The following is a 57,671-nucleotide window of genomic DNA, read 5'->3' as shown; positions in this document are numbered from 1 at the left end:
TTAAAATCCTTAATTCGGGCAACTTACACCCTTTTAGGTTTGCGGACTTATTTCACCTGTGGACCGAAAGAAACCCGTGCTTGGACAATCAATGCCGGGATGTCTGCACCTCAAGCCGCAGGAGTCATTCACTCTGATTTTGAACGGGGATTTATTCGGGCAGAAACTGTAGCTTATCATGATTTAGTAACTCATGGTTCAATGAGTGCAGCCAAAGAAAAAGGCTTAGTCAGAAGTGAAGGAAAAGAGTATATTGTCCAAGAAGGTGATGTACTATTATTCCGATTTAATGTGTAAATCGCAATAAAGCCGTAGGGGCGCAGGGCTTGCGCCCTCATTTATATTTCAAACCAAGCACTTTTTCAAGTTCTGGATCATTCCTCCTGATTCCTGACTCCAACAAAATCAGGACGCGCTTGCTGATTGAATTTAAACTTTTCCTCTAACAATTCCCATTTTTCCTGCTCAATTATATGAATAAATTCGTCTAAATTTTCGCGGTATTGATGAAGAGAATGTAATAATGCTTGGCGATTATATTGCGCCATCATGACTCCTAATTCGGGATTTCCTCCCCCAACCCTACTTGTATCTCGAAACCCTGAACTAGCAAAATTTTGGGCTAATGTAGCAATTTCTGGATCTTTCTCACTTAAACAAGCTGCTATCAAAGAGGCACTCACCATTACAGGTAAATGAGAAATCCAACTCACAGCCCGGTCATGTTGTTCTGGTTGACAATGGTAGATAATAGAACCGAGCGATCGCACAATTTCTTCTACAATTATCACAGCATCACCAGGTGTTGTCTCCATCGGCGTTAATACATAAGGACGATTGACAAACAAATTTCGCTGTGCTGCTTCTATACCAACATCAGTTTTTCCCGCCATGGGATGACCACCAACAAAATTTTCCCATAAAGGAGAAATCGTTTCCACTATGGGTGTTTTAACTGAACCAACATCAGTGATAATAGTGGTCTTTGGTAAATGAGTTATTAATTCTTTCACTTGGGGGACTATCAGTCCTATAGGGGTACAAATAAATACAACGTCTGCTGATGCCAACAAGCTCAAGTCCACCGACGCTTGATCAACACTACCAAGTTTAATTGCTTTCTCACAGGTTGATTCACGACGGCTGACACCTAAAATATAATGTCCTTGCGATCGTAAATCGAAACCTAAACAACCACCAATGAGCCCCAGTCCTACAATACCAATTTTCATCGTCATTTTGAAAATTTAATTTTTACTTATTCTCTCGATACTTTACCAACTCCAACTCTCAAAGTTGGCAATACCAGGGTAGACATCATACCTGATTTTTCCGTGATTGCAGATTTTATCAAAGAATTTTACTGCATTGGTTAATATGCAGTTGTCAACATTTACTGAAATTACAGGAGACAAAAATGCGTGATACATTTAATCGGATGATAGGCAGAACTCGCTATATTGTCTGTCGGTTGTTTTTGCATTTAAAGGGAGATGAAGTAGCACCAATCTTAGGCACTCTCAATCGTGCCGCCAGCGCAGCGATTAATGCTGACGGTGAGCTAGAAGTTTTAGGAGAACAACTGGTGGAACTATGCCAAACTTTCCTCCAATATGATGACTATTGGTTCTCTGCGGCCAATGAAGGTGATGTCTTTTGGAATGAAGGGGAAGCAGGAGATTATATCAATGAATTATTCACAGACTCAGCCCAAAGATATGGAGCTAATCTGGATTTGAATTCAACTTCCTCAAATCAGCCTTTATCACTTCCCGTCACCCGTAACATCGTTGTCATGATTACAGTCGCTTATACAGGGGAAGTTCCAGAGTTAGAAACCGATTTGGGTAACATTCCAGCTTTGAAAGAAGCCCTAAAAGCTCTAATTAATCTACACTACAAACATAACCTCCACGCTATCCAAGTGCATTTTTCCCCAGCCCAATTAGGTGATAAACTTTCCAGCGACCAATTATTGGAATATTATCCAGAATTGATTCCTCTGTAAATGATTCGTTAGTCTGTAATGAGTACCCGAAAACAAACATAAACACGATGATGATCAGCATACTACGTAAATTTACGATTGTTTGTTTAGCCTTGACCTTGTGCTTAACAACTGTCGCTTGTGGAGGAGGAAACGGCACTAATTCCTCAAGTAAGAACGTTAGCCAAACCGCTACTCCCACCAAGTTAAATGATGGTCAGTATGAAGTACAACAGGGTACATACAACGATGCCAATGGTGAGTATACCTTGTTTTTACTCAATAACAATCCCCCCAGCTTTGCCACAGAAAAGCTGCAAATGGCACGATTAAATGATGATGAAATCAAAGCAGGTAAGAAAACTTACTTAAAAGTAGAGAATAGTCAGCCAATCTTATACATGACTGAAGACTTCAAACTTGAGTATATCCACAATGTCACCGAAACCAGAAATAATCCCCAAACCGGACAACCGGAAACTGTAATTGTCCGTCAGCAAAGTAGTTTTTGGGCCCCTTTTGCAGGAGCTTTAGTTGGTAATGTTGCAGGTCAAGCTATTAGTAGTATGTTATTTAGACCTCAGTATTATGTTCCCCCCGTGTATCAGCCCGGTGGAATCATGAATGGTTACGGTGGCTATGGTTCTAACTATGACTCGGCTGTTTCTAGTTACCGTTCTCGCTACAATGAACCACCCGCAGCAGTGAGAAATCGCACGGCTTTCCGCACCACAGGAAACAGCAGAAATTCGTCTTCAGGAACCGCAAACCGCACCACCACCAATGGACGAGCTTCTGGTTCTGGGTTTGGTTCTAGTAACCTTCGTCCTTCTGGTAACTCTAGCTCTACCCGACGCAGTTCTGGTAGTAGTTTTGGTAGTGGTGGACGTTCTTCCAGTCGTCGTTCTTCCGGTTTCGGTAGCAGAAGAAGATAGGGAATTGATTCACTACAGCTAAGTAGTGAGACAGAATTAATTACACAATGTCATTGCGTTAGCGCAGCGTGGCGTTAGCTATATGGAACGAAGTGAAATGAAGCAATTCCAATGGTTGTGATTGCTTCCCTTCCCTCGCAATGACTGTAAATATTTTTGTCCAATTACTTATTTTCAGGTCAATAGACCACAAAACGACCTCTCTCCTGCAAGGAGAGAGGTTTTGATTGACCCTCCTTCCTTTGTAGGGAAGGGGCTGGGGGTTAGGTCTGATAATTGTGGTTCAAATAGATGAAAACTTCTAAGTAGGTGAACACAATAAAACCAAACTGTGTAAAGAAACGTAAAATCGCCCAAACCCTCTTCACTCTTGCCTCTTGCCTCTTGCCTCTTGCCTTGCCATAACGACAATTTTCAACGCCAACCTACTTACTGTTTAAGCTAAAACTTCAAGTCTTTAGCACTGACACTAATAGACTGAGGATTTTGATTTGTCACTGATTGTGCTAATTTGCCATTAGAAAGAACAGCAATAGCACGGCTATATTGGGGATCGCTATTTGTACCAATTAAATTCGGATTAGAAGCTAATTGGCGTTCTTGAGTTTGAGTCAAGTCCAGCTTGATATCCGGGGCAATCCCTTTATGATTGATATCTGTACCATTTGGTGTATAGTAATGGGCAATAGTCACAGCTAAACCTGAACCATCTCCTAGTTCGTGGACTGACTGTACCAAAGCCTTACCGAAGGTTTGACTACCAACAACTACAGCCCGTTTATTATCTTTGAGTGCGCCAGTGAGGATTTCACTAGCACTAGCGGAATTACCGTCAACTAAAATTGCCAAAGGTAGCTTGGTAATTGCTGTCTGATTGGCTTTTGTTTGAGAGCTTGATCCTTTGCGGTCTACGGTTTTGACGATATGACCATCATCTAGCCACATCCGGGCGATTTCTATACTCGCATTTAATAAACCACCAGGATTACCTCGCAAATCTAAAACGTAGGAATCAACTTTTTGGTTGTTTAAAGTGCGAATGGCTACCCGCATTTGATCCGCCGCATGGGAGCTAAATTCTTGTAACCGAATATATCCTACTCGGCGACCAGATTCTTGTTTGAGGGTATACCGGACTGTGGGAACTTCTATAGTTGCCCTTGTTAATTTAACGTTAAATTTGTTATTTGGTCTTTCTAAATCTAAGCTGACAGAAGTACCTATTTGACCACGAATCAATTTTGAGGCATCTTCTACTGTCATTTTTAGGGTAGATTTGCCATCTATTGCCAAAATCTCATCGCCTGATTTCAGTCCAGCTTTGAGGGCTGGAGAGTTTTCTATGGCTTCTATAACCGTGAGGCGTTTGGTTTTTTCGTTAACTTGCATCCGAATCCCAATCCCGGAAACTTCCCCAGATGTTTGGTTTGTCAGGGATTCATATTGTTTGGGGTTCATAAACCGGGTATAGGGATCACCTAGCTTTTGTAAAGCTTCGCGGATTGCCACATAAGCCTCGTCTTTGGAAGTATAGTCTTTACTTAATAGACTTTGCCGGACCGCTTGCCAATCTTGTTGGTTAAATTTTCCATCAACATATTCACGATTCACCAACTGCCAAACTTGGTCAACTAATGCTTTCGGACTATCTTGTAAAGCAGCATGAACGCAGCGTGTCCAAGCTTGACCGAATACAGATATAGTAGCAGTTGTGGCGATCGCTCCACCAATCAGGGCAGCTTGGAGCGGTGAGTAACGTTTCGCAGATTGGTTCATGTATATTAGCTGAAATAGTTGTGTTTTTGACAGTTTATCAATCAGAATTTTCTGATGTTTGCTAGTTTTTTTATCCTAATAACCTTGATAATTCATCTACCTTTTGGTTTTTTGTTAATGATGAGTTAGATATTTTATTTGTCGGTTAACAAATACGGTTCGAGTTGATCAGTTTTTTACAAAATAACCTAAGTATGTAACACTTAGGTGAGCGTAATTTGTAAATGCCCAATTATTTCCCTTCACCATAGCACTTTCTTCGCTGAGTAGCTGTGATTTGCCTCAATAGATAGTTAAAGTTTTATTAACTATTTATGCTTGATAAATGTACTATCAACTTGATTAATTCATTTTCAGGGCAGATTTAAGGAATTGTGGCAATTGTTACAAAAATTTTGAATTTTCAGACTAATCATTCATAAATAATGGTGTTATTTTAATCCTCAGTGCCATACTCAAGGGGTTTTGAGACTCATGAGGTTTATAGTCCGTTAAAACGGACTTGAGTTATTAGCCCTGAACTATGGCTTACGCCACGCTACGCTGTCAGTTCTGGGCAACCCTGGGCAAACAGTAGCTTATAGAGTCTTTAGCATAGCATATTTTAGGTAAAGTTTGTTTAGTTTAACCTTTGGTGATACATTTGAAATCAATGAAGTTAGAACCAATAAAGTCAAAGTTCTCAAAGTCTTAACTAAGAATATTCGGTTCTACCAATCCCCTTGTAAAAGAGAATATTGGTTCTTCGGTTATTTTTATGGAAACCCTGGTTCAAAATCATTGAAAGCCTTATTGTGTAGGCATTTCATTGAAAATATGGAAATAATTGTTTATAACCCTTGTCCCGTAAGGGTTTTGTTATCATCAATCCTCAATCACCATAAAAGAGACGCAAGAGCCAAAACTTTTCAACCGTCCTCTTAGGGAACACCAAAAAATAAATTACCCAATTTTGTGGGATGGGCATCCTGCCCGTCCTTGATGATTAGCGGGCAATTCGTCCCGCACCACAAGAAATTTTTGGGTATTTTTTTAATTGGAAGTCCCTTAAGTAGGTTGGCGTTGAAAATTGTCGTTATAGCAAGGCAAGAGGTAAAAGTAAAGAAGTTTTCAGCGATTTTACGTTTCTTTACACAGTTTGGTTTTATTGTGTTCACCTACTTAACTAACTCCGGTAACACCAAAAGTAACATTAGCGACAGAGAACAGGTAATATCTGCACTACAACTAATTTGAGAAGATTTAGTCCGCGCTTTGATAAGTGAACGGATTTTGCGCGATAATAAAAGACTGCTTGCTAATAACCAAGATTTAGTGGTAAATAATTTAGCTAATCTGCAACCCTTACAAGTTAGTAGTTAAGCTAGTGAATATGCTCAACTTCCTAATCAATCATTGCAGATTGCCTTAGAGGATGTTTTAAAAGTGGTATCCCGTAATTTTCATCACATTGTTACCCCCCTTTACCCTTAGGGGGGTAACAATAAAAATCCAGTTCCCTCCCCTTATAAAGGGGAGGGCTAGGGAGAGGTAAAACATTTGATACGGCAGCCCGACAAGCAAAGAAGAAAAGTGGTTTAAATTGCTTTCCTCCAATTTGCCATTACACAATTGATCAAATTTTAGATGTCGAATATATACCACGATTCACATATTTATGAATAACCAACCTAAAATAATTGTCCTTGATGATGATCCCACTGGTTCACAAACCGTCCATAGTTGTTTACTCTTAATGCGTTGGGATGTAGAAACCTTACGTTTAGGACTAAAAGATGATGCTCCCATTTTCTTTATTTTAACAAATACTCGTTCCCTCACCCCGGAAGCAGCCGCATCTGTCACTAGAGAAGTTTGTCATAACCTGAAACTTGCCTTAGCAGCGGAAAAAATCGCCGATTTTCTTGTAGTTAGTCGTTCTGACTCTACCTTACGGGGACATTATCCCATAGAAACTGATGTGATTTCCGAAGAACTCGGTCCCTTTGATGCTCATTTTCTTGTACCAGCATTTTTTGAAGGGGGAAGAATTACCCGCGACAGTATTCATTATCTAATTATTGATGATGTTCCCACTCCTGTACATGAAACAGAATTTGCCCGTGATTCTGTTTTTGGGTATAATTACAGCTATCTGCCTAAATATGTAGAAGAAAAAACTAAGGGGCGGATTAAAGAAGATAATGTTACTAGATTTTTACTCGCAGATATCCGTGCTGGTAGTTTAGAAAGTTTGTTACAACTTGAGAATAATCAGTGTGCTGTTGTAGACGGGGAAAATCAAGAGGATCTGAATACCTTTGCGGTAGATGTATTAACAGCCGCAAGTCGGGGAAAACGCTTTTTATTCCGTTCTGCTGCTAGTATTTTAACAGCTTTGGCTGCCTTGCCACCCCAACCCATTGCTGCTGAAAATATGGCAAAATATGTGCGCGGTGGTAAACCCGGTGTAATTATTGTTGGTTCTCACGTTAAAAAGACAACTCAACAGTTAGAATCATTATTACAAGTTGAGGGGACGGTAGGTATAGAAGTGAATGTGGGCAGATTACTGGAGAATGGGGTAAATGAATCTGCTAAACTGCTAATCGAGATTATCGAAAATGTCAAAGTAGTACATGGTGCTGGTAAAACGCCAGTAGTTTATACTAGCCGTCAGGAATTGGCTTTTAAAGATGTCAAAACTAGATTAGATTTTGGCAATACAGTTTCAGCTTTACTTATGGATATTGTCCAGGGTTTACCATCTGATCTAGGATTCCTAATCAGTAAGGGGGGTATTACTTCTAACGATGTCTTGAGTACGGGACTGGCTTTAACTTCAGCCCGATTACTTGGTCAAATTTTAGCAGGTTGTTCAATGGTAATTACCCCATCTGATCATCCCCTGTTTCCTAATTTGCCAGTGGTGTTGTTTCCCGGTAATGTCGGTAATACTGATGCTTTAGGATTAGTTTATCAAAGATTGATAGGGAATAGGGAATAGGGAATAGGCAAGAGGCAAGAGGCAAGAGGCAAGAGGCAAGAGGCAAGAGGCAAGAGGCAAGAGGCAAGAGGCAAGAGGCAAGAGGCAAGAGGCAAGAGGCAAGAGGCAAGAGGCAAGAGGCAAGAGGCAAGAGGCAAGAGGCAAGAGGCAAGAGGCAAGAGGCAAGAGGCAAGAGGCAAGAGGCAAGAGGCAAGAGGCCGCCTGGGAATGAATTCCCAGTCTAATAGCAGAAGTCATCTGAAGATGACTAAATAACCCGGAAATTTTTGAGTAAACTTTAGTTTACTTTCGCTATTAGCCCGGAAATTCATTTACGGGCGGGTGTGGAAGCCAACAGATAAGCCATTTTTAACTTAAGTTGACACCAATTACCAATTACCAATTACCCATTACCAATTACCAATTACCCATTACCAATTACCCATTACCCATTACCAATTACCCATTACCCATTACCCATTACCAATTCTCAATCTTTTATGAAAATCTCAAATTTTAGTGTATTTTGGCTAGTGCTGCATGAATTCTGATTCTGCTAAACCTGATGAAATAAATTCTGAATTTCCTAAGTCAGAATCAATTTTTCATCAGGTTGATAAAAAGGTAAATAATTCCCATTCCGTCCCAGACAATGTAGATGTTGCTGATTCTGCTAAACCTGATGAAATAAAGTCTGAATTTCTTAAATCAGACTCGGTTTTTTATCAAGTTGATCAAGAGGTAAATAATTCTAACTCTGGCAAGGTAAATACAGATTTTGATGATTATCAAGTAGAATCTAGTCCCATTATCCCTACTAATTCAGAGTTAAATTCTGTAATTGCTTATTTAAAGGGTAATTCTGCTGCTGAAAATCCAGAATTTAATATTCCTAATGGGGGGGGGGCTGGTGCTATTTTAGCTAATTTACCAAATCCTGATTTAGAATTAATAGAACAAAAGGTAGATCATAATATTCAAGTTCAGTTAAAAACTGAAGGAGAGCGACTATTATTAATTTTGCCCACCGAGTTGCAAGTACCGGCATCAGAATTTAATTGGGGGGAAATTTGGCAACAAATGAAACAGCGTCTCAATGCGGGCGATCGCTTACGGAAACCAAATACATTCCTGCATCTAGTAGCCAAAGATAGATTGTTAGATAACAGACAATTGCAAGATTTGGCAGAAACTTTAAATACATACCAAATTCAACTAAAATCTGTAGCTACCAGTCGAAGGCAAACTGCGATCGCCGCTTGTACCCTGGGTTATTCCGTAGAACAAATCCAACTCCAAACATCCCTCACCTCGGATATTCAACCGACTCCCAGCGCCCTAGCAGATGCCCTCTATCTGCAAATGACGGTCAGATCAGGTGTGGAAATTCGTCATCCCGGTACGGTAATCATCTTGGGAGATATCAATCCTAGTGGTATCGTTATTGCCGATGGGGATATTCTCATTTGGGGACGATTGCGGGGAGTTGCCCATGCTGGTGCCGGTGGGAATCGGGAATCTCTGATCATGGCTTTGCAAATGGAAGCAACCCAATTGCGAATAGCTGATGCTGTTGCTAGATCCCCAGAAAAAACCCTCACCGGCTTCTTTCCTGAAGTTGCACATATTACACCTGAAGGAATTCGCATTGTTAAAGCCGATGATTTTTCCCGCAGTCAATTAAGTAGTCGAATGCAATTAATTACACAAAATCTGATCTAAGATTCTTGCTCAGTTAAGAATCTACGGCAGTTTTTAACAGTCAGCAGTAAAACCCTTTCGGGGCAAGGTTTGATAATTAATATTTGTACCTCATTTACCTGCAATATACTGGATATGTAATTAATTTTTGTTAGGTTACTAAATTAGAATCAATCAATAGCAATAAAAATATTTTATTGTTGTTCCCTGAACTTTCATAAAGCATTATCATGACTCGCATTATTGTCATTACCTCCGGTAAAGGGGGAGTCGGTAAAACCACAGTTTCAGCTAATTTAGGGATGGCTTTAGCCAAAAGAGGCAAACAAGTAGCCTTAATTGATGCAGATTTTGGGCTGAGAAATTTAGATTTACTTCTAGGACTAGAAAATCGTATTGTTTATACAGCAGTAGAGGTCTTGGCAAGGGAGTGTCGTTTAGAACAAGCTTTAGTTAGAGACAAGCGACAACCTAATTTGGTACTTCTCCCAGCTACCCAACATCGCAACAAAGAATCCGTTACACCCGACCAAATGAAGTTACTGGTAAATGCTTTAGCGCAAAAGTACCAGTATGTGATGATTGACTGCCCCGCAGGAATTGAAATGGGGTTTAAAAATGCGACTGCACCCGCTAAAGAAGCCCTAATTGTTACCACTCCCGAAATTTCTGCCGTCCGTGATGCTGACAGGGTAGTGGGATTACTCGAAGCCCAAGGTGTCAAAAAAATTAACTTAATAGTTAACAGGATTAGACCGGCAATGGTACAGGCAAATGATATGATGTCTGTAGAAGACGTTCAGGAACTTCTCGCCATCCCCATAATTGGAATCATCCCCGACGATGAGCGGGTGATTGTTTCTACCAATCGCGGCGAACCTTTAGTATTATCAGACACTTCCTCTTTAGCTGCCACCGCTTTTGAGAATATTGCTCGGAGATTGGAAGGGGAAACTGTCGAATTTCTGGAACTTGACTCATCTAATAACAACATCTTCTCTCGGTTGAGAAAGATGTTGTGGTCAAAGATTGTTTAATTTACTTACCAGTGTTTCTGCCTTACACATACCCGCAATGATTCTTGAAATTTTAGAAAAATTTTTTGTTCGTAGTCCCGATAACAGCCGCGATGACGTTAAACGTCGTTTGCAAGTGGTAATATCCCATGACCGTGCGGACTTAGACCCCCAAACTTTAGAAAAAATGCGTCGGGAAATCCTGGAAATCGTTTGTCGCTATGTCGAAATAGAAACAGACGGTTTAGAGTTTTGCCTAGAAAGCAGCCAACGGACAACAGCTTTAATTGCTAATTTACCAATCCGTAGGATTAAAGAAAGCCTAGATGAAACGGTTCTAGAAAGTAGTGACATCTTACTGTAGGGGCGCAGGGTCTGCGCCCTGAATTGTCTGGGATTGGACCTTAAAAAGCGAATGGCGGCATTAATTTGACCACCTTCCCATGACTTGACCAATCACCGCCAATTCTGACATTAATTTATCAAACAGGTCTGGGGTTAAAGATTGGGGTCCATCCGATAAGGCTTTAGCTGGATTGGGATGTACTTCTATCATTAACGAATCCGTACCTGCTGCGATCGCCGCCATAGCCATAGCAGGGACAAACTCAGACCAACCCACACCATGACTAGGATCAATCATAATCGGTAAATGGGTCAATTTTCGCAATACTGGTACAACCGATAAATCCAGGGTATTGCGAGTATGCTGACGGTCAAAAGTTCTAATTCCCCGTTCACACAAAATTACATTGGCATTGCCCGCCGCTAAAATATACTCAGCCGCCATTAACCAATCTTCAATAGTGGCAGCCATACCGCGTTTTAACAGCACTGGTTTGGGTTGCGCTCCCACTTTCTTCAGCATGGAGAAATTCTGCATATTTCTCGCCCCCACCTGAATCACATCGGCAACTTCGCCAATTTTCTCCAAATCTTCCGTATCCATTACTTCGGTGATAATCCCCAACCCGCTGACTTTCCGGGCTGTAGCTAACAATTCCAAAGCACTTTCACCATGACCTTGAAAAGCATAAGGTGACGTGCGGGGTTTATATGCCCCACCGCGTAAAAACTTCGCTCCTGCCGCTTTTACCCGCAGTGCCGTTTCTACAATCATCTCTTCATTTTCCACAGAACATGGTCCAGCGACAACTACCAAAGGATGATGTTCACCAAACACCACATCACCTTGAGGAGTATTCACCACCACCTCAGAGCCTTGTCCGTGACGGAACTGACGACTGGCTCGTTTATAGGGTACTTCCACTCGTAATACTTGTTCAATCCATTGACTCAATTCTTGAATGCGGGGGGGGTCTAAATCAGCCGTTTCCCCAACTAAAGCAATGACCACCTTATGTTGACCAATAATTTTTTCGGGTGTTAGTCCCCAGCTAGATAATTCTGTAGTAATGCGATTTATTTCTTCCTGGGGGGAACCAACCTTCATGACGATAATCATTTATGAGTTCCTTTCTAAGTAAATTTTGATTAACTAACTTTAGATTAACAAGAAAAACTTATGAAAAAAAATGTAGCGTCAGGTACTTTTTCCTAAATAGACAGTAGTTTGTGCTGAATTTTACTAGAAAAGTTCAAACAATTTCCTAGTTTGTTGTTTGAATTAGTAGAAGAACCAGTTTATCCTAATAACCGTTTTAATCTTTTGTAAACATCATCATCATTGCGCTTACCAACTAAAATTACTTCTACTAAATCTTGATCTGGAAAGTATTTATAAACAATTCGATATTCACCACTATCTACTCGATAAAAACCCTGATAACCAGATAGTTGTTCACTATCATTTGGTAAAGGTTCAACATTCAAAGCCAAAACCTTTTTTGCTATTTGCGCTGCTATTTTAGGTTGTAAACCATTGAGAAAATCCAGAACAGTTGCTAAACCATCAAGCCGCGCCATTAGCAAAATGCTCCAGTGCAGATGTAAAAGCCTCTGTACCCACCATTTTTGAATGACTCAAAGCAGTTTCAGCATTTTGAACTAACTGCATATCTTCTAATTCTTGCAATCTATTAATTAATTTTTGGTAGCTATCTGCGGAAATAATGACATGACTAGGACGTGATTGTTTAGTTAGTAATACTGGTTCTATAGCAGCTTTGTCAAAAACCTCACCATGTTTATTTCTCGCATCTGTAAGACTATAGGTTTGCATACTATGACTATTTTAGACATTTTGACTATATTCTAGCATAAATATTTTACAGCGATTTCCAATCATATAATATAAGGTACATCCTAGCCCCCTCATCGCACCCCCCTAAATCCCCCCGCAGCGGGGGGAAGAAAAGGATAAGCTTTTGATACTGGAGGGGGTTGGGGGTGGGGTTCTTGTTCCAGGTTTGATGACAATTTGCTGTAAAACTGATACTCGACTGATTTACTCATCTGTTGTTAAAGTAATGTTGTCACGCTAAAATGTCAGCATACAAAATGGTGAACACGAAAAATAGAGTAAAATCTTCTATATACTTACCTTTTGATATTGATATGGATAAAAGACGTGATCCCAATTACAAACAGATTAGCGGTCATATTCCACTAGAGCTTTACAAGCAATTTAAAACCGCTTGTTTTTATAGGGATATTAAACAAAGTGAAGCTGTAGAAATAGCTATAGGTAATTGGGTTAAAGAAGATAGCGAAGGCGAAAAAACCAGTTAATGCGATTCCTGGGGGAGCGCTTCGCTATCTTTCAAAACAAACGAGCAAGTTAGCAAAAATCAGCATGAAAGAGGATGATATTAAACGCTCTAAAGGGAAGTTTGACCCTGTAAAAGAGTCAAGATACTGGCTACCAACAGCATCTGAGGAACACTGCAAAAAGATAGGGAAAAAACGGGGACTCCGATTAATCGAAGTCATTGATACCGAAGCCGAAGTTTTACCAATAATTTGTATTTTCGAGGGATACCCAAATGAGTGAAGCAACACTTTCTATATCTATCACTGAATTAATCCCCATGCTGACTGCTATAGCAGAACGTAATTGGGAAAGATTTAAAGAAGTTGAGAAACAATTTGTTACAAAACATGGTGTAGAAGCCTGGGAAGAATTTTTTGCTTTTCGGCTTAAACCTGCTCTAGACAAAGATTCTGACCGTTGGCTACTAATTCAGTGGTGTAGCAAAGGCATCAAATCAGTCAAAATTGTAGCTTAATTTAGATGTTTTGAAACTATCTACTAAAGGTTTACAGGCTTCTAAACGGTAGTTTAAGTCCTCTTACGGGGATTCGTTGTTTCAAAACCATATATTACGCGCATTTGTAATAGTATAGGTCTGCATAGAATGACTATTTTAGATATTTTGGCTATTTCTGGTAATAGGCAATAAAAGCCCTATTTTCATCCTGTTCATCCTTAAATCCTGTACTTCGACTTCGCTCAGTACCCAGACATTGTGATTCAGACAACATAAAATTTTGCTCCAAGCAGTTAAAATAATCTTCATCAATCTTCTTTTCTCTTACCCTTGACCTTTGGAATTATGACGCAGGATGAGTTGTTGGTACTGATAGATCGCGCTGCGGCTGAAAATTGGCAAGAGTTAGACTTATCAGGACAAAATTTGACTGAATTACCTGTGGAAATTGGTAAATTACGGCACCTTGAATCTTTGATTTTAGGAAAGCAGATAGAAGGTTATGAACTAATAGGAAACGGGTCATTCGTCCCAAAGGTTTCCGGCAACAATTTAAAAACGCTTCCTGTCGAACTATTGGATTTTCCTAATTTGCGGAAGTTGGATATGAGTGGTAATCCTTTAGAGAATATTCCCGATGCGGTAACGCAAATACTACTATCGAGTATATTATAGCCCCCTCCTCGCACCCCCCTAAATCCCCCCGCAGCGGAGAAAAGGATAAGCTTTTGATACTGGAGGGGGTTGGGGGTGGGGTTCTTGTCCCCCACTAAATTAAAAAATTAAATATTAATAACATCTTCATATATATCTGCCATTTCTAGAATCAAGCCAACGGAACCTAAATGTAATTTATCATCACGATTAATCAAAGTTTGTATAGTCCAATTTCCTTTTTCATCTTGACGATAAACCTCTACCTTAACTTCATCCTGCGAAATTAAAACATATTCTTTCAAACTTGCTAAACTGCGGTAATTAACAAGTTTCTCCCGTCTATCTATAGTTTCTGTACTTGGTGATAGCACCTCGATAATTAAACAAGGATAATTCAAAAAATAACGATCTTGATCTTCAGTATCGCAACTGACTACCACATCAGGATAATAAAATATAGTTTTATTGTCATTGGCTAAATTTATTCTCACTTTCATATCAGACATGAAAACATTACAGGAACTACCCCGTAACCGAGAACGTAACCGCGAGTAAACATTGCCAGAGATTATATTATGTTCCTTACTACCTCCAGCCATAGCAAAGACTTCACCAGCAAAATATTCATGACGAACATCGCTAGATTGTTCTAATTCCAAATATTCTGTAATAGTGAACAGGTAAAGAGGAGATTGCATAATTTTTCCTTTTTTGATAATTTGAAAATTATCGTCAAATCTTTTACCAATTTGTTCATGAATCAATTCCCGTGTTGATCAAAAATATCTGGAGTTAAACATATAAATACAAATGTAGCGCCAGGTATTTTTTGCTGAATATTGGGTATAAACCAGAAAAATATAGTCTTTCCAACTTACCCCATATACAGTTATTACCTGGACGCTGCTTATTAGACGTTCTTTTTCTGGGTATCACGCCAAACTTCGGTCATCCTTCCCCAGTTAGTGCTAAATTCATCCAAACCCATAATAGTTCCCGGTCTTTCCTCATCCCAAGAAGCGGAAAGAACACCATAGGTAATTCCCAACACACCTAAACCAAACAATCCCATATTCACCAATAAAACGGCGATAGGGGGAAGTTGAATATCAGCCAAGGTAACTAGCAGATAGCTAACTACCAAACTAGTAATACCTAAAAATGTGGGGACACCACAAAACCCAGCCACTCGGCGAATCATGCGTTGACTGACCACTTCAGGAATTGCCATTTCTTGTTTAGAATAACGGCGTTTCTGTTGCGATTTTTCTTGAGGTTCTTTGGTTTTGATAACGGGTTGACTAATAGCCTTAGCGGGTTTTGGACGCTTTTTGTTTGGCTCAAAAGGTAAGGCACTACGTTCCGATTCTTCAGCAGCCATAAGAATTAGTTCCTAACCGCGAATACCAAGACGAGTAATTAAAGCTTTATATTTTTCTTGACTACCTGCTTGGATATAAGCTAGAAGACGCTTTCTTTGGCCAATCATCTTCAATAGTCCTCTACGGGAGGAATGGTCTTTCTTATTAGCTTGCAAATGTTGACTGAGGCGGTTAATGCGGTCAGTTAGCATTGCAATTTGGACATCAGCCGAACCAGTGTCGGTTTCATGAACTTGATATCCAGAAATGAGTTCTTGTTTGCGCTGTTGCGTCAGAGCCATGATCGATTAAATTCTTATTTTTCTTAAGTTTGTGTAGCAGTCTCCCATAATATCACACCCATCAATTCCTGTGGCAAATTCCTGAGCAGGGGGCAGGGGGCAGGGGGCAGGGGGCAGGGAGAATATTTATTGCCTATTGCCTATTGCCTATTGCCTATTGCCTATTGCCTATTGCCTATTGCCTATTGCCTATTGCCTATTGCCTATTGCCTTCTTCCTGACAACTAACAACTGACAACTGACCAATTACTCAGGCGATTTGAGAGCTTGATCTAGAATTTGTCTAGCTTGTTCTGCTTTTCCTCTGGCTTCCTGGTAACGCAGGTTGGCTTGAGCAAAATTTTTCAAGACCTTAAAACCTTCTTTAAGATGGGTTATTTCTTCCTCAGTGACGGATTTATCGGAAAATAGGACATCAATGGCTTGACGAATTTCTAAGGCTTCAGTGCGTGATTCTTGGACTTTTAATTTTAATGAAGCTAAATTACTCAGGATTTGTACTGCTTGGGTAATTTCATCTTCACGGCTAGAAGTATCTGTGGTTGGTTCTTTCACCTCTATTAATTGTTGCGGACCAAATCCTTCTTCTAGTTCTGTGGGTAGTTCACCCGCGTCCATGAGTTCCATTAGCTGATCCATTGCTTTGTCACGAGCTTTAGCGGAATCTTTACCAGGAACTGTCAGGATAATTTCTGGGCTTTGAGCGAGGCTGTATTGAACCATAGCTGTATATATAAGTCCTATCTAGCTAATTTGTGAAAAGTATGATTGTAATTAAGAACTGCAATGAAAAGAAATTTAGCTTCAATTATACTGAATAAAGGTAAACCAAAATATAACAAAAGGGAAGATTTATGACTCCCAATCCCGCTATTATGCGTTCTGTGGAACAACTAGGCTACCGAGTCACGGTTGGTGATGTAGCCACCCAGATAGGATTAAATATAGCTGAAGTCAATCAAAGTTTATTAGCTCTAGCGGCTGATGCTGGGGGACATTTACAGGTTGCAGAATCAGGTGATGTTGTTTATCAATTTCCTCGCAATTTTCGGGATATTTTACGCAATAAATATTTGCAAATACGGTTGCGGGAGTGGTGGAAAAAAGTTTGGTCTGTGCTATTTTACCTAATTCGGATTTCTTTTGGCATTCTTTTAGTTGCTTCTATCTTGCTGATTACTGTAACTATTATCATTATTATGACTGCTAGTTCAAATCGGGATGATGATAATCGCAGTAGTTCTAGAGGTAATAATTTCTTCTTTTTCCCGGATTTATTCTGGTATTTTAGCCCAAATTATCGTGATACCCGGCAAGAAAGACTGAGGGAACGGGGCGAAGGTAGTGAAATGAATTTTTTTGAGGCTGTGTTTTCATTCTTGTTTGGTGATGGTGATCCTAATGCCAGTTTGGAAGAACGCCGTTGGGAAGAAATTGGGGCTGTGATTAGTAATAATCAAGGTGCTGTGGTTGCAGAACAAATTGCTCCTTATTTGGATGATGTTGGCGAAAAATATCAACAAGAATATGAGGATTATATGTTGCCTGTGCTGGTAAGATTTAATGGAATGCCCCAGGTAAGTTCTGACGGGCAAATAGTCTATTATTTCCCAGAGTTACAAGTAAGAGCTAGTAAAAAGCAACGGCGTTCAATATCTGAATATCTCCATGAATTTTCCTGGAATTTCAGTGCGGCTAGTTCTGGACAAATTCTCCTCAGTGCTGGTTTAGGAGGAGTGAATTTTGTTGGAGCTTTAATTTTGGGCAATTTATTAAGAAATGGCACAATTGCGGCTCAAATTGGCGGATTGGTGGCTTTTGTGCAGGGTATTTATGGATTGTTATTGGCTTATGGTACAGGGTTTCTCGCTATTCCCTTAATTCGGTATTTCTGGATTAAGCGACGCAATGATGAGATTTCTACTCGCAATCTTCAACGCCAAGAACGGGCTAGATTATTAGCGGGTGCGGATACTTCTTTACAGAAAAAGATCGCTTTTGCTCGTGAATTTGCTACAGAAAAAGTGATTGGTAAGGAAGATGCTGTTTATTCCACAGATACAGATTTACTCGAACAGGAATTTCAGAATAAGCAAATAGGTGATTAGTCAGTTGTCAGTTGTCAGTTGTCATTGGGAAAATTCTTTCTCCCCCCTACTCCCCCTACTCCCCCTACTCCCCCTACTCCCCCTACTCCCCCTACTCCCCCTACTTTGCTTGAATAGGTGTCAGGGCTACTCCTTTGTAGTAGTATCCTAAAATTTGCAGGTGGTTTGCACCACGTTTTGCTAGTTCGTAAGCTCCCCACTGACTCATTCCTACACCGTGTCCAAAACCTAGTCCTTGGAGAACAAAACCGCCATTTGCGTCTTTATTAACAGTAAAACGGGTACTTTTAATTCTGAGTGCAGTTCTCACTTCTTCACCTTGGAGAATTTTAGTCCCTTTATCACCAATAATTTTTAGGGATTTGACACTTTTGAAAGGTGAGAGAGTTTCGATAATCATGTCTTTGACATTGCCGACACCGGAAATTCTGGTGCTAATTTCTCCGGGGGTAAAGGTTTTTACCCAGTTACATTCTTTGATATTTTGATCAAAGTCGGGAACAGCCCGCAGGTAAGGTTCTTTGCTAGTCCAAACATCTTCGACGTTTTCCGTGTGTCCACCGGAACAAGCATGAAAGACGGAAAGAATGATTTGGTTGTTGTAGGTGAGGACTTTGCCGGCGGTGGTGTCTGCTGCGCTGTAGGTTTTGGGGGATTCACTACTGACACCTTTGTAAATTTGCCAACGGTCTGGACTATCTCCTAAGTCGTAAACGGGATTTCCCCGTTGTCTTTCGCGTTCATAGAGGGCATAGGTACGGGCGGCTATGGCTTGAGCTTTCAGGGCTTCCTGTGGCCAGCTAGTGTCCATTTCTCCACCAATGACGCTGTAGAGATATTCTTCTAAATCTACCCAGTTCACAGCGGTTAAACCATTGGCTGTGGGGACTACTAGGGTTCTACCACGAAACCAGCGATCGCCAATATAAACATATCCCTTCTTGGTGGGTTCTATCCAAAATAACCCGGATTGCCATCTATCTAAAGCTACTCCCCCAGGAACTGCTTGAGCCGCAAAGGCACTCATTCCCGGTAGTTCTCCAAGAGTCTTACCACTACTATCTTTCACAATAGCGGTTGTGGAAGCACCGACTTTTACCTGTTTGACTTCTCTTTCAATTGCCACACGCAGAATTACAGATGCTTGTGCAGGAGCAAGTAATACAAACCAGATCAGGATACCTATCCACCAATGTCTACCTTTCATCTCAGAAAACAAATTGCCTAATAAAAGTTGGAATTTCATGCTAATTGTTTGATCACAAGCGTCTACTATTCTAGTTCAGCAATTCTCTAAACAGACAGATTGAGAACTGGAAACTGGGTAATTTTCTTTCTTCTTTCTTCTTCTAAACTCCTGAATCCTCTTTTCATGGTGTCAATATTTGGGGAGAATCATAGACTTCATTACCAATAATGCCAATTAAATTTAACTTGCTTAAAATTTCTGTAGCTTCCATCAATTTATGGGGTGTAACTTTACCAATCCTTCCTACCATAACAATCCCATTACATAAAGAAGCCACAATTCTGCCATCAACTGTATCTAAAACAGAGGGTGCATCTATTAAGACTAAATCATAGTTTAGTTCAAATAAATTCATTAATTCTTGCATTCGCCCGGAACTTAACAGATTTACCACATCCTCTGGTATGGGACCAGCAGTTAAAACATCAATAGCTGGGTGGATAGGCTGAATGTAAGTATTAAATGATGTATTGATATCATCAACCAGTAATAAGGATAAACCCCAATCATTGGTCAGCCCTAGAATTTTATGTAAACTGGGAGAACGCAAATTAGCATCAATTATTAATACTCTTTGGTGCATTTGAGCCGCACTAGCTCCTAACCCTAAAGCCAAAGTTGTTTTTCCTTCTCCTGGTAGTGCAGAAGTTAACATCAATGATTTTAAAGGTAGAGAATTATTTAACATCTGAATATTCTGGTAAATAATATCCAATGTTTTATGAGTTGGCAAATTTTTGATAATTCCTGGATGAGAAATATCTACACTTTTAGATTTATCTCTAACTATAGATTGGAGTTGGTTTTTCCAACTATTTTGACGTTTTCCTAATCTTGGTACTGACCCCAATAACTGAATATTAGTCAAATCTTGTAAATCATGAGGATAGAAAATTGCATTATTAAATTTTTCCCAAATTAAGGCTGCTGCTAAACCCAATATTGGACCCATTAATATTCCTCCAAAAATCAGTAACCAGCGTAAATTACCTATATGTATTCCTAAAGCGGGTTCTTCTAAAATTTGCCAATTAAAACCTTCTTGAGCGATTTTAACACCTAATGAATTTTGCACTTGCGTCAATTGTTGCAGTGTTTTGCGATAACTTTCTATGTTGGCAACTAACCTCTTGTATTCTGTAATTAAACTTGGGTATGTATTCAGCAAAGAACGAATTTCTTGTTCAGATGCTGCTAAATCACGATCATGAGCAATTAGTCCTAATGCGTTCATTTTTAATTGAGTTAAATCATTTTCTACCTTTGGGATGATTTGTTTTGATAATTTTGATTTACTATTGATAGTAATAGTTTTATTTTGTCCTTGTTGTTGTAATAATGTACTGATAATTTGCTGTTTCTGCTTCAGTTGTTGGATGATAGGATGTTTTTCTGTATAAAGAAAACGAGCTTGCGTTAAGGCTTGTTCTGTTTGCTTAAATTCACTAATTAAGGCTTGATTTTGGCTAGATTCCGGGGAATAATTTATATTTATGTTATTTCGATTGGAAGACTCAATTGCTTGTTCTAGGCTGTTATGTCTAGTTTGAACATCTTGCAGTTGAGCGCGAGTTGTTTGCCGCTGTTTTTGAATATTTGCTAAAGACTGTAATAAAATTTGACTTTGTAAAACTGGATCAATTAAATTATTTTGTTGACGAAATTTTTCTAGTTTTTTCTCAGCTTTTAATACATCTTTTTGTAGTTGTGGTATGTGGGTATTAACAAAAGCTAATGCTTGATTAATCCGCTGATTTTTTTGATCGGTATTATAGTCCTGATATACTTTCTCTAAAGCTTGTAATACTCTTTTTGTTCTGAGAGGATCTTTATCTGTAAAAGAGAGTAAAAATACTTGGGTGAAATTTTGATTAACTCCTGTATCTACTGGTAACTGAGTTAGTCCTAAGGATGAAACTTCATCAATTTTGCTGTTATTATAAATATCTTCTATGGTCATTTGTGGGTAATCAGCATGAAGTAAATTTACAGTTTTCTGTAGTAATTTACTACTCAGCATTAATTTAACTTGACTACTGTAGTCAATGGATGATAGCTGCGGTTTACGTAAGTCTTCTGTTATCTTTTCGATTTTGCTATTTGGTAAAGATTTATCTGAATTATAACTTACCAATATTTGCATATAGCTTTGATAAGTTGGTTTAGTAGTGATAGCTATCAGACTTGTTACTGACATGACTGCACAGGAAATCCCTAATATTAACCACCGATGATAAAGTGCAATTGGAACTATTTTTTTGATATCAATTACCTTATGTGTAGAGCTAGTAAGTAATTTTTTCAATGTTATCGCATTTGTAGCCACAATCATATTCCTCTCATATTGCAACAATATATCTGGAAGAAGATGATAATTAGAAAACTTTTAGAGATATTTGATACCCAATGTTTTCTGTATAATAATCAATACTTATTCTTCCTATGATTACAGATATACTTAACAGAACGTATTCAGCAAGTAGTTCTTGGCTAATACCTTCAAACAGGTATATGTCTAATCAGTGTGAGGAACATAAATTTTCTGCAAATATTGTGGGAATATTTATCTTGCAGAGGCTAATTTATCAGCAATGCGGGTAGTTTCTGGTAAGCTATATTTTGGTGTACAGTGTAATACATATTCAATTGCTGTTGGTAAGCTAATCCGATGACCACTAGTAGTCTGTCAACCCGAAAATGACGGGTGAAGGCAAGCAGGGGGGGCAGGGGAGGGAAGAACAGAAGTTTTTTCCGCTCATTACCCGTCAAAATAAATTTGACGAACTACTAGAGACATAAACAGGTTTTACAGGAGTTCGCGGTAAGCGTAAAGCTCAGTGACTTGGTTCCCTGAGATATAATCGACTCCTGCGGTTTTAACCGCATAGAGTTTCTTTTTAGCAAAGGTGGGTTAAAAAGATCAGAGAATTTATCTTTTGCGTTCTCTAGTGTTATACTGTTCACAACAGGAACGGTAATCAACCTGTATAAAAACCTAGCTGCCTAACTGCAATCTGTACCTTGACTCTTGTTGATATACTCAAAACGGCTTGATTGTTTGATTCTAAACGCAGGGGTAAAGCAAGAGCTTCATAGGTGTCAACTTAATCTCAAATCCCTACCACATCTCGTTCCTAGTCTCTGACTAGGAATGCAGTTAATGAGGCTCTGCCTCTAATATCATTGAAGGCAGAGCCTTCTAGAATTCATTCCCAGTCAGAGACTGGGAATGAGACGACTTGAGTTCTTTGCGGGATAGATGTTTTACGTTAAGTTGACACCAATAAGCTTTTGCTTTACCCCTACAAATCAAGGTTTTTTGTAATTTTACAAAAGTCCATGTTTCAACTGTTTTGAGTATAAAAAAAAGCAAGTCGTTAAAACTTGCTTTTTCTATGACTGGGGCGCTAGGATTCGAACCTAGGGATGGCGGGACCAAAACCCACTGCCTTACCACTTGGCTACGCCCCAACGAATTCACTATAGAGAATATAGCAGTTCTCTTCAGATAATGTCAAGTGTTTTGGGAAAAAGATTTTGCTGACTTAGGAAATAGATCCCAAATAGATACCCGACTTCTTGAAGAGGTCGGGTATCTGCCGGGGTGTGGCTAAAATACGCGATGCTGTAGGGATGGCATTTGGCGACGAACTTGTTCTAGTCGGGTGGGTTTGATTTCGGCGATCGCCACTCCTGGTTTTTCCCCAGCGTCTGCTAAAATGACACCCCAAGGGTCAATAATCATGGCGTGTCCATGAGTTTGGCGACGGTCATAATTAGTACCAGTTTGGGCGGGAGCAATAACGTAACAGGTATTTTCTATCGCTCTAGATTGGAGTAATACTTGCCAATGGTCTTTACCAGTAAAAGCCGTAAAGGCTGCGGGAACAAATAGAATATCTGCGCCTTGATTGGATAGATGTCGGTACAGTTCGGGAAAGCGAACATCATAGCAAATAGAAAGGCCAATTTTCCCTAACTCCGGGGAAGCATAAACGGGAGGTAATTCCAGTCCAGCCATGACAGTGCTGGATTCTTGATAGGTATTACCATCAGGGACATTGACATCAAATAAATGGACTTTTTGGTAACGGGCGAGTTCTTGACCGTTGGCATTTATCAGTAATGCTGTATTATAAACTTTACCACTACTATCTACAGGGATAGGGAAGCCGCCGCCGAGAATGGTAACTTGAAAGCGTTGTGCCATTTTTTGGAGAAATGTTTCCGTTGCTTGAGCGAATCGCATTTCCTTGAGCTAGTTTATCCTTTTCTTCCCCCATAAAAGAGAAATTTTCTGGTAAACCCACCAACTCTGCACCTTGACGCACAGCCAAATCAATTAATTCTTCTGCTTGTGCCAAATTTTTTTGTAAATCAGGCACACTGGTCATTTGAATAGCGGCGGCTAAATAAGACTTCATAGATTCAAGAACAAACGGTAGATTGAGACAATTATAGATATCTAAATATATCCTCATATCATTCCATTTTAAACAAAAAATAGGGGCGGGGTTTCCCCGGACAATTTCTCCCCCCAGAAATTAAAAGTCTCTCAAAAATCGTTTCTTCAAAGTCAAGGGGACATTTTTCGCCATTTCTAAACCTTCCACATTTTGCCAATTAGTTTTTTCATCCCAACGAATAGCGCCAAAGGTATTATCGCTAAATATAGCACCCATAAAATTTGCACCATCAAAGTTTGCACCGCGTAAGTCTGCACCACTCAGATTAGCGCGACTCAAATCCACATCTTTAAGGTTTGCACCGCATAAGTTAGCACGACTCAAATTTGCACCACTCAAGTAAGTTTCTGCTAAATTTGCACCAGAAAAATCTACATCTCTTAAATCTGAACCAATGAAATAGGCACGGTTAAGGTTAGCATAGCTAAAGTTTGCCCCATAAAGACTGGCGCGGCTGAGGTCTGCTTCTGTTAAATCCGCGTAACTAAGATTTATTTGTAACAAACTGGCACTACGAAGATGAGCGCCACCCAAAAATTGACCAACTAAACTGCGGAAATTTTCACCCTGTAAACAACTACTGTAATAAATAATATTTTGTAATTGATAGGTGAAATTATTCTCTTCCGGTTGACCAGAGGGATAAAAAATTATATGCTCTTTGAGTAACTCATCTTCTTGAGCATAACGCTGTATAGCTAAAAGTAAAATCATCACATTTAACCCAGCATAAACATCTACTTGACGCTGACCTAATTGATAAACACCAGCATTTTGCAATTCTCGCAGCTTAGTCTGGGGTAAGGTTTCTTCAGCCGTATCAATAAATTTACCTTGACACCAACTAACATAAAAATCATCCAACCGTCTATATAGTTGTACCCAACGAAAATTGGGAATAGCAATCATTAAACCCATTAAATATTCAACTATTTCTTGGGTAAGAATGCCAAAACCCAGCAAATCATAAATTTGCCAATTCATCTCTGCTTCATTAGTAATTAATTCTTTCGCAGATTCCGTATTATAATACTGTGTCCAGGCAGTTAGGCTTAATTTCAACCTGTCAGCAAAGAGAAATTCACGAAAACTTTGATGGCTAAACTTTACCTGATTGTCTGACTCATGATGAGGATAACCATAAAAATCTGCTAAAGGTGTTCTGATAATTTCATCATTGATAGATTTGGCATCATCTCCTAGCCGAGATTTTAGCATTGATATTGGAGAAAATTCTTCACCTGACTGGGTGACAGCAACAGCAGCTTCTGTGAGAATATCTTTTAAATTTAGTAATTGATCATGGAAAGTATCACCTGATTTAGCAATCAGCCAATTTATGGCTGCTTGATAAATTAAAGCTGTAGCAGTTCGAGTATTATCCGCTGCTAAATTATCAATTACCAGTTGATCATCTCGATACATTCCCGCCAAAAAGTATAGTAACAATGGTTCACAAATTAATTTTTGAATAATTGCAGGACATTTTTGATTCACTAGAAACTGCTGTAAATCTGTATTTTTGCCGTGATTATTTGGTAGAGATTGCCATTTTCCTAACCATTGTTGTTGTTGTTGTTGATCTAAGGGAAGAATTTCTACTCTTTCTAAATTTGTGGGTAAATTAGAGATAATTGATAAAGGAATCACATTGCTGGTAATTAATACCTTATGTCCCATGCTTTCATCATTGTTACATTGTTGCTGAAATTCGCTAACTTGCCGAATAAATTTTTCCAGATTTTGATTATTTCTAGACGCAGTTGGTAATTCGTCCCAACCATCAAAGATAAAAACAAAACGATGATTTTTATTTCTTAACCAATTATGATCACCACGAATCAAGCTAATATCTAAATTTGCAGTTAATGTTTCTGCTAACTGAGATGATAAAACTTTGATATCTTTGACATTAATTAAAATTGGTGTCCAGTAAGGATGTAAATGTTGTCTGATCCAATTTGCGAATATTTTGCAGAAAACACTTTTACCTCTGCCTCTTTTTCCTTGGATAAATATAAATTTTTCTAAGTTGTTTTCAGTCAAGATATTTTTCTTTACCCATGCTTCTAAATCACAAGATTCAGCATTAATATTTATTTGCCCATATTGATTTACGGATTGAGCTTTAAGAGGAATATAAATATTCTTCAATGAGCAAGTTTGATCAAATACTTGATCTAATGCTTGAGTATCAATGTGATGTTGCAGATATTCCTGAATGTTTTGAATATTCTGGTATTCTGCTGTCCATGTATCTCGACAATTTGGGATGATATCATCATCTAAATCTATCAAAAACTTGATAATATGTGAGTTGGTATTGACCGCAATTCGTTTTGCTAAAAGTCTGGCTGGATATTTACCCAAATAGTCAGATATCAACCTTGTGGATAATAATTGATTAAATGCTACTGCTAATTCAGATTCATAAAAACATTCAATGGTCTGGATAGCAGTTTGTTCATCTAATTCAATATTATTGATAGTTGCTAATATTTCTCCTAATTCTTCATTTTTATCGGGGTGATCATAGTTTAAAGAAGGGTATAAAGATAAAATATCCCGGATGCTTTCTAAATAGGCAACTTGACTAATAATAGCTAGGTAATCTGCTAAAGTAGGCGTTTCTTGAGAAAGATCACGATAAGATTTGAGAACAGCTACTCCCAGGGATAAAAATGATAATTCTCCAGTTATTATTGGGGTTAATGGTGAACACAATACATCTAATAAAGAAGATGAATTTTGCAGTAACAGTTGCAAAATTTCTAAATTAGCACCTTGTGATTGAATGGCTGTTGCTACTTCTAAAACTACTTCACCTGTTGCGGTGGTTGTATTAATACTCCCTGCTCTCACGGAGAAAGCTTGACGAAATTGATACCAAATATTTGATAGAGATTTTTTCATACTACTCAAACTAGTTAAAAATATAATTTATAGGTTAACAGTAATCACTTGTAAATATAGCTATATATAAAATTTTTGCAAGAAAAATTTACACCACAAACCTATATTCACCGTATAATTACGGTATTAGACGGTGGGATTACGGTTAATCCAAACGCCTCTGATTCCTGCCGATTTAGCCCCATAATAATCATCTGTTATGCTGTCACCAATGTGCCATGCTTCTTCTGGTGAACATTTATGCTTGTTTAAAGCAATTTTAAATATTTCTGGATCTGGTTTAGCGGCACGAACTTGAGTGGAAATGGTGATAGAGGAAAAGTATTCTCTGAGTCTTAAACCTTGCAATACTAAATATAAACGAGAATCAAAATTAGATAATACTCCTAATTCAACTCCTAAGCGTCGCCAGTTCATTAACGCCAAAGTTACATCAGGATAAACATACCAAGGTTCAGGAGTCCCAAAGTGGATATAAAGTTCAGTAAAAAAAGCGGTAAAATCGGTAAATTCTTGGAGAACACCGGCACCTTCAAAGGTATTTAAGGCAATTATCCGCCACCAATCGTATTCACGCTGGGGAATATCTCTGATATCTGCATCAAGAAATATCGGTGGTGGTGAGGCTTTGAAGCTTTTGACAAAGTTTTGATCTAAAATTTGGGCGGAAACTTCTACACCAAATTCTTGGGCGATTTGTCGGTAAATTTCCCCAACACTACCTTTAATCCCAAACAATGTACCAACGGCATCTACAAAGATAACTTTAGGCTTTTTCATAAGAATTAATACTTTAGTCCGCAGCAGTCGCTAAATACATAGCCATAATATCTGAATTCGTCTAGTAGTTCGTCAAATTTATTTTGACGGGTAATGATGATCGGAAAAAACTTCTGTTCTTCCCTCCCCTACCCCCCCCTGCCTCTCTTCTCCCCCTGCTTGCCTTCACCCGTCATTTTCGGGTTGACAGACTACTAGTTTACCATTTTAGATCCCCGACTTCTTTGAGAAGTCGGGGATCTTTAATTTAATTACTTCGAAATGGCTTCTATTATGGGGCTAACTAACCAATTAAACCCGACTTTCAATTGATGATTTAACGTGGGTAAACGATATAGATAAGCCAGCCGACGGGCTAAGTAGGCAACAGAACCATCTAATTGCACACCTAACCCGGTGAGGGTGGCGTTATCTATTCCTAAAGCCATCATTTCTCCTAATGGTTGATAGCGGAAGGGGAGGAGGGGACGATTGGTGATGGTAGCCCAGATATTCCAAGCGGTATAATCGGCTTGTTGAAAGGCGACTTGGGCGGTGGCGGGGACTTGTTTTCCTTCTGCGTCGAGACAGTCGGCTAAGTCTCCTAAAGCAAAGATTTCGGGATGTTCTATGGCTTGTAGTTGGGCTGTGGTGGTGATTTGTCCGCGCTGATTGTGCTTGAGGGGTAAGGCTGTGACAACTGGAGAAACTTTTGTTCCCACTGTCCAAATGACTAAATCTACGGGTATGGTGTCTACTTGATTTTTATACTCTAGGGAGATGCTATCTTGATTAATTGCTGCTACTTTGGTTTCTAGGTCAATAAATACGCCTTTACTATCTAAGGCTTTTTTGGCGGCTTCACGGTTAAATTCTGGGGAAGTGCGTAAAATTTGGTCGCTGAGTTCAATGAGGCGGAAACGTCCTTTTTCACCGATTCTATCTGCTAGTTTACAAGCTAGTTCTACGCCGCTGTAACCTGCACCAACTATGGCAACACGGATTTTTTCTGGCTTTGCTGCTTCGAGAGTTCGCAAACGTTCTTCCAATTTGTAGGCATCAATAATAGTACGGAAAGGGTAAGCATGAGTGGCAGCACCGGGAACTAAGTCTAGGGGGGTTCGCCACCTAATGCTAAGACTAAGCGGTCATAATTTAGTTCTGATTTATCTTGTAATTGAACTGTTTGCTTGCTAATGTCTATTGTGGAAACAGCGGCTTGGTGGAACTGGATTCCTGTTCCTTGCAGTAGTTCTGAGTATGGTGGGGCGATTTCCCAGGTTTGGAGTTCTCTGGTGAGGAGTTCGTAAAGCAGGGGAGAAAAGACAAAGCGATCGCTCTGATCTACTAAAATAATCTCAGGTTTGGGTGTAGATTCCCAGGGTAATTGGCTTAAACGAAGCGCGGTGTAGAGTCCACCAAAGCCACCGCCTAGTATACAAATTTTTGTAGTTGCTTGAGTCATAATTTTTTTAGGCGTTAAATCCTAGTCAGGTATTTATTTTAGTGTAATGTTTTATTACGGTTTCTTGCCGTTAACCGACAATCCTGATATCTATCTTTATGCAAATCAAGACAAATGGTAATTTTATTTATACTGAAAACGATTCATAGTTTAACCAAATATGAAACCCTTCTGGTAAACCTCTCCAGTATTAAATGTTATTCCTTTTCTCTCTTCTCTTAGGAGAGGGTTAGAGGGTGTTTGAAAAGTTATGGTTGATGTATCAAATATTTTTTACCCCTCCCTAACCCTCCCCTTTACAAGGGGAAAGGGGGTAGCAATGTGATGAAAATTACGGAATACCACTTTTAAAACATCCTCTTAGGGAGAGGTGCGGGGAGAGGCTTTGAACTTGTTCTTTGTATGATAAAAAAGTCCAGATTCTAGCCGTTTTGAGTATAAGAATCAAGATTTGAACGCAGATAAACGCAAATAAACGCAGATGAATTAATAGATTGAATAATTCTGTGTTAAATGTTTTCCATGACAAACTACATAGTCGCTAATACAAATTCTCCTTCGTTAACAGAGTTATTTATTGATGTATCATAAACCAAGCCTGTTTTCTCAGCATAAACATGAATAGTTATGGGTAATTCACCAATTTTATTGAATGTCAGAACTTGATATAGCAAATCTCCCTGATTTACTGAAGTACCTAATGCAGCTTTAGATAAAATCATTCCGCCTACGGGACTCCAATATTTTTTGAGTTGACTAAGTGAACGAAAATTGGTTTGATGAGATATAGTTTTTAGTTGGTTTAAATCCTGTATTTCTAAAATACTTTTTTGAGTTAAATAATTTTTAATTCCGCACACTCCTTTAGATACTGAATCTGGATTCATTTGCATTCCCGTTCCTAATTCTAATGTCCATGCTTCTTTATCAAATATCATTTTTTGTCCGGTTAATTTTAATAAAGCATTCTCTAAAGCTAACCAGGGTTTTATGAATGATTCATCAAAAGCATCACCATCATATTCATCAAATAAAATGGCATAATTGAGAAGAAATAAATTAGCACTGTCTTCTCGATTTCGGAAATAATAAAGGTATTCTATTCCTTCTCCAGTGTGACTATGTAAATCAATGACGTAATCTGCATCGAAAGAAAGAGATTGCAGCTTGTAGCGATATTTATCAGTTAGTTGTACACTACTAGGGGCATTGATTTTATCTAAAAGACTATCGAAACTAGATTTAATTTTTTGGGAAAAGTTATATTTAATTGTACCTATATCTAAACCAATTTGAGAACGAGCAAATTCTTCTATGTCATCATGTTGTTTTTCATAATCCCAAAAAATTCTATTCCAATTTTGACTATCATAAATATTGAATCTACCCGTAGAAAAATTATGAGTTCGCTGGTTAACAGCTAAGGGATTACAAACAGGTACAAGCCAAATTTCTCCTATTAACTGAGTATTATTTAATGTCGTTAAGAAATCAATGATTTGGTAAATGACAGCATTACCAACAATTTCCGCACCGTGTAAGTTAGATTGGATATATACTTTTTTACCAGATTTAGCACCAATAAATTTATACACCTGAAGAGAAAGAAACTCACCAGAAGCAAGTTGAAAAAGGGAAATAGTGGAAATAATGGGAATCATCAGTAAAGTTCCTACAAAATCCTAATTATTGAATTAGTTTTGTATCACTATCTTGAGAATAAATGTCTAATTTATTTATTTCAGATAAGAGACTTCCAAGAAATAAATTATCCTAAGAAACGAACCACAGAGGCACAGAGTACACAGAGAGAGAATTTCTGCATCAGTTTTGGGACATTTTTTTATTTGGAAGTCTCTAAGGTTTTAAATTGTTCCTCACTAATACGTCCTGCTGCATATAAAGTTTCTGTGATTTCAGAGATTGTTAAAACTGCGTGTGCTTGATAACCATTTTCTCGCAATCTGTCTTTTACACCTTGTTCATGGTCCATAAATACTACAATATCATTGACATTTAATCCTGCATATTTTAACTTTTCTGCTCCTTCCATTACGCTTTTACCACTGATTAGAATATCGTCAACAACGACAACAACTTCTCCAGGATTAAAATTACCTTCTATTACCTTGCGGGTTCCGTGTGCTTTTACTTCTTTGCGGGGAAAAATCATCGGGGAATTTAGATGTAATGATAATCCAGTAGCAGTAGGTAAAGAACCATAAGGAATACCGGCTATTCTATCATAAGTTAGGTCTTTAAGAATCTCTGCATAAGCAATTACTATCTGATGAAATATTTGGGGATTGGAAATGATTTTACGGAGGTCTATATAATAGGGAAACGTAGCTCCAGAAGCTTGGACAAATTCACCAAACATGATACAACCAATGTCATAAAGTTGTAGAATTAAATCTAAAAGCGGGTGTTTATTTAACAAACAAACATCAGGAAACCAGACGGAACAAGTGGAGTTTTCTTGGGAAATTTCAGTTCTGAGATCATTAATTTCCGCCCTTAAAGATTGCAGTTGTGTAGATAGATTTTCACTTCCTAACATATCTTGAGAAACGGGAAGAAGTAACCCATCACCATTATAATTTAATCCCGCTGATAGCAAGTTTTTAAGATTACCACCTTCAGACCAGATGCTGCGGGCTAAAATTACTCTTTCTGGTGCTTCTTTGCGAATTTTTGCTAAAATATTTGGCTGAATAGTTCCTACTTCTAAACCTAGTTGTTCAGGTGTTCCCCAGTTTTTTGCTTCTTTAACTACTTGTAAATAAAAAGGGGATTCCGCTGTAGGATATTGCTGTAAAATTGCCGCACCTGGATTAGAAGTTGTACACAAAATAAAAACGGCTTTATCGGGATAAACTAAAAAGGGTGCTACGTGATCTTGTCCTGCATAAGGACTCAATGTAATCGCATCAATCTGCCATTCTTCAAAAACAGTTTTAGCGAAAATTGTGCTAGTATTAAGATCGCTATGTTTGGCATCTAATATAATCGGAATATGGGCAGGAATAGCTTTTAAAGTTTTTTCTAATAATTCCCATCCTGGAATACCTAAAGCTGCGTAAAATCCCAGAGTTGGTTTATAGGCACATACTAAATCACTGGTTTGGGAAATAGTAAATTCTAACCAATTCCACAGACCATCAATCATACTTTTGGGATGTGATTTCTGGCAATATCGCTCAGGGAGCATTTCTGGATTAGGATCTAGTCCTACAAATAGTAAACTCTGATTTTTGGCGATCGCCCCATTCAATTTATCGTAAAATTTCATAAGTTCTCCTAGCAATATTTTAACTTTAAGGCACTTACTAAAATACTAACTCGCTTTCTCTACTATTATATCATTAATGGTAACACGATTATCCGTATATGCGTTAATCTGAGGTAAATGTGGTCATTCCCTCCCATTCTGCCAAGATTTTAGCACTAATTCCCGGTACTTTATCTACATCTTGTAAAGAAGTAAATTTTTGCTGTTGACGGGCTATAATTATTCTTTCGGCTAACTTTTCACCCACACCAGGAAGAGTTTCTAATTCTGCTTGACTTGCTGTATTGAGATTAATTTTAGTGGTAATTGGATTTACGAAAGATGATGGTTGTTTAATTTGAGGACATTTTTTAACTTCTGCATCTATTTTAGATTTAATATTTGCTGGTAAACCGGGTTTTATTTTACCATAAAGTCGGTTAAATTCCCGTTGGTAATGTGCTGCAACTGTTGGATTTTCAATCACTATTAATGTTTCATCATTGCCATTATTTGCTGCTTCTGACCAATTATGTGAACCTGTAATTACGGTTTGGTTATCAATGACTGCAAATTTATCGTGTAATAAATCTCCCTTGGCTAAAATTGGGACTCCAACGGTAGAAATGGGATTTTTCCAAGGACGGTTATCAACTTCATATTTACAGTTATGACTTAAAGCAAATCCCATCATATCTAACGCTTCACTGTAGGGACGATAAGCAAATTGTGGTGCAATTAAAGCCCGAACTTGGACATTTTGATGATGACGTTCTTCGAGAATATTGGCAAGTTGTTGATCTGAAAATACAAATAATGCTAAATCTACGGTTTTCGTACTTGCAGATAAGGTTTTGGCAATTAACCCATTACTGGAATTACTCCAAGGTTCAGTAGGAGATGTTGGAGAAAAATGAATTGTAATTTTGCTATTCCCTAATGTAATTGTTTGTGGGTTACGAACAGGTTTTGTAACTCCAAATTTACTATCTGGTTTTCCTCCTACTCCGTCACCCCAGATAATATTAAATTCTTCTGTGAGTAGGGTTGCTAATTCAGAACTATCAATTTTTAATAAATTATTGGTATTCCCTAAACTGCTAGGATCGGTAAAATCTCCAAATGTATCACTGAGGGTAAAATTGGCAGAAGTAATAATTACAAAACGATCATCAACAATCACAAATTTATGGTGCATTAAACTACTACCCTTTGAACCATCAGCAGTATCATCTAGCCAAGGAATTTGGGCATTTTGGATAATAGCTAAACCATCCCGTTGACTAATTTCCTCTGGTGTGATTTGATTATCTTGATTGATATCCACAAATTTCCGAAATTCGTTATATCGTTCCTGTTCTCTTTTTTCTAACTTCGCTATTTCTGTGGAAGTAAAACTACTCCAAGGACGAGAATAATTACTTTCTAAAATTAACCTAATCTTTACGCCAGATTTTTGTTTTTGTGCTAATATTTGGGCAATTCTTGGTAAACGCAATTCTTGGACAGCTATATCCACAGTAGATTTAGCTTGGGAAATAGTGTCAACAATCTGCTTTTCTAAATCATCCCCTAACCGGGTTTGCTGACGATAGGTTTCTTGATATTCTGAAGATTGGGAATTATTGAAGTAAACTTGAATTAAAGAATCTTGGGGTAATGGTGCTAAACGCTGGTTTGATGATTGAACCTGTTGACAACTACCCAAGGTGAATAGCAATAAAAAGATATAAGGAAAATAACGGATTTGTGGGAAAATAAACACAGTAATCTGATCAAAGTAAATTACAGGGATTTTAATGTATTTATATCACACCCTGAATTAATTTCTTCCTTTGCGCCTTTGCGCCTTTGCGTGAAACTCTTACCTAAAAATAGCAATACGTAATTATTATTTATTAATTTTTATGCAAGTATATCTAGATTACAGTGCAACTACTCCCACTCGTCCAGAAGCGATCGCAATTATCCAAACAATCCTAACACAACAGTGGGGTAATCCTTCCAGTTTACATGAATGGGGCAACCGTGCAGCTTTGGTTGTGGAAACAGCGAGAATGCAAGTAGCAGGATTAATTAATGCTGTTCCTGAATCTATGATTTTCACTTCTGGGGGAACGGAAGCAGATAATTTAGCAATTATGGGGGTGGCGCGGTGTTACACTATCCCCCAACACATTATCATTTCTAGTGTAGAACATTCCGCCATTTCTGAACCGGCGAAAATGTTAGAAAATTGGGGTTGGGAAGTTACCCGTTTGGGTGTAAATCATCAAGGAAGAGTTAACCCCGAAGATCTAACCGCAGCTTTGCGAGATAACACCGTGTTGGTATCTGTGATTTATGGACAAAGTGAAATAGGAACAGTTCAACCAATTGTAGAATTGGGGAAAATCACAAAAACACACGGCGCTTTATTTCACACAGATGCAGTGCAGGTTGCTGGACGTTTATCGCTAGATGTGCAGACATTACCTGTAGATTTATTGAGTCTATCCAGTCATAAAATCTATGGCGGTTTGGGTGCAGGGGCGTTATATGTGCGTCCTGGAGTGGAATTAATGCCGCTACTGGGTGGGGGTGGACAGGAGAACGGACTGCGTTCAGGGACGCAAGCAACGCCCGCTATTGCTGGATTTGGAGTAGCTGCGGAGTTAGCAGCACAGGAATTAGAGACGGAAAGCGAGAGATTGATCCTATTGCGCGATCGCCTCTTTGCCATTTTAGCAGATGTTCCGGGTTTAATACCCACAGGTGACAAAATTCATCGTTTACCCCATCATCTCAGCTTTTATTTAGAAGCAGCCGACGGAGAAAAAATCAGCGGTAAAACCTTAGTAAGACAGTTAAATTTAGGTGGAATTGGTATTAGTGCTGGTGCGGCTTGCAATAGTGGCAAATTAAGCCCTAGTCCCATTTTATTAGCAATGGGATATTCTCAAAAAGCGGCTTTGTGTGGAATTAGATTAACTTTAGGAAAACAGACAACAGCAGCGGATATTGATTGGACTGGGATAGTTGTGAAACAGATTTTGCAGAGATTAATCCCCAGTTAATTTTTGGAAATTAGATGTCTTAATTATTTGTATTGATAATATAACGAATAGGTGATAGTAAGTAATTACCAATCACCAATTACCAATTACCAGTTGACAATTAAACACCTAATAATTTGTAGATAATGTTATTGACAAGAGTAAGCGCAAAAGCACCTAAAATTGCACTCCAAATGCCAAAACGTAACCGGAAACCATCTACTAACCAAGCCGCAATACTAAAACAAGCAACAGCAATCATGAAAGTGAAGATACCAGATAATAAGTCAAAGGTGGCTAAATTTGGTATCACAAACAAAAATTTGAGAACTGGCTTCACTAATGCTGTAATAATACCTAAAACTGCGGCAGAAAAAATTGCCTTTTCAGGAGAATCAATTTCCACTCCTAAAGGTAATTTACTAATAATCCACAAACTAACAGCCGTGACTAACCAAACAATTAACAGCGTCGTAATATCCATTACCAGAACCCCTGAAACGTGAATGTTGATATGACGATAAATTACCTGGTTGACTTGGTTTCTTGATCTAAAAATCTTTGTAGCTTAACCAATTATTTATAAATTAGCAGCATTTTTGATGAGAACTGAAATTTATTCTAGATATCTTTAGGTTTACTATAAACCACCAGATCCCCGACTTCTCTAAGAAGTCGGGGATCTGACTTTTGCACGGAATTCTTTGTCTTTTATTTACCACCGTAGAAAAAAGCAATTTCCTTTTCTTTTAAAGGTGCAAAACCAGCTTCAACCAGCTTTTGATCAAGTTCAGCTTGGGGGATATGTTTAGCACCAATCCGAACAATGCGAGAACGCATGGTATTGGATACACCGCTGCGTTGTCTGCCTGATTCTAAACCCATAACTTGTTCATATAGGTCTAATTTAACTATGGGAATAGGAGAACCATCAAAATCAATTCCACTTGATATCGCTCTATCAATAGCATCAGCACCCGTGGTATTTTCAGTAGTCATGGTAACGTATTTTCAGAGATGTTGAAATATTTTACCAGGGAATAGGGAACAGGGACGGTTCAGCTAGAATAAATTTTTCCGCTAGTTCTGCTATATGATTAACTTATCGCTTGATTAATTTACATTTAAAATAATTAAACGGCGTAAAGGAGGTGTAATGATCATGCAGGCTATTTTTTGGACCATAGAAGAAGTTGCTCAAAGGGCTAAACAATTTTACGAAAATGGCATTCGTCAACAAGTGGAATGTGATGATCACATTGGCAAAATGATTGTAATTGATGCGGAAACCGGCGAATACGGAATTGATAAAACTGGCGTAGAAACTGCATTAAAGTTAAAGCAAAAGAAACCAAATGCCAGATTATTTACGATGCGGATTGGTTATGATGTTGCTGTCAGCTTTGGGGGAGCGATTGAGCGTACTGTCAAATGATTTACGGAAGATTGATTGATAGCAAAGCGATTGTGCCAGTAATTTTCCGTTTACCGACACAACGAGATTTTTCTATTAATTTTATTATTGATACTGGATTCAACGACCATCTTACCTTACCACCACAAGCCGTCAGCGCGATGAATCTGCCGTTATATTCCACTACGCTTGCTAGATTAGCCGATGGTAGGGAGACGTTGTTATCTATACATTTAGCAACAATTGTTTGGGACAATCGAGAAAAAGTAGTTCCTATTTTAGTTTCGTTAGAACAAATCCCACCCTTGATTTCATAGATTCAGGATGAGGGTCGATCTGCTTGCAGCAGTGCTTCACTATCGCACTTTAAGCTGTTTTGGCGATCTCTGCTAGTTTGATTAGTCCTTTAGTTGTCAAATCTTCATCAATGGCGTACCAATGAATACCATAACCAGAGGTCGAAATACGATACATTTTGCGCTCCATATCTGTTGCTTGAGCAAGTCGCTTAGATGCTTGAATAATTGGGATTTGATAAGTTTTTCCATCTACTGATAGAATCATCAACTCTCCATTAAAGTCAATATTTGATATGTTGTATTGCTTATCCATTTTGCCAATTCCTAAATGTTTGCCATTCATCTACTATTTCATCAAAGTTTTGCAAGATGATCTTCTTGACTTCCCGCGTGTCTCGTGATGACATTTGATATGAATAAGCCTCACGAATCTCGTACAGATCGATGTCTAGCCAATATTTACATTCACTGTCTCCTTTCTGCACATGAATATGAATCGGCTCATTTCCCTCGTCTGAATAAAAGAAAAATCGCCATCCCCTTATATATAGAACTGTTGGCATTTGCTTTCACCTCACCACATTTTAGCATATTGTCTTAATACTAAAATTAGTGTAACTGAGCGATCGCATCTATAATACTTTTATTTTAGTGGTAGAAAACTTTATTTGTTGGGTTACAAGATTACCCGGTAAGCGTAAAGCTCAGTGTCTTTAGACCTGAGATATAAGCGACACGGGCGAATTTATTCGCCTGATTCATTGACTTGTAACAGCAGATGTGATATAATTTTAACAACATTAGAATTTAAGTATAACTAAACGACGTAAAAACTTAACTTATTTGGTTGAGTGCGTAGTCATGCCTAACGGTATTGCAGTTTAGGAAAGCTAAATTTGGTGAAAAATGAAATGCAAAGATCGAGTACGGTAGGGCATACCGGAATTAACGCTTTAGGAGAATCGACCTCTGTTTTTGTTGGAGTAATCCAGCAATTGTAAGTTGGCTCATTGATTAAAGAATCTCAGTGTCTTTAGACCTGAGAGTGTCAAGCTATCCCTAACCCACCGAATTTAATCATAAAAGTGGTGCGTTACTTCGTTAACACACCCTACAGGATCAGGCGATCGCACTGCTATTTTTTTACCAGTTTTTTCAGCAGCTAAAATTCTCTCTGCTGTTAAGTCTATGTAAAAATCAATATCCTCAACTTGAATAAATAGATGCTCGTCAGTAATTGTCCATCCATCTTTTGTCAGGGCTGTTTTAACTGTATTATGAAATAAATCTTTAGCTGGCATACATAAATTAAACTTATTTAACCACTGTTAATAGCATAATATCTCAGATGAAAGGTTCAAAAGGCAATTAAAGATTTAGAAACATAAATTATAGTAACAAAACCCAGTTTATACCAAATTAAGTTGATTGATTGGTGAGGAAACAAGGGAAAGGCTATCAACCACGACAAAAACGTAGGGTGCGTTAGCGACAGCGTAACGCACCGAATTTAATCATAAGAGTCGTGCGTTAATGAAATGCAACGAACCCTACAGGATCAGGCGATCGCACTATATAATACTATTAAAATTGAAGTAAGTAGTAGGTAAACAGGAAAATTTAAAGGTATGTAACGGTATGTAAAGTTGTCTCAATGCGATATTCTGATTGAGTTTCAGCCATTTTACAAAACGCAATACCCCTCATTTTTATTTTGTTTACCTACTTAATCCACAACCAAGCTTTTCAAAGGGGTGCTAATTAATAAAATAAGTAGAAAAGCACAAAAAAAACAAAATATGTAACAAAAAGTAAAAATTATCAAAACCTATTCCCTATTCCCTTGTCATAAAGACAATTTTTAACGCCAACTTACTTAACATGGATTTAAAATTATATCAGGCAATTGAAATTGCTAACCAAGCTGTTTTGACAAAATTTTATAGATCATTAACTGATGTAGAAATAATTGTCATTAAGGGAGCTTGGGAACGACAAGAATATAGTCAAATAGCGAGCAAACACAATTACACAACCAGTTATCTTAGTCAAGATATTGCACCCAAACTTTGGAAATTATTGACAGAAGCTATAGGAGAGAAAGTTAAAAAAAGTAATTTTAAAGAAGCCCTAAAACGATATTGGGAAAAGCAATGTTGGAATAGGCAATTTACAGATAAATATTACTTACTCAGCCAAGCTAAACACAGCTTACCAAATACAAAATTATATATAGATCGCTATTTTCTCGAATTTATTTGCTATGAAAATCTCTTGCAACCTGGTTCTTTAATTTGGTTAAAAGCACCTAGATTAATGGGCAAAACTTCCTTAATGGAGCGGGTATTACTGAAGTTATCCAAAGAAGACTATCGCATAGTTAGTTTAAGTTTAGATATGGCAGATAAGAAAACTCACTTTGGAAACTTGAATAAATTTCTACGCTGGTTTTGTCTGAATCTCAGTCGAGAACTCAACCTACCCAATCGCTTAGATGACTATTGGGATGAAGAAGGGATGGGTGCTAAAATAAGTTGTACAACTTATTTAGAAACATATTTATTAGCAGCAAATGATAGTCCTTTAGTTTTATATATAGATGATGTAGATGTGCTTTTTTCCTATCCTGAACTTTATGAAGAATTTTTTGGATTGTTGCGTTCTTGGTATGAGAAAGCTAGAAACCGTTCCCACTGGAAAAAACTCCGGTTAGCGATCGCCTATTCTACGGACATTTATATGCACGCAAATACTAATCAATTGCCTTTAAGTATAGGATTAATCATAGAATTACCAGAATTAACTAAAGAGGAAGTTCAGATATTTGCCCAACAATATGGATTAGTACAAGATTCATTTTTAGTAGACCCCTTAATACAATTAGTAGGTGGTCATCCTTATTTGTTGAAATTGGCATTTTGTCACCTCAAAAATTATCCAGATATCACCCTACACAAGTTGTTATCAGAAGCCTCTACGAATGCAGGTATTTATCGTCATTATTTACGGGAACACTGGTTGAAGTTGCAACAGCAACCAAAACTGATCACAGCATTGCAAACAGTGATTAATTCTCCTCAACCAGTGCGATTGGAAATAATATCAGCTTATCATTTGAAAAATATGGGTTTGGTAAAGCTTACGGGTAATGAAGTCGAGCCGCGTTGTCAACTATATCGGAATTATTTTGGGGATGTAATGAGGAGTTAGATAAATAAACTCTTATTTGCTATTTTTGATGATTAGCTTGCTTATCTTCTAAACGTTGGAATAATTTACTTACAGGGGATTCAAACTCTATATTTCGTTTTTTCATAGACCCAATAGTGGGAATTGGAAAATTGATCACAAAATTGCCCAATTGCATACCCAATGGTCTTAAATGTCCACCTTTTAAATTTTCTCTAAAACCTTTAGGTGGTTTTTTAAACTTATCTTCAAACCATTCACAAGTTGTTGAAGCAAGTTTATCCTTTTGGAACGAATTTAAACCCATGAGATTAAATAAATCACCTTCTTTAATTAAGGCATAGGTTTCATCTGGGGTTGGTTTGACATTCACACCTAAGCTAATAACTATACCTGCTAAAGGTTGGGGGATAGCACTCTCAAGACCTGTATTTACAGGAGCTAATAGTAAAGAGGGTTGATTCTTAATAAAGATGCTAGTGATTTTAATGTTATCTTGCAATTGGTCGAAATTGGCCTCTCGCTTAATGTAATATTTAATTAATCGTTCAGCCTCTTTACGCTTTATTTCTAAATCATTAATCAGAATTAAGAGGTCTGTAAATATACTTTCAATCTTGTCATTAATCTTTTCTTGAGAATCTTTCGTATCTACTGATCTAACTATAGAATCAATAAACTTTCTCAATTTTTCGATATTATGAGAATACTTAGAATCACTAGGTTCACCAACCAGAGGTAAGGCACTAAATGCTTCCAAAAGCGCAATATATTTACAACCAATACTATGACCTAGCCAGGAAAAGTTTTGGTCACTCAAATAGGGTTCATATTCATAGCCAGCAAATATTGCTCTTCTGACAAGTTCCGGCATAATTTCATACTGTTCTCTGATTAAAAAGCCAGCCTCAGCATAATGGTCAAAGGTAAAATTGAATGGTAAAATTACAATCGTATAACCATCATTAAATAATCGTTGCAGTAGAGAACGATAAAAAAGCATTGGCCAAAATGTGCCAAAAAAAGCCCCACCAACAAATTGAATTACTCCTTGAGGTTTTGGGTGTAAAGCTACCCAGCTATGGGAAACAGGTTGAAATTTCATGGGTTTAATTTATACGATTTGATTGTCTTTAAAAAAGCGCATCCTAACTCAAGATATGCAGTTTTGTATCCATATTAGTCGGATAGATGATTATAAGAAGGGGGTTCAAGCCCCTTCCTATTTGAAATTTACTAGATGATAAATTGTTTTACTTCACACTAACGTCGAGGAGTGAGAGTCTTTCTGGCATTGACAAGATAGATGAATTCTCCAACTCTAGGGGAGAATTCAAATGGTGATTGCCTTGCTGGTTGTTGTAATTGAGGGGGAAGTAAAGAGAATATTCGACTGAAATCAGTTGTAACTTTTTCAGTAGCACCTGAAACTAAGAAACAAGCTGAGTTGGTTTTTTTCTTGCCAGTATCTTGGTCATAGAAAAGTTGTGAAAATGCCTTGATGGTCAAATTATCTGAAGGAGAAACATAGACCAAGTATCCCTTTGCATCTAATTCATTAGCCTTTGATTCTGCTGCTCCTACATTATCAAAGAAAGCAATTGCAGTTTCTTTAATGTTCAGAGGGCATTGACTGGAAGGCCTTCCAGCTACCACAGTGTATATTCTGTCATCACGAGCAGCAATAGTGAAAAGTGTGTTAGTTCGAGGAGTTACAGCAGTTGCACCTTGGAAATCAAACCAACCTTCAGTAAATGAGCCATTAATTCCGTTGTTCTTTCGACCTTGTTCGAGGACTTGTTGATAAGCTGCTGGAAAATCGCTTAAATTTTCAGGCAACATCGCACTTAGGTCTGGGTTGGGAATAGCTACATCATATTTCAGTATATTACCATCTACGTCCACCCCCGCTGCCTGTTGTGCTGGAGTGACGTAAAGGGTGGTTATCCCACGAGATGGAGGCTGAGGAGCTTGTTGAGCGAAAGCAGGATTTACCCCACCTAGACACACAACAAAGCTAAGGATAGCAGCCAAAAAGGAAGTTAACTTTCTCATAAAGTATCCTGAATCTTCTCTAGTTCTTGAAGTTTTTTCAGTGAAGTGGTTTGTCCCACACCCTCAGATGATACCTACTTTGGTAATTCAAAAAGTCAGGTAAATTCAGGACTTTTATCGCTGATAATTCAGGTAAATTCAGGTAAATTCAAACACCCTCTAAATTATTGTTATAATTTGTTCATTGTCATCCTACAATAAACCTTATAAAACACGAGGACATCATGACCTTTACCGCAGATCCTCCCTATACACAAACCAGCCTCCCAGATCATACTCAACTACCAGAATCTAACAGACAATTTGTAAAAAATTTCCAGGAACATCCTCAAAGCATTCTACTAACTCAATCTATCATTCCAGTATTACAAAAACTCCACGCTGATGGACAATATGCTATAGGTCAAAATAGCGGTATTTATTGGCGGATAACTGAACCACCAGAACGAGGTGCAGAAGCTCCCGATTGGTTTTATGTTCCTCATGTGCCACCATTATTAAATGGTAAAGTCCGACGTTCTTATGTGCTTTGGCAAGAATTTATTGCCCCATTAATTGCTTTAGAATTTGTATCAGGAAATGGCACAGAAGAAAGAGATAAAACACCTTGGCAGGGGAAATTCTGGATTTATGAACAAGTGATTAAACCTGCCTTTTATGGCATTTACGAAGTTAATAAAGCTAGTGTGGAAGTATATCATCTCATGGAAGGACAATATCATTTATTGCCACCAAATAAACGAGGTCATTATCCGATTACACCTATGGGAGTAGAATTAGGTATTTGGCAAGGAACATATCAAAATATGGAGTTACCTTGGCTGCGTTGGTGGGATTTAGATGGTAATTTATTACTTGATGGTCATGAAACAGCCGAATATGAACGCCAACGGGCTGAATATGAACGCCAACAGGCTGAATATGAAAAGGAAAAAAGCGATTCCTACGGAGCGCTTCGCTATCGCCTCATCGCCCAATTACGCGCTTTAGGAGTAGAACCAGAAGTGTAGAAAAAACCATATCTCCAATTACCAATCACTAGATTTGCGTGTAATCAACCCACCCACAAATGCCCCTAAAATTGTCCCTGTCCACAGTCCCGCAGTGCTGCCTTGCCAACTTGCACCCGGAGTCACTAAAGCACTACACATTTGTTTAAATCCCCAAGCCTGGTTTTGACACTTTTGGCTATGTTGCATGACGGTGATTTGTCCACCTATTAAAGCAGTAAAAAAACCGGAAGAAAGTGCCAAAAAGGTACAAATAAGAATGTGTTTTTTGATCATATTAATTAGGGAACAGGGAACAGGGAACAGACAGATATTTATTTATTAAACATCTTATTGGATTTTCACCCATTACCCATTACCCATTACCCATTACCCATTACCCATTACCCATTACCCATTACCCATTACCCATTACCCATTATCAACCTGTATTTCTCATGCCGGCAGCAATTCCGTTGATGGTTAATAATGCCCCTCGCAGTAATTCTCCTTTGCTATAACGAGAGTGAATTACCCCGGTTGTGGGCGCATTTTTCGATTGACGGAGGCGTTTGAGAAGGGAAACTTGAATAAATCCTAAAGGCACAATTGTCCCATTTCTTAATTGTACAGAACGTTGTAATACTGGATCACCATCTAATAGTTTTTGGTGTCCAGTGATTTTTAAGACTAAATCTCTAGTCAGAAAGAATTCGCTAGAAATTTGCTCGAAAACTTTCTCGAATCGCTGTTTGTCTTCAGGATTAGACAATTCATCAACATAGTGACGTGCCATTTCCATGTCTACTTTTGCTAAAGTCATTTCGGCTTTAGAAATCACCATTTTAAAGAATGGCCATTTGAGATAAAAATAGCGGAGTAATTTCAAATGTTGTTCTGGTTCTGCGTCCAGAAATTCCTGTAAAGCTGTACCAATTCCATACCAAGAAGGTAATAAAAAGCGGGTTTGTGTCCAACTAAATACCCAAGGAATAGCTCGCAAACTACTTAAATCTTTTTTACCAGATGGACGACGGGCTGGACGAGAACTAATTTGCAATTGGCTGATTTCTTCAATGGGGGTGACTTGGTGGAAGAAGTCAATAAAATCAGGTTGCTCATAAATTAGGTTACGATAGTGTTGACGGGACGCATGAGATAATTCTTCCATGATCTCATTCCAAGGTTCGATGTCATCAAACCCTGTTCCTAGTAAACTGGCTTGAATTACCGCTGTAGTGATGGTTTCCAGATGATACAAAGCCAAATCTAACAAGGAATATTTAGAAGCTAAGACTTCCCCTTGTTCGGTAATTTTAATTCGTCCACTAATACTGTGACCTGGTTGGGCTAAAATTGCTTCATGAGCAGGTCCGCCACCACGTCCCACAGAACCGCCTCGTCCGTGGAAAATCCGCAGATTTACACCGTAACTTTCGGCGATTTTCTGAAGTGATTTTTGAGCTTTATGAATTTCCCAGTTACTGCTTAAAAAACCAGAATCTTTATTACTATCGGAATACCCCAACATTACTTCTTGTAAGTTAGGATTCAAAGTAGAAATAGATGGAGATGCTTGTTCTTCACTGGGCGAAGTTGAAGTGTTAATTGCGGCATAACCTCCAGCCAGCATTGCCCGATATAAAGGCAATTCAAACAGTTGTCGCATTACGCCTCTAGAACGTTGTAAATCTTCTACGGTTTCAAACAGAGGAACGATGCGAATTGTCCCGACTGCAACTACAGGATCAAATAAACTGGATTCTTTGGCTAGGAGTAAAACCTCTAGTACGTCGCTGACTTCGCGGCACATACTAATAATATAAGTTTGGCAGATTTTAATGCCAAATTCTTGTTGTAGCGATCGCAAAATTCGGAAAGTTTCAATTACATCATTGGTTTTTTCCGAAAATGGTAACTCAGCGGGAATCAAGGGACGACGAGTTTGCAATTCTGAAGTTAACCAAGCGATTCTCTGTTCTTCTGATAATTCGTTGTAGGACTGGGGTAACAGTTGCAAATATTCCAGAATCTCGTTTAACGCGTCAGCATGACGGGATGATTCTTGCCGAATATCTAATTGAGTCAGATTAAAATCAAATATTTCCACTTGACAAATCAGGTTTTCCAACTCTCGACAACTTAAACCTGTTTCCGTCAAGTTGTGTTGAATTAACAACAACTCTGTTAAGAATTCTGCACCCGAACGGTACATAGGTGCATCTTCATTGTTTGGGGTTTCCCGATTATATAAAGCCAAATTGCGATCGCGGGTATTTTCCAAACGCTTGAGAATGTAAGATAACTTCAGACGATAAGGTTCTTGGCGGAAACGCAATGCTAAATCATCATACACCCCACTCAACTGTGATTGATCCAACTCCAAAGACTCTAGCAAATCTGGTAGTACATCACTCCAGTGCATAGATACACTCAATAAAGACACTAACTCTTTAACTGACTTAATATACCGCTCTAACACCATTTTTCGTTGATAACAAGCGGTTTTCCAAGTTACTTCCGGTGTCACCGAAGGATTACCATCTCGGTCTGAACCTACCCAAGAACCAAAAGAGCAAAAATTTGTCGTTGGTGGTTGTAACCAGGGAAAAGTTTCTCCCAAAGAATATTTGAAGCGTTTGTATAGTTGCGTAATACCATCAAACAACACTTCCTGAAAGTAGTGAAGAGCATAATCTACTTCATCCAAAACCGTTGGTTTAAACTGATGCAATTCGTCAGTTCGCCACCACAGGCGAATTTCTTCCAGTAATCTTTCCTTGACTTCCAAGGTTTCCCAAGGATAGCTACCAGCGCGACTTTGCGCTTCATCTAATTTTTGTAAAAGATGAACCACCTGACGCTGTTTATCCCGGATAGTATGACGGACAATTTCCGTCGGGTGTGCAGTGAAAACTAAACGGATATCCAGTTGAGAAATTAGACGTTGAATTTGTTGGGGTGGAACATTCAACTTAAACAACAGGGGAAATAAAGCCGCGAAAGTCCCTTTTTGCGGAGTTTCCGATGTCATTAAATCACTACCTATTTCCTTAGTAATAGGCAATTCTTCTTCTCTTTGGTTCGTAGAATAAATTATACTGGGAAAAACCTCCTCATCAGTTTCTCCACTATAGCGGTTTAATTGCTGCTTTTGCTCATATTCCTGCTCAATAATATTAATCAACTGAAAATACAACGCAAAGGCACGCGCCGCACGAATCGCTTCATTGATATTCAATTGTTCAATTAATTCTACAGCCGAGGCAGCTAAGTCATTCGTGGCTTGTCCCTCTGGAGAACATAAGTCCCGCAATTGGCGCAAAAGATCCACCATTTCTTGACCGCATTCTTGACGCAGCACCGACTCCCACAATTCCTCTACTACCTGTAGACGATGACGTAAGAATAATTCTGAGTGTAGCACTGGAAAATCAATATGTTCAGCTTTCATACTTTTCATCATACTCTTAAGATACTCAAAACATCTAACCTACCTTTTTGAGCATCCAATATCAAGCTGTTAGCTTTTTTTTAGGAGCTACTCACAGGTGACTTATCTTCCTTTTAATTGCTTTTGATTCATTTTCAGTAGAGAAGAGGCAAGTAAAATAAACCGCTTCACCAAATTCCTACTAGATTATTTTAGGATAAAGTTCGCTTTCACTCAATAGCTAACAGGAGAAAAGCTATAGCAGAAGTCAGGAGTTAGGCTTCACCTAATCTGGGACACTTTTCTGAATTTTTAATTTCACCCTGCGGTACTGGCTTATATACTCAAAATGGTTGGGACATAGACTTTATATAGGGCTTGCTGAATAAAGCTAAAACCATTTATTAACAAAGGGTTTCGCGGATTTTTACCACAAAAAAGTGCAAGGTTTTGGCTAATGGTGTCTCAAAATAGGTGCATTTTTCTTTCTCAGATTTGGAAAATTGAGGATATCCAGACAGTTAAAACTGTTCCCTGCCCTCACAGACAACTTTTTCAGCAAACCCTATATAAAATCACGACAAAATTAGATTTGTAGGGGTAGAGCAAGAGCTTCATTCGTTTCAACTTAAGCTCAAATCCCTACCACATCTCGTTCCTAGTCTCTGACTAGGAATGCAGTTGATGAGGCTCTGCCTCTAATATCATTGAAGGCAGAGCCTTCTAGAATTCATTCTCAGTCAGAGATTGGGAATGAGACGAGTTGAGTTCTTTGCGGGATAGATGTTTTACGTTAAGTTGACACCAATAAGCTTTTGCTTTACCCCTACACATCTGGGTTCTTTGTCATTTGGCAAAAGTTTAAATCTCACCCGTGTTTAGCTTAATCAGCAGAAGCCCCACGTCTCACTCTTAGGAGCGTGGGATGAATGCGCGTGAGTTGAGTTGCGTAGCCCAAATTGTATTTGAGCGTAGCGAAAACAAAGAAGGCTACAGCGACGAAACGAACAAAATATTGATTTTATGTTATTATAAAAAAGTAGGTGTAGTCCAATTAAATGCTCCAAATGCAGCCTACAAAACAAAAAACAAATCTCAAAACCAAAGAACCGTGGGGCGCACGGTCTTAAAGCTCAGTTAATGTCCTCATAGAGGAGTCACTGAGAAGCCCACACTCACCTGAAAGGGAGTGTGTCGAGTACGTCACTATACTTTGGCTATTAGCCCTGAAATATGGCTAAGGGAACACCAAAAATAAATTACCCAATTTTGTGGGATGGGCATCCTGCCTGTCCTTGATGATTAGCGGGCAATTCGTCCCGCACCACAAGAAATTTTTGGGTATTTTTTTAATTGTAAGTCCCTAAAGCCACGCCACGCTATCATTTCTGGACGGGTGTGGAAGCAAACGGATAAGCCATTTCTAACTTAAGTTGACACCAATGGCCTTCAAGGTATAGTGGGGGCAGAGCCTCTTGATAGCATTCCTGGTCGGAGACTGGAAACGAGATACTCCTGACTCCTTTTTTCATAAAATAAGTCCCTGCAACCTTGGGAGATTACAGGGATTCATTTTCTAATTTGGTGGCGGGAAGTGGATTTGAACCACTGACCTTCGGGTTATGAGCCCGACGAGCTACCAGGCTGCTCTATCCCGCGTCGCTTGTGTCGCTTTTCTCTCGACTCCTTTAATATAGCGCGAAGTCAAAAGTTTGTCAACTACAAAAGCGATAATTCTCCAATTACTTCCAAACGCTTGTATTTCCCCAGGTTCATAAATTTCTCAGACAGGCTTTGGGCAACGCTGGGAGTAATCCAACCCATTTGCTGAAGGATGTGAATAGCTACGGCATATTTAGCGCGTTTTGAGCCATCCATGACTTTAATAGCTAATCCCATGCCTTCACCAAGTCTGCCTATACACTGTACTCCTTCTGCCCCAGATTTACTAACCAGTTCACCAGGAGTTAGACGCATCAATTCTGTATCAAATTCCCCTTCACCTGCTATCATTGTGGGGTGATGATTCATGGCGCGGACAATACGTTCCATGTCTACATTATTACTGGAGGCTAAGATGGCATACAAGGATGCCATTTGACTGAGTTGCATTAGATATGTGGGTGCGCCACAGTCATCATGGGCGGTGAGAAATTCTTCCGCTGGCATTCGCAGCAATTCTGCTATTTTGGTGATAATTAACTGTTGGACTGGGTGTTTACGATCCAAATAGTTAGTTAATGGCCAATGGCGTTGCTGACAAACAGCTAACATTCCCGCGTGTTTACCAGAGCAGTTATATTCTAGAGAACTACGTTTATCTTTAGGGATTGGGCAATGCAGGGAATTGATGTCAATATCTGCCCGCCACAGAATGTTAAATACCTGTCTCACCTGTTCCATGCTGCCTTTGTGGGAACTGGTGATGATTGCTAAGTCTCGATCGCTCAAACCATAGCGTTCCATTGTGCCTGTGCTGGTGACAGCCAGGGCTTGAAATGGTTTGAGGGCAGAACGGACAAATGCGGCGGTTTCAGCGTTACCAGCAACGGAAAGTACCCGTCCCCGGTCATCACTAACTACAGCCTGGACTATATGCCGAGATTCGATAATACCTTCACGCAGCAACCGGACTTCCAGTGCTGCGGCTTGAGTTCGTTTTCCCATTGTCATGGGTTTATATCTATTTTGTGAATTGTCAGTGGTCAGTGGTCAGTTGTCAGTGGTCAGTGGTCAGTGGTCAGTTGTCGGTTGTCCGTTGTTTTACTAATGACTAATGACTAATGACTAATAAGTATTTACAAGAAATGCCAAACTATAGTACCAATAAGATACATTAGAGCCAAGGCGGCAAAGGTAATTTGCAAGCGTTGGAAAATGGGTTTGATTTCGTAGGTAACAATTAGGCGATCGCGGCTCATGACTTCTTGGGGTTTTGTCCAGGTTTGTCCGTCGTACCAACCAGATTCTTCATAAAATACGGTGGGACTGTAAAGGCGATCGCGCACATAGAACCAACCTAAATATAACCGTACCAATACTAGCACTACAGTTACACTAGCAGCACCAGATCCACAAAGAAGAAAATTAAAAATCTGCTTTTGGGGAGGAAAGCTGGCTGCTGCCACAGGTCCGGCTATTAACCAAGACCAAGCCCAAATCCAAAACATTTTTTTGGTGTAGTTACCCCAACTTAGGGTACTATCTCGAAATAGCCAAGCATTTTTTAGCTCTTCGTACTCATTCAGCGGTTGTTGTTCCGTAGGAACTGGGCAATTCGCTAGAGAGGATCGCATCATATTGGTTAACCCCCAACATTATCGGAGTTTGGTAGTGGAATACGTTCCGCGTGTCCCCAGAACGCTTCTAAATTATAAAACTCCCGTTCCCTTGGCATCATGATATGGACGATAACATCACCATAATCTTGGAGTACCCAAGTTCCCTCGGCTTTTCCTTCGGTTCTGAGGGGTCGTCGTTGCCAGTCAATTTCTACTTGTCCGGCAATTGCGTCAGCGATCGCTCTTACTTGTACTTTAGAGTAACCAGTCATCATCACAAAGTAATCGGACAGGTAAGAAATTTCTGCCACATCAAGCAGGACGATTTCTACAGCCTTGCGGTCTAAAGCCGCCTCAGCAATGGTTAAAGCTAAATTTTTGCTTGTAGCTTCTGTGTCAGTTTTAGGTTTGCTCACAGCGTTTTTTGTCAATGGGAAATTCCCTCTTAAAGATTCAGTCATTAAACCTCATGTATGTTTTCATGGAAGCAAATACTTATTCAACTTGCTTACAAATATCTGAACTGCAATTGTATGAATAGGTTTTCTCTAAATAGTAACATATTCTACAGTTGATTACTTTCTGAACAAGGGGAACGGGGAAGGCGGAAAAAAAGAGACAAATTAGCTGCAAAGCCATATTTTTCTAGATTGGTGGCAACACTGCCCCTTGGAAGCGGCTGAGTTTTCCTGTTCTCTGTTGCTTCCTGTTCCCTTTCATAAAAATAAGCCCAAGCCGATTGATGACTTGGGTAAATTACATAGATAAATTTGTAAATTTAGTTTAGGAGTAGATAATCTAAACAGCCCCACTGTTTTTATTAAACAAAATGGCAATGGTTTTGAAAATTAACTTTAAATCGTAAACTAAAGTCCAATTTTGCTGATACTGTAAATCTAAACGAATCACATCTTCAAAACTCCGCACTTTAGAGCGACCGTTAACCTGCCATTCCCCAGTCATGCCAGGTTTAACGTCCAAACGTTGCCATTCTGGGACTTCGTAGCGTTCTACTTCATCAGGTGTAGGTGGTCGAGTCCCGACTAAACTCATTTCCCCTTTGAGAACATTCCAAAATTGAGGTAGTTCATCGAGACTGGTACGGCGTAAAAATTTACCTACTTTAGTAATTCGGGGATCATTGTCGTTTTTAAAGAAAGCACCTTCGGCTTGGTTTTTGATTTGGGATTTTCTGGCTTCGGCATCTACACACATAGAGCGAAATTTCCAAATTGCAAACCGCTTACCCATCCAGCCACAACGGGTTTGCTGAAATAAAATCGGACCGGGATCATCAATTTGAATGGCGATCGCTATGGGAATAAATAAAACAGATGTAATTATTAATCCCACCAATGATCCCACAATATCAATAGCCCGTTTCATCCAAGATGCTACGGAGTTATGAGTTTGGGGAAGTGGATCTACTTTGCGAGAATTATTTTTTCTGGTATCTGTTAAATCACCTGTTGCTATTAATGTGAGGTCATGAAGAGACTCAATGGGAAATACCTGATCTAGTCCCGTCAGATTTAAAACTGCCATGACTTGGGGTGTCACATGACGCAATGTTACTTTAATTCCCTTTTCTTGAGAATTTTTAAAGTTACTGACTAAAGAACCTAAACCACTACTGTCCATAAAAGTAGTATTTTGAAAATCAATAAAAATTTGCCCAGGTGGGACATCCGCTTGAATTAAGTTTTGGCAAGTTTGTTTAAAATTGACAGCTTCCAGCACGGTTAACCTGACTGGAACTTCCAAGATTGCTGCGTCTTCTAAATAAGTCACTAAAAAATCTACTGATATGGGTTGGCTACTCATAAAACTCTGGACTTTAGTTGCCATATATAATCTAATTTTCTCAACGTTATTTTGCTTTAGAAAAACAATTAACCTTACCTTTAATCTGTCTGATGAATCACAAGTTGATAGATTTTTAACGATTAGAGAAAATATCATCAATCAAGCTTCACAATAACAGCGATTTACAAAGTTTTTGCTGTTGTGAATATGTCGGATTTATTTAAACTCCGTATGTAGGTATTTAGAATTTCCCCAAAAGGAAAAGAAATCGGCTGTGATACAATCAAGAGTATGAAAACCCTGCCCCTAGAGATTTTTGATTTCCTCAATGTATTTTACAAATGTCTCTAACACTAAATTAGAGGTATTTGTAAAAATAATTGTCTTCCAAAGTACAGTTGTTCAAAAGTTAGAATGGGCAGTTTTATTAGTTGCGAAGGTCAATGATGGGATTCCGGTATTTTTGTAATCTGTGACTTTCTAAATTATAAAATATTGCAGCGATTAGATTATTTAAAAATTTTTGATGAGCGAAATAAGAAAGTTTGATAAAGTTTTAATATGGCGTGAAGAAGTCAGGAATATAAATCTATATGCTTGGTGGACAACACCCAAGCCACTGGTACCGCAGGGCGTAAATGAACCAACCATTCTCAATCGTCAAAAAGCTTGCTCAATATTACTTTTGACCTTTGACTTTTGACTTTCGTTTTGCGGTACTAGCTATGAAGATTTTACAGGAATATCCGGTAAGCGTAAAGCTCAGTGGCTAAAGCCGCTGAGAGTGTCAAAGACTAGAATCCTCATTCCTCGATTTAGTTTTAGCTTTGTTGGCGCTCCGTTTGAGAGCAGAAAGTCTGGCTTCATATCGAGAACGCTGACGTTTGCTAGGAGTGTTTTCCACCAAAGTTTTTAAGGCACTACCAAGACTTTTATAGGCGTTAGGTAAACTATAGCCAAAGCGGGTTGCTAGAGCGATCGCTTTTTCGTCTGCATCTAGCAATTCTTTAACTTGTTTACCACCATTATTTTTTTGATATAATCGCCAACCGGACACACCACAAAGTGCCAAAGCTAATACTAGCAATAATCCATCTTGTACCCATAACTCACCTACAGCACCACCTAAACCAATAGCTAGTGCTGCCATTTCCCAACCATCTTTGGGAATTGTGTCATTTTGAATGCGAGCAACTTCGTGCCAAAACAGCAAATTGCGCTGATCCATTGCGAGAGCATCCCACTTGACCAAGTCAATTTGAATTTCTACTTGGTCTTTGCCAATTTCTTCACAACGAATCAGGGATGGATTAACTTCTATTGTGCCTTCAACTGTTACCCAACTTTGCAATTCTGGGGGTAATAGGCTTTTTAACCGCCGGAGTTCACTCATTTCTGCTTTAGCAGAGGAGGTTGCATAGGATGTCATAAAAATCCAGCCTTACAAAATTTCAGTATATGATCAGGTTATCACTTTGCAGTCTAGCGATTTCAGTAGTTATCCGCCTTAATCATCGGCAAAACTACCGCGCTTTTTCCGCGCTTCCATAGCTTTTTCTAGGAGTTCTAATAATCCAGGAGCTTGTTCTTGAATACTCAACAATAATCTTTCTCCTAAGTCTAAATTTCCCGGATCTTCTCCTGTTTCCATTACCTCTTGCAAACGCGGTAGGGCAATGGTATCCACAATTTGGATTAATCCGCTCAGACAACGGTTAAATTGTCTCTCGGTGAGCATGGAGTCTTCCAGGGGAAATTCGATGATAGCGCGGATTTCACCATCGGATGGATCATATTCCCATTGCAGCATTTTGGTTTCCCAGGAAATAGCCAGCATCGTCTGGAGGATAGCATCTTTATGGGGATGGTCTTTTACTTCCGCTAAAACTTGGGGTGCAAACAGCCGAAAAAATTTTCCTTCCTCGTCCAGTTGGACAACTATCAGAAAATCTTCGATATTTTCCGCTTCAACACCTGTAATAATCCGGTCTTCTTTTTCATCAATACGGTAGTCCCAACCAAGATTATCTAGATACTTGGCTATTTGTTTGAGATTTGCTGCCATAAAAGCCTCGTAAGGAACAGTACAAGAGGCTGTCACCAAATCTATTTTAACCCGCTAGGCGCATTTACTCAATTATTGCTGTAATTTCTGCCTCAACTGCATTAATACATTTGTATTGATACAGTCGGAGTTGCCTTAGTTGCAAAACTTAACATAGTTGGTATTCCAGACTTTTTCTAATATGTATCCGCACTTTGGTAAACTTAAAAACTGAAATAGCTAAGAAAACGACGCTAAGACAAGTAATTTAAAGGGGATACTCGTGGAAAATACACTTGGGTTAGAGATTATAGAAGTGGTTGAGCAAGCGGCGATCGCTTCTTCTAAGTGGATGGGTAAGGGCGAAAAGAACATTGCTGACCAAGTAGCAGTGGAAGCGATGCGCGAACGGATGAACAAAATCCATATGCGTGGTCGCATCGTTATCGGTGAAGGCGAACGGGACGAAGCTCCCATGCTTTACATTGGCGAAGAAGTTGGTATTTGCACCAGACCTGATGCGGCAAATTTCTGTAATGTTAATGAGCTTGTAGAAATTGATATTGCTGTTGACCCTTGCGAAGGTACTAACCTAGTTGCTTATGGTCAAAATGGCTCAATGGCAGTTTTGGCAATTTCTGAAAAGGGCGGTTTATTTGCTGCTCCTGACTTCTACATGAAGAAACTCGCAGCACCAGCGGCCGCTAGAGGTCATGTTGATATCAATAAGTCTGCTACAGAAAACCTGAAAATTCTTTCTGAGTGCTTAAACCGGGCTGTGGAAGAATTGGTAGTAGTAGTGATGGATCGTCCCCGTCACAAAGAACTCATTCAAGAAATCCGCACCGCTGGCGCAAGAGTTAGACTGATCAGTGATGGTGACGTTTCTGCTGCTATCTGTTGCGCTTTCTCTGGTACTAATATTCATGCTTTGATGGGTATTGGTGCTGCACCCGAAGGTGTAATTTCTGCTGCGGCTTTACGCTGCTTAGGTGGACACTTCCAAGGACAATTAATCTATGATCCAGAAGTTGTCCAAACTGGCTTGATTGGCGAAAGCAGAGAAGGTAATCTAGCCCGTTTAAATGAAATGGGTATTACTGACGGAGACAGAGTTTATAACGCTAATGAATTAGCTTCTGGTGAAACAGTGCTATTTGCTGGTTGCGGTATTACTCCTGGAACTTTGATGGATGGTGTGCGCTTCTTCCACGGTGGTGCTAGAACCCAAAGCTTGGTTATTTCTAGTCAATCCAAAACCGCTCGGTTTGTGGATACAGTTCACTTGTCGGACGAACCTAAGAATATCCAACTGCGTTAGTAATTAAGTCAGTAGTCAGTGGTCATTAGTCCCTTGTTATTAGTGGTCTGTCAAAGTAAATTTGACCGAAAAATCTCAGATTTTGGATTTTAGATTTTGGATTGGGAATTTTCGGTACAGGTTACCCGCCCCTCCAGGGCGGAATTAATCAAAAATACTCGCTGCGCTGCGTACGCTTCGCTAACGCCAATCTAAAATCCTCAATCTCCACACTTGTTTGGTGGAGTTAATCCAAAATCTGTTGACAGGTTGTAAAAATCTAAAAACTTTGTGTTTTATAGTTTTTGGTAAATTTATATCCGTCAATCAGTTCTTGATAGTCTACTAACAACTGACAATTGACAACTGACAACTGACAACGAACAACTGACACCTAACCAATTATCTATTTAAGAAATGAATATTGCAGTGGTGGGGTTAAGCCATAAAACAGCCCCAGTCGAAGTTAGAGAAAAATTAAGTATTCCTGAACCTCAAATCGAAAGAGCGATCGCCCAACTTCTCAGTTATCCTCATGTTGATGAAGTTGCTATTCTCAGCACTTGTAACCGCTTAGAAATTTATATTGTTAGCCAGGAGACTACCCAGGGTATTCATGAAGTGACTCAGTTTCTTTCTGAACATAGCAAGCTGCCGATTATGTCTTTACGGCATCATCTATTTATGTTGCTCCATGTTGATGCCGTCACCCATATTTTAAGGGTTGCTGGTGGTTTGGATAGTCTGGTTTTGGGTGAAGGTCAAATTCTCGCTCAAGTTAAAAATACCCACAAACTGGGACAACAATTTAATGGCATCAAAACCATTTTAAATCGCTTATTTAAACAAGCTTTAACAGCGGGTAAACGGGTTCGCACCGAAACCAGTATTGGGACTGGTGCGGTTTCTATCAGTTCGGCTGCTGTAGAATTGGCACAGATGAAAGTAGAAAATTTATCTACAAATCGTGTGTCTATTCTCGGTGCTGGGAAAATGTCCCGGTTACTTGTACAACACCTGATTTCTAAAGGTGCAACTCAAATTAGTATTGTTAATCGTTCCCGCGGCAGGGCTGAAGAATTAGCAAAGTTGTTCCCAGAACAACCTATTCAAATCCATTTGCTGCCAGAAATAATGACAGTTATTGCCGCTAGTGACATGGTATTTACTAGCACGTCTTCAACTGAACCCATTTTAGATCGGGTGAAGTTAGAAACAGTGTTAGAACCCAGTCAAAAATTGATGATATTTGATATTTCTGTCCCCCGGAATGTGGATGCAGATGTGAATGATTTGCCGAATGTCAAGGCTTTTAATGTTGATGATTTGAAAGCAGTTGTGGCGCAAAATCATGAAAGCCGCCGCCAAATGGCACAGGAAGCTGAGAAGATTTTAGATGAAGAAGTTGAAGCTTTTGATATTTGGTGGCGGAGTTTAGAAACTGTATCTACTATTAGTTCTTTACGCAATAAAATAGAAACTATCCGCGAACAGGAATTAGAAAAGGCTTTATCTCGTTTGGGTTCAGAATTTGGCGAAAAGCATCAAGAGGTAATTGAGGCTTTGACAAGAGGAATAGTAAATAAGATTTTGCATGATCCGATGGTGCAATTACGCGCCCAGCAAGATGTGGAAGCTAGAAGACGATGTATGCAAACTCTGCAAATGTTGTTTAATTTGGACGCTGAGGAACAGTTTAGCTGAAATTATCAAGAAACAGGGAAATGTTATGCCATTCCTGGGATTGTTCCCTGTTTTACTGGGGGTTTAATTTTAAGTTGGCTTTATTGAGTAAGCTTTTTGACGATTGAAAATGGTTCATTCACTTACGCAGTACGGTACTAGCTACTTATCAACTATATAAAACTTTACAAAAAATTATTCAAATAATGCAGTATTATCTGGTCTTGGTGATATCATCTGTGATGCAATGATCATCAAAGAAAAATGGAAGAAAATCAGCGTCGCGCTTATTGGCGTGCTAATACGAACTTAATTAGAAATCTTTTAATTGTTTGGGCTTTAGTCTCCGTGGTTTTTAGTATATTGCTGGTTCAACAGTTAAATGTAATTCGGTTTTTTGGTGTTCCCTTTGGTTTTTGGATGGCGCAACAAGGATCAATTTTGGTTTTTGTGGTATTAATTTTTATTTATGCTTTCCGAATGGATAAATTAGACCAGAAGTACAATAAGAAGTGAGGATAAACAATGTCGGTTGAACTTTGGACGATTATATTAGTTGGCCTCTCTTTTGTACTTTACATTTACATTGGTTGGCAATCACGAGTAGAAAATACTAAAGACTTTTTTATTGCCGGTCAGGGAATACCCGCAATTGCTAATGGTGCTGCCACTGCGGCTGATTGGATGTCTGCGGCTTCCTTTATTTCTATGGCCGGGTTGATTTCGTTTTTGGGATATGACGGTTCTATTTATTTGATGGGTTGGACTGGTGGATATGTTTTACTAGCATTATTATTAGCACCCTATTTACGGAAATTTGGTAAATATACAGTCCCTGATTTTGTAGGCGATCGCTATTACTCCAATATAGCTCGTTTGGTGGCGGTAGTTGCAGCTATTTTCATTTCTCTCACCTACGTCGCTGGACAAATGCGGGGTGTGGGAATTGTCTTCAGTCGCTTTTTACAAGTAGACGTGAATACTGGTGTCATCATGGGCATGATCATTGTCGGCTTTTTCTCAGTTTTGGGAGGAATGAAAG

The 57,671-nt window shown here is 38.9% G+C and carries 51 protein-coding genes, 2 tRNA genes and 5 pseudogenes (2 of these 58 cut by a window edge); 22 read left to right on the top strand and 36 right to left on the bottom strand.

The features are described 5' to 3' along the window. Window positions 1–297 carry the 3' portion of a redox-regulated ATPase YchF gene (gene ychF / locus NG743_RS08375; protein WP_027404031.1) on the top strand. Its footprint begins 795 nt before the window's first position, so 297 of the gene's 1,092 nt are visible here — the last part of the coding sequence; the start codon falls outside the window, past its left edge; the stop codon is at window positions 295–297. Between the two features lie 77 nt (window positions 298–374). On the opposite strand, the gene NG743_RS08370 is transcribed toward ychF, so the two are convergent. Further along, complete coding sequence (locus NG743_RS08370) at window positions 375–1,232, bottom strand: prephenate/arogenate dehydrogenase (RefSeq protein WP_027404032.1); 858 nt, start codon at window positions 1,230–1,232, stop codon at window positions 375–377. Window positions 1,233–1,417: 185 nt separating this feature from the next. Between NG743_RS08370 and NG743_RS08365 the strand changes: the two genes are divergently transcribed. Then, window positions 1,418–2,008: a DUF1517 domain-containing protein gene (locus NG743_RS08365; protein WP_257121842.1), complete on the top strand. Its 591-nt coding sequence runs from the start codon at window positions 1,418–1,420 to the stop codon at window positions 2,006–2,008. 47 nt (window positions 2,009–2,055) lie between these two features. Further along, entirely contained in the window at window positions 2,056–2,922 is an 867-nt protein-coding gene (locus NG743_RS08360; protein ID WP_027404034.1) for a hypothetical protein, read from the top strand. Window positions 2,923–3,363: 441 nt separating this feature from the next. Here NG743_RS08360 and ctpB read toward each other — a convergent pair whose 3' ends face one another. Continuing rightward, window positions 3,364–4,698: a carboxyl-terminal processing protease CtpB gene (gene ctpB / locus NG743_RS08355; protein WP_027404035.1), complete on the bottom strand. Its 1,335-nt coding sequence runs from the start codon at window positions 4,696–4,698 to the stop codon at window positions 3,364–3,366. 1,161 nt (window positions 4,699–5,859) lie between these two features. Between ctpB and NG743_RS08350 the strand changes: the two are divergent. From NG743_RS08350 to minE, 5 genes and pseudogenes are all read left to right on the top strand, one after another. After that, window positions 5,860–6,057, top strand: a pseudogene (locus tag NG743_RS08350) (hypothetical protein); the annotation flags it as partial. Window positions 6,058–6,355: 298 nt separating this feature from the next. Continuing rightward, the gene (locus tag NG743_RS08345) at window positions 6,356–7,684 is read left to right on the top strand and encodes a four-carbon acid sugar kinase family protein (protein WP_193962575.1); all 1,329 of its coding nucleotides are present in this window, start codon (window positions 6,356–6,358) and stop codon (window positions 7,682–7,684) included. A gap of 519 nt (window positions 7,685–8,203) precedes the next feature. Then, window positions 8,204–9,385 (top strand): septum site-determining protein MinC, encoded by a 1,182-nt coding sequence (gene minC / locus NG743_RS08340; protein WP_257121841.1) that lies wholly within the window; start codon window positions 8,204–8,206, stop codon window positions 9,383–9,385. A 209-nt stretch (window positions 9,386–9,594) separates the two neighbouring features. Further along, window positions 9,595–10,401, top strand: coding sequence for a septum site-determining protein MinD (gene minD, locus NG743_RS08335; protein WP_027404039.1), 807 nt, complete (start codon window positions 9,595–9,597; stop codon window positions 10,399–10,401). A 37-nt stretch (window positions 10,402–10,438) separates the two neighbouring features. Beyond that, the gene (minE, locus tag NG743_RS08330) at window positions 10,439–10,744 is read left to right on the top strand and encodes a cell division topological specificity factor MinE (RefSeq protein ID WP_027404040.1); all 306 of its coding nucleotides are present in this window, start codon (window positions 10,439–10,441) and stop codon (window positions 10,742–10,744) included. 60 nt (window positions 10,745–10,804) lie between these two features. On the opposite strand, the gene aroF is transcribed toward minE, so the two are convergent. The 3 genes from aroF to NG743_RS08315 all read right to left on the bottom strand — a co-directional run bounded on the left by aroF (window position 10,805) and on the right by NG743_RS08315 (window position 12,562). Beyond that, the gene (gene aroF, locus NG743_RS08325) at window positions 10,805–11,845 is read right to left on the bottom strand and encodes a 3-deoxy-7-phosphoheptulonate synthase (protein WP_257121840.1); all 1,041 of its coding nucleotides are present in this window, start codon (window positions 11,843–11,845) and stop codon (window positions 10,805–10,807) included. A gap of 179 nt (window positions 11,846–12,024) precedes the next feature. Further along, complete coding sequence (locus tag NG743_RS08320; RefSeq protein ID WP_027404042.1) at window positions 12,025–12,306, bottom strand: type II toxin-antitoxin system RelE family toxin; 282 nt, start codon at window positions 12,304–12,306, stop codon at window positions 12,025–12,027. Further along, window positions 12,293–12,562 (bottom strand): type II toxin-antitoxin system Phd/YefM family antitoxin, encoded by a 270-nt coding sequence (locus NG743_RS08315; protein WP_027404043.1) that lies wholly within the window; start codon window positions 12,560–12,562, stop codon window positions 12,293–12,295. The genes NG743_RS08320 and NG743_RS08315 overlap by 14 nt, the downstream gene beginning before the upstream one ends. A 263-nt stretch (window positions 12,563–12,825) precedes the next feature. On the opposite strand from NG743_RS08315, the gene NG743_RS08310 reads away from it, so the two are divergent. The 4 genes from NG743_RS08310 to NG743_RS08295 all read left to right on the top strand — a co-directional run bounded on the left by NG743_RS08310 (window position 12,826) and on the right by NG743_RS08295 (window position 14,225). Then, entirely contained in the window at window positions 12,826–13,071 is a 246-nt protein-coding gene (locus NG743_RS08310) for a hypothetical protein (protein ID WP_071992842.1), read from the top strand. A gap of 64 nt (window positions 13,072–13,135) precedes the next feature. Continuing rightward, window positions 13,136–13,333: a hypothetical protein gene (locus tag NG743_RS08305; RefSeq protein WP_027404045.1), complete on the top strand. Its 198-nt coding sequence runs from the start codon at window positions 13,136–13,138 to the stop codon at window positions 13,331–13,333. After that, a complete protein-coding gene (locus NG743_RS08300; protein WP_027404046.1) occupies window positions 13,326–13,568 on the top strand; it encodes a hypothetical protein in 243 nt (80 codons plus the stop codon). The genes NG743_RS08305 and NG743_RS08300 overlap by 8 nt, the downstream gene beginning before the upstream one ends. Before the next feature lie 327 nt (window positions 13,569–13,895). Continuing rightward, window positions 13,896–14,225 carry a hypothetical protein gene (locus NG743_RS08295; protein WP_027404047.1) on the top strand — a complete coding sequence of 110 codons (330 nt, stop codon included), beginning with the start codon at window positions 13,896–13,898 and terminating at the stop codon, window positions 14,223–14,225. Window positions 14,226–14,332: 107 nt separating this feature from the next. Here NG743_RS08295 and NG743_RS08290 read toward each other — a convergent pair whose 3' ends face one another. From NG743_RS08290 to NG743_RS08275, 4 genes are all read right to left on the bottom strand, one after another. After that, window positions 14,333–14,905, bottom strand: coding sequence for a Uma2 family endonuclease (locus NG743_RS08290; protein WP_027404048.1), 573 nt, complete (start codon window positions 14,903–14,905; stop codon window positions 14,333–14,335). 212 nt (window positions 14,906–15,117) lie between these two features. After that, the gene (locus NG743_RS08285) at window positions 15,118–15,588 is read right to left on the bottom strand and encodes a PAM68 family protein (RefSeq protein WP_027404049.1); all 471 of its coding nucleotides are present in this window, start codon (window positions 15,586–15,588) and stop codon (window positions 15,118–15,120) included. 12 nt (window positions 15,589–15,600) lie between these two features. Beyond that, window positions 15,601–15,870: a 30S ribosomal protein S15 gene (gene rpsO / locus NG743_RS08280; protein WP_027404050.1), complete on the bottom strand. Its 270-nt coding sequence runs from the start codon at window positions 15,868–15,870 to the stop codon at window positions 15,601–15,603. 246 nt (window positions 15,871–16,116) lie between these two features. Then, the gene (locus NG743_RS08275; protein WP_027404051.1) at window positions 16,117–16,593 is read right to left on the bottom strand and encodes a hypothetical protein; all 477 of its coding nucleotides are present in this window, start codon (window positions 16,591–16,593) and stop codon (window positions 16,117–16,119) included. Window positions 16,594–16,724: 131 nt separating this feature from the next. On the opposite strand from NG743_RS08275, the gene NG743_RS08270 reads away from it, so the two are divergent. Beyond that, window positions 16,725–17,978: a hypothetical protein gene (locus NG743_RS08270; RefSeq protein ID WP_257121839.1), complete on the top strand. Its 1,254-nt coding sequence runs from the start codon at window positions 16,725–16,727 to the stop codon at window positions 17,976–17,978. Between the two features lie 100 nt (window positions 17,979–18,078). On the opposite strand, the gene NG743_RS08265 is transcribed toward NG743_RS08270, so the two are convergent. The 11 genes and pseudogenes from NG743_RS08265 to NG743_RS08215 all read right to left on the bottom strand — a co-directional run bounded on the left by NG743_RS08265 (window position 18,079) and on the right by NG743_RS08215 (window position 33,866). Continuing rightward, the gene (locus tag NG743_RS08265; RefSeq protein ID WP_027404053.1) at window positions 18,079–19,224 is read right to left on the bottom strand and encodes a SpoIID/LytB domain-containing protein; all 1,146 of its coding nucleotides are present in this window, start codon (window positions 19,222–19,224) and stop codon (window positions 18,079–18,081) included. A gap of 124 nt (window positions 19,225–19,348) precedes the next feature. Next, on the bottom strand, window positions 19,349–21,559 hold the full coding sequence (locus tag NG743_RS08260; RefSeq protein WP_035083197.1) for a GumC family protein: 2,211 nt from the start codon (window positions 21,557–21,559) through the stop codon (window positions 19,349–19,351). 231 nt (window positions 21,560–21,790) lie between these two features. Further along, window positions 21,791–21,907 (bottom strand): annotated as a pseudogene (locus NG743_RS08255) (endonuclease V); the annotation flags it as partial. 719 nt (window positions 21,908–22,626) lie between these two features. Beyond that, window positions 22,627–22,698 (bottom strand) — tRNA-Gln (locus NG743_RS08250). Between the two features lie 139 nt (window positions 22,699–22,837). Beyond that, window positions 22,838–23,651, bottom strand: a pseudogene (locus tag NG743_RS08245) (carbon-nitrogen hydrolase family protein). 120 nt (window positions 23,652–23,771) lie between these two features. Next, on the bottom strand, window positions 23,772–26,606 hold the full coding sequence (locus tag NG743_RS08240) for a pentapeptide repeat-containing protein (protein WP_257121838.1): 2,835 nt from the start codon (window positions 26,604–26,606) through the stop codon (window positions 23,772–23,774). Window positions 26,607–26,732: 126 nt separating this feature from the next. Continuing rightward, window positions 26,733–27,386: an HAD-IA family hydrolase gene (locus tag NG743_RS08235; protein ID WP_027404057.1), complete on the bottom strand. Its 654-nt coding sequence runs from the start codon at window positions 27,384–27,386 to the stop codon at window positions 26,733–26,735. Between the two features lie 251 nt (window positions 27,387–27,637). Beyond that, window positions 27,638–28,830 (bottom strand): annotated as a pseudogene (locus NG743_RS08230) (NAD(P)/FAD-dependent oxidoreductase). A 530-nt stretch (window positions 28,831–29,360) separates the two neighbouring features. Next, window positions 29,361–30,491 carry a M14 family metallopeptidase gene (locus NG743_RS08225; protein WP_193963035.1) on the bottom strand — a complete coding sequence of 377 codons (1,131 nt, stop codon included), beginning with the start codon at window positions 30,489–30,491 and terminating at the stop codon, window positions 29,361–29,363. 182 nt (window positions 30,492–30,673) lie between these two features. Next, window positions 30,674–32,122 carry a bifunctional orotidine-5'-phosphate decarboxylase/orotate phosphoribosyltransferase gene (locus NG743_RS08220; RefSeq protein WP_193963036.1) on the bottom strand — a complete coding sequence of 483 codons (1,449 nt, stop codon included), beginning with the start codon at window positions 32,120–32,122 and terminating at the stop codon, window positions 30,674–30,676. A 103-nt stretch (window positions 32,123–32,225) separates the two neighbouring features. Beyond that, window positions 32,226–33,866 (bottom strand): DUF655 domain-containing protein, encoded by a 1,641-nt coding sequence (locus tag NG743_RS08215; RefSeq protein WP_027404061.1) that lies wholly within the window; start codon window positions 33,864–33,866, stop codon window positions 32,226–32,228. Between the two features lie 142 nt (window positions 33,867–34,008). On the opposite strand from NG743_RS08215, the gene NG743_RS08210 reads away from it, so the two are divergent. Next, window positions 34,009–35,157 (top strand): cysteine desulfurase family protein, encoded by a 1,149-nt coding sequence (locus NG743_RS08210; RefSeq protein ID WP_257121837.1) that lies wholly within the window; start codon window positions 34,009–34,011, stop codon window positions 35,155–35,157. Between the two features lie 100 nt (window positions 35,158–35,257). Here NG743_RS08210 and NG743_RS08205 read toward each other — a convergent pair whose 3' ends face one another. Together NG743_RS08205 and NG743_RS08200 are read right to left on the bottom strand one after the other, a co-directional pair. Beyond that, on the bottom strand, window positions 35,258–35,620 hold the full coding sequence (locus tag NG743_RS08205) for a phage holin family protein (RefSeq protein ID WP_027404063.1): 363 nt from the start codon (window positions 35,618–35,620) through the stop codon (window positions 35,258–35,260). A gap of 227 nt (window positions 35,621–35,847) precedes the next feature. Further along, window positions 35,848–36,135: a small RNA NsiR4-regulated ssr1528 family protein gene (locus NG743_RS08200; protein WP_027404064.1), complete on the bottom strand. Its 288-nt coding sequence runs from the start codon at window positions 36,133–36,135 to the stop codon at window positions 35,848–35,850. A gap of 163 nt (window positions 36,136–36,298) precedes the next feature. Between NG743_RS08200 and NG743_RS08195 the strand changes: the two genes are divergently transcribed. Together NG743_RS08195 and NG743_RS08190 are read left to right on the top strand one after the other, a co-directional pair. Then, window positions 36,299–36,571, top strand: a complete 273-nt coding sequence (locus NG743_RS08195; protein ID WP_027404065.1) for a hypothetical protein — start codon at window positions 36,299–36,301, stop codon at window positions 36,569–36,571. Next, window positions 36,568–36,867, top strand: coding sequence for a clan AA aspartic protease (locus NG743_RS08190; protein WP_228043859.1), 300 nt, complete (start codon window positions 36,568–36,570; stop codon window positions 36,865–36,867). The genes NG743_RS08195 and NG743_RS08190 overlap by 4 nt, the downstream gene beginning before the upstream one ends. 49 nt (window positions 36,868–36,916) lie before the next feature. On the opposite strand, the gene NG743_RS08185 is transcribed toward NG743_RS08190, so the two are convergent. The 3 genes from NG743_RS08185 to NG743_RS08175 form a co-directional block, all read right to left on the bottom strand. Beyond that, window positions 36,917–37,162, bottom strand: coding sequence for a DUF2442 domain-containing protein (locus tag NG743_RS08185; RefSeq protein WP_053539947.1), 246 nt, complete (start codon window positions 37,160–37,162; stop codon window positions 36,917–36,919). Beyond that, entirely contained in the window at window positions 37,155–37,412 is a 258-nt protein-coding gene (locus tag NG743_RS08180) for a DUF4160 domain-containing protein (RefSeq protein ID WP_053539948.1), read from the bottom strand. The genes NG743_RS08185 and NG743_RS08180 overlap by 8 nt, the downstream gene beginning before the upstream one ends. A 510-nt stretch (window positions 37,413–37,922) precedes the next feature. Beyond that, entirely contained in the window at window positions 37,923–38,150 is a 228-nt protein-coding gene (locus tag NG743_RS08175) for an element excision factor XisH family protein (protein ID WP_306459832.1), read from the bottom strand. 580 nt (window positions 38,151–38,730) lie between these two features. On the opposite strand from NG743_RS08175, the gene NG743_RS08170 reads away from it, so the two are divergent. Beyond that, window positions 38,731–40,059, top strand: coding sequence for an AAA-like domain-containing protein (locus tag NG743_RS08170; protein WP_257121836.1), 1,329 nt, complete (start codon window positions 38,731–38,733; stop codon window positions 40,057–40,059). A 19-nt stretch (window positions 40,060–40,078) separates the two neighbouring features. Here NG743_RS08170 and NG743_RS08165 read toward each other — a convergent pair whose 3' ends face one another. Further along, on the bottom strand, window positions 40,079–41,143 hold the full coding sequence (locus tag NG743_RS08165) for a DUF1350 family protein (RefSeq protein WP_257121835.1): 1,065 nt from the start codon (window positions 41,141–41,143) through the stop codon (window positions 40,079–40,081). A 158-nt stretch (window positions 41,144–41,301) separates the two neighbouring features. Then, the gene (locus NG743_RS08160) at window positions 41,302–42,093 is read right to left on the bottom strand and encodes a hypothetical protein (protein ID WP_257121834.1); all 792 of its coding nucleotides are present in this window, start codon (window positions 42,091–42,093) and stop codon (window positions 41,302–41,304) included. Between the two features lie 224 nt (window positions 42,094–42,317). Here NG743_RS08160 and NG743_RS08155 point away from each other — a divergent pair, with 224 nt between their 5' ends. After that, window positions 42,318–43,103 (top strand): Uma2 family endonuclease, encoded by a 786-nt coding sequence (locus NG743_RS08155; protein WP_257121833.1) that lies wholly within the window; start codon window positions 42,318–42,320, stop codon window positions 43,101–43,103. 18 nt (window positions 43,104–43,121) lie between these two features. Here NG743_RS08155 and NG743_RS08150 read toward each other — a convergent pair whose 3' ends face one another. The 9 genes from NG743_RS08150 to NG743_RS08110 form a co-directional block, all read right to left on the bottom strand. Then, window positions 43,122–43,379 carry a hypothetical protein gene (locus NG743_RS08150; RefSeq protein WP_257121832.1) on the bottom strand — a complete coding sequence of 86 codons (258 nt, stop codon included), beginning with the start codon at window positions 43,377–43,379 and terminating at the stop codon, window positions 43,122–43,124. A gap of 145 nt (window positions 43,380–43,524) precedes the next feature. Next, on the bottom strand, window positions 43,525–46,545 hold the full coding sequence (gene ppc, locus NG743_RS08145) for a phosphoenolpyruvate carboxylase (protein ID WP_257122130.1): 3,021 nt from the start codon (window positions 46,543–46,545) through the stop codon (window positions 43,525–43,527). 1,552 nt (window positions 46,546–48,097) lie between these two features. Beyond that, window positions 48,098–48,174: transfer RNA gene (locus NG743_RS08140), tRNA-Met, on the bottom strand. A 60-nt stretch (window positions 48,175–48,234) separates the two neighbouring features. Next, window positions 48,235–49,188 carry an asparaginase gene (locus NG743_RS08135; protein ID WP_193962506.1) on the bottom strand — a complete coding sequence of 318 codons (954 nt, stop codon included), beginning with the start codon at window positions 49,186–49,188 and terminating at the stop codon, window positions 48,235–48,237. 125 nt (window positions 49,189–49,313) lie between these two features. Further along, a complete protein-coding gene (locus NG743_RS08130) occupies window positions 49,314–49,814 on the bottom strand; it encodes a CGLD27 family protein (RefSeq protein ID WP_027404075.1) in 501 nt (166 codons plus the stop codon). A gap of 5 nt (window positions 49,815–49,819) precedes the next feature. After that, on the bottom strand, window positions 49,820–50,257 hold the full coding sequence (gene rsfS / locus NG743_RS08125; RefSeq protein ID WP_027404076.1) for a ribosome silencing factor: 438 nt from the start codon (window positions 50,255–50,257) through the stop codon (window positions 49,820–49,822). Window positions 50,258–50,594: 337 nt separating this feature from the next. Continuing rightward, a complete protein-coding gene (locus NG743_RS08120; RefSeq protein WP_027404077.1) occupies window positions 50,595–51,644 on the bottom strand; it encodes a sugar transferase in 1,050 nt (349 codons plus the stop codon). A 745-nt stretch (window positions 51,645–52,389) separates the two neighbouring features. Continuing rightward, a complete protein-coding gene (locus tag NG743_RS08115; protein ID WP_027404078.1) occupies window positions 52,390–53,031 on the bottom strand; it encodes a DUF3318 domain-containing protein in 642 nt (213 codons plus the stop codon). A 78-nt stretch (window positions 53,032–53,109) separates the two neighbouring features. Further along, window positions 53,110–53,667 (bottom strand): hypothetical protein, encoded by a 558-nt coding sequence (locus NG743_RS08110; RefSeq protein ID WP_027404079.1) that lies wholly within the window; start codon window positions 53,665–53,667, stop codon window positions 53,110–53,112. A gap of 262 nt (window positions 53,668–53,929) precedes the next feature. Here NG743_RS08110 and glpX point away from each other — a divergent pair, with 262 nt between their 5' ends. From glpX to NG743_RS08090, 4 genes and pseudogenes are all read left to right on the top strand, one after another. After that, window positions 53,930–54,967: a class II fructose-bisphosphatase gene (gene glpX / locus NG743_RS08105; RefSeq protein ID WP_190383015.1), complete on the top strand. Its 1,038-nt coding sequence runs from the start codon at window positions 53,930–53,932 to the stop codon at window positions 54,965–54,967. 396 nt (window positions 54,968–55,363) lie between these two features. Beyond that, the gene (locus NG743_RS08100; RefSeq protein WP_027404081.1) at window positions 55,364–56,650 is read left to right on the top strand and encodes a glutamyl-tRNA reductase; all 1,287 of its coding nucleotides are present in this window, start codon (window positions 55,364–55,366) and stop codon (window positions 56,648–56,650) included. 243 nt (window positions 56,651–56,893) lie between these two features. Continuing rightward, window positions 56,894–57,145: a DUF4212 domain-containing protein gene (locus tag NG743_RS08095; RefSeq protein ID WP_027404082.1), complete on the top strand. Its 252-nt coding sequence runs from the start codon at window positions 56,894–56,896 to the stop codon at window positions 57,143–57,145. 9 nt (window positions 57,146–57,154) lie between these two features. Next, window positions 57,155–57,671, top strand: a pseudogene (locus NG743_RS08090) (sodium:solute symporter family transporter) (its annotated part continues 8 nt past the right edge of the window); the annotation flags it as partial.

Origin of the sequence: Dolichospermum heterosporum TAC447, assembly GCF_024584745.1 — a bacterium.
Taxonomy (GTDB): Bacteria; Cyanobacteriota; Cyanobacteriia; order Cyanobacteriales; family Nostocaceae; genus Dolichospermum; species Dolichospermum heterosporum.
This window is presented reverse-complemented; position numbering and strand designations above follow the sequence as displayed.

Coding starts and splice junctions, on each gene's coding strand:
- NG743_RS08370 (WP_027404032.1), bottom strand. CDS start 1,232: ATGAAAATTGGTATTGTAGGACTGGGGCTCATTGGTGGTTGTTTAGGT.
- NG743_RS08365 (WP_257121842.1), top strand. CDS start 1,418: ATGCGTGATACATTTAATCGGATGATAGGCAGAACTCGCTATATTGTC.
- NG743_RS08360 (WP_027404034.1), top strand. CDS start 2,056: ATGATGATCAGCATACTACGTAAATTTACGATTGTTTGTTTAGCCTTG.
- ctpB (WP_027404035.1), bottom strand. CDS start 4,698: ATGAACCAATCTGCGAAACGTTACTCACCGCTCCAAGCTGCCCTGATT.
- NG743_RS08345 (WP_193962575.1), top strand. CDS start 6,356: ATGAATAACCAACCTAAAATAATTGTCCTTGATGATGATCCCACTGGT.
- minC (WP_257121841.1), top strand. CDS start 8,204: ATGAATTCTGATTCTGCTAAACCTGATGAAATAAATTCTGAATTTCCT.
- minD (WP_027404039.1), top strand. CDS start 9,595: ATGACTCGCATTATTGTCATTACCTCCGGTAAAGGGGGAGTCGGTAAA.
- minE (WP_027404040.1), top strand. CDS start 10,439: ATGATTCTTGAAATTTTAGAAAAATTTTTTGTTCGTAGTCCCGATAAC.
- aroF (WP_257121840.1), bottom strand. CDS start 11,845: ATGATTATCGTCATGAAGGTTGGTTCCCCCCAGGAAGAAATAAATCGC.
- NG743_RS08320 (WP_027404042.1), bottom strand. CDS start 12,306: ATGGCGCGGCTTGATGGTTTAGCAACTGTTCTGGATTTTCTCAATGGT.
- NG743_RS08315 (WP_027404043.1), bottom strand. CDS start 12,562: ATGCAAACCTATAGTCTTACAGATGCGAGAAATAAACATGGTGAGGTT.
- NG743_RS08310 (WP_071992842.1), top strand. CDS start 12,826: ATGTCAGCATACAAAATGGTGAACACGAAAAATAGAGTAAAATCTTCT.
- NG743_RS08305 (WP_027404045.1), top strand. CDS start 13,136: ATGAAAGAGGATGATATTAAACGCTCTAAAGGGAAGTTTGACCCTGTA.
- NG743_RS08300 (WP_027404046.1), top strand. CDS start 13,326: ATGAGTGAAGCAACACTTTCTATATCTATCACTGAATTAATCCCCATG.
- NG743_RS08295 (WP_027404047.1), top strand. CDS start 13,896: ATGACGCAGGATGAGTTGTTGGTACTGATAGATCGCGCTGCGGCTGAA.
- NG743_RS08290 (WP_027404048.1), bottom strand. CDS start 14,905: ATGCAATCTCCTCTTTACCTGTTCACTATTACAGAATATTTGGAATTA.
- NG743_RS08285 (WP_027404049.1), bottom strand. CDS start 15,588: ATGGCTGCTGAAGAATCGGAACGTAGTGCCTTACCTTTTGAGCCAAAC.
- rpsO (WP_027404050.1), bottom strand. CDS start 15,870: ATGGCTCTGACGCAACAGCGCAAACAAGAACTCATTTCTGGATATCAA.
- NG743_RS08275 (WP_027404051.1), bottom strand. CDS start 16,593: ATGGTTCAATACAGCCTCGCTCAAAGCCCAGAAATTATCCTGACAGTT.
- NG743_RS08270 (WP_257121839.1), top strand. CDS start 16,725: ATGACTCCCAATCCCGCTATTATGCGTTCTGTGGAACAACTAGGCTAC.
- NG743_RS08265 (WP_027404053.1), bottom strand. CDS start 19,224: ATGAAATTCCAACTTTTATTAGGCAATTTGTTTTCTGAGATGAAAGGT.
- NG743_RS08260 (WP_035083197.1), bottom strand. CDS start 21,559: ATGATTGTGGCTACAAATGCGATAACATTGAAAAAATTACTTACTAGC.
- NG743_RS08240 (WP_257121838.1), bottom strand. CDS start 26,606: ATGAAAAAATCTCTATCAAATATTTGGTATCAATTTCGTCAAGCTTTC.
- NG743_RS08235 (WP_027404057.1), bottom strand. CDS start 27,386: ATGAAAAAGCCTAAAGTTATCTTTGTAGATGCCGTTGGTACATTGTTT.
- NG743_RS08225 (WP_193963035.1), bottom strand. CDS start 30,491: ATGATTCCCATTATTTCCACTATTTCCCTTTTTCAACTTGCTTCTGGT.
- NG743_RS08220 (WP_193963036.1), bottom strand. CDS start 32,122: ATGAAATTTTACGATAAATTGAATGGGGCGATCGCCAAAAATCAGAGT.
- NG743_RS08210 (WP_257121837.1), top strand. CDS start 34,009: ATGCAAGTATATCTAGATTACAGTGCAACTACTCCCACTCGTCCAGAA.
- NG743_RS08205 (WP_027404063.1), bottom strand. CDS start 35,620: ATGGATATTACGACGCTGTTAATTGTTTGGTTAGTCACGGCTGTTAGT.
- NG743_RS08200 (WP_027404064.1), bottom strand. CDS start 36,135: ATGACTACTGAAAATACCACGGGTGCTGATGCTATTGATAGAGCGATA.
- NG743_RS08195 (WP_027404065.1), top strand. CDS start 36,299: ATGCAGGCTATTTTTTGGACCATAGAAGAAGTTGCTCAAAGGGCTAAA.
- NG743_RS08190 (WP_228043859.1), top strand. CDS start 36,568: ATGATTTACGGAAGATTGATTGATAGCAAAGCGATTGTGCCAGTAATT.
- NG743_RS08185 (WP_053539947.1), bottom strand. CDS start 37,162: ATGGATAAGCAATACAACATATCAAATATTGACTTTAATGGAGAGTTG.
- NG743_RS08180 (WP_053539948.1), bottom strand. CDS start 37,412: ATGCCAACAGTTCTATATATAAGGGGATGGCGATTTTTCTTTTATTCA.
- NG743_RS08175 (WP_306459832.1), bottom strand. CDS start 38,150: ATGCCAGCTAAAGATTTATTTCATAATACAGTTAAAACAGCCCTGACA.
- NG743_RS08170 (WP_257121836.1), top strand. CDS start 38,731: ATGGATTTAAAATTATATCAGGCAATTGAAATTGCTAACCAAGCTGTT.
- NG743_RS08165 (WP_257121835.1), bottom strand. CDS start 41,143: ATGAAATTTCAACCTGTTTCCCATAGCTGGGTAGCTTTACACCCAAAA.
- NG743_RS08160 (WP_257121834.1), bottom strand. CDS start 42,093: ATGAGAAAGTTAACTTCCTTTTTGGCTGCTATCCTTAGCTTTGTTGTG.
- NG743_RS08155 (WP_257121833.1), top strand. CDS start 42,318: ATGACCTTTACCGCAGATCCTCCCTATACACAAACCAGCCTCCCAGAT.
- NG743_RS08150 (WP_257121832.1), bottom strand. CDS start 43,379: ATGATCAAAAAACACATTCTTATTTGTACCTTTTTGGCACTTTCTTCC.
- ppc (WP_257122130.1), bottom strand. CDS start 46,545: ATGAAAAGTATGAAAGCTGAACATATTGATTTTCCAGTGCTACACTCA.
- NG743_RS08135 (WP_193962506.1), bottom strand. CDS start 49,188: ATGACAATGGGAAAACGAACTCAAGCCGCAGCACTGGAAGTCCGGTTG.
- NG743_RS08130 (WP_027404075.1), bottom strand. CDS start 49,814: ATGATGCGATCCTCTCTAGCGAATTGCCCAGTTCCTACGGAACAACAA.
- rsfS (WP_027404076.1), bottom strand. CDS start 50,257: ATGACTGAATCTTTAAGAGGGAATTTCCCATTGACAAAAAACGCTGTG.
- NG743_RS08120 (WP_027404077.1), bottom strand. CDS start 51,644: ATGGCAACTAAAGTCCAGAGTTTTATGAGTAGCCAACCCATATCAGTA.
- NG743_RS08115 (WP_027404078.1), bottom strand. CDS start 53,031: ATGACATCCTATGCAACCTCCTCTGCTAAAGCAGAAATGAGTGAACTC.
- NG743_RS08110 (WP_027404079.1), bottom strand. CDS start 53,667: ATGGCAGCAAATCTCAAACAAATAGCCAAGTATCTAGATAATCTTGGT.
- NG743_RS08100 (WP_027404081.1), top strand. CDS start 55,364: ATGAATATTGCAGTGGTGGGGTTAAGCCATAAAACAGCCCCAGTCGAA.
- NG743_RS08095 (WP_027404082.1), top strand. CDS start 56,894: ATGGAAGAAAATCAGCGTCGCGCTTATTGGCGTGCTAATACGAACTTA.